The sequence below is a fragment of the Spongiibacter marinus genome, from assembly GCF_016906995.1.
GTDB lineage: Bacteria > Pseudomonadota > Gammaproteobacteria > Pseudomonadales > Spongiibacteraceae > Spongiibacter > Spongiibacter marinus.
Genome location: NZ_JAFBBD010000002.1, coordinates 1 through 55,760, shown reverse-complemented (window position 1 = coordinate 55,760; position 55,760 = coordinate 1). Strand labels below are relative to the sequence as shown.

At 53.4% G+C, this 55,760-nt stretch carries 68 protein-coding genes (1 of these 68 running past the window's edge); 9 read left to right on the top strand and 59 right to left on the bottom strand.

Translation table 11 applies throughout. The features are described 5' to 3' along the window. A protein-coding gene (locus tag HNR64_RS02875) for a cytochrome-c peroxidase (protein ID WP_338061806.1) crosses the window boundary here: on the top strand, positions 1–460 show its final stretch. The gene continues 548 nt to the left of window position 1, outside the view; 460 of the gene's 1,008 nt are visible here — the last part of the coding sequence; the start codon falls outside the window, past its left edge; its stop codon occupies positions 458–460. 65 nt (positions 461–525) lie between these two features. Here the strand turns inward: HNR64_RS02875 and HNR64_RS02870 are convergent, their stop codons facing one another. From HNR64_RS02870 to HNR64_RS02855, 4 genes are all read right to left on the bottom strand, one after another. Continuing rightward, positions 526–2,676 carry a PQQ-dependent dehydrogenase, methanol/ethanol family gene (locus HNR64_RS02870; RefSeq protein WP_204995074.1) on the bottom strand — a complete coding sequence of 717 codons (2,151 nt, stop codon included), beginning with the start codon at positions 2,674–2,676 and terminating at the stop codon, positions 526–528. Positions 2,677–2,759: 83 nt separating this feature from the next. Next, positions 2,760–4,196 (bottom strand): coniferyl aldehyde dehydrogenase, encoded by a 1,437-nt coding sequence (locus HNR64_RS02865; RefSeq protein ID WP_204995073.1) that lies wholly within the window; start codon positions 4,194–4,196, stop codon positions 2,760–2,762. A gap of 158 nt (positions 4,197–4,354) precedes the next feature. After that, the gene (locus HNR64_RS02860; RefSeq protein ID WP_204995072.1) at positions 4,355–5,203 is read right to left on the bottom strand and encodes a universal stress protein; all 849 of its coding nucleotides are present in this window, start codon (positions 5,201–5,203) and stop codon (positions 4,355–4,357) included. Then, positions 5,203–6,696, bottom strand: a complete 1,494-nt coding sequence (locus tag HNR64_RS02855) for a SulP family inorganic anion transporter (protein WP_204995071.1) — start codon at positions 6,694–6,696, stop codon at positions 5,203–5,205. Before HNR64_RS02855 ends, HNR64_RS02860 begins: the two co-directional genes overlap by 1 nt. A gap of 217 nt (positions 6,697–6,913) precedes the next feature. Here HNR64_RS02855 and glf point away from each other — a divergent pair, with 217 nt between their 5' ends. Next, entirely contained in the window at positions 6,914–8,008 is a 1,095-nt protein-coding gene (glf, locus tag HNR64_RS02850) for a UDP-galactopyranose mutase (RefSeq protein ID WP_204995070.1), read from the top strand. A gap of 3 nt (positions 8,009–8,011) precedes the next feature. Here the strand turns inward: glf and HNR64_RS02845 are convergent, their stop codons facing one another. The 15 genes from HNR64_RS02845 to lpxL all read right to left on the bottom strand — a co-directional run bounded on the left by HNR64_RS02845 (position 8,012) and on the right by lpxL (position 22,050). Further along, positions 8,012–9,049 (bottom strand): hypothetical protein, encoded by a 1,038-nt coding sequence (locus tag HNR64_RS02845; protein WP_204995069.1) that lies wholly within the window; start codon positions 9,047–9,049, stop codon positions 8,012–8,014. Between the two features lie 48 nt (positions 9,050–9,097). Next, a complete protein-coding gene (locus HNR64_RS02840; protein ID WP_204995068.1) occupies positions 9,098–9,955 on the bottom strand; it encodes a rhamnan synthesis F family protein in 858 nt (285 codons plus the stop codon). 18 nt (positions 9,956–9,973) lie between these two features. Beyond that, the gene (locus HNR64_RS02835) at positions 9,974–10,906 is read right to left on the bottom strand and encodes a glycosyltransferase (protein WP_204995067.1); all 933 of its coding nucleotides are present in this window, start codon (positions 10,904–10,906) and stop codon (positions 9,974–9,976) included. 14 nt (positions 10,907–10,920) lie between these two features. Further along, positions 10,921–11,721 (bottom strand): glycosyltransferase, encoded by an 801-nt coding sequence (locus tag HNR64_RS02830; RefSeq protein WP_204995066.1) that lies wholly within the window; start codon positions 11,719–11,721, stop codon positions 10,921–10,923. A gap of 26 nt (positions 11,722–11,747) precedes the next feature. After that, positions 11,748–12,626, bottom strand: a complete 879-nt coding sequence (gene rfbD / locus HNR64_RS02825; protein ID WP_204995065.1) for a dTDP-4-dehydrorhamnose reductase — start codon at positions 12,624–12,626, stop codon at positions 11,748–11,750. Beyond that, positions 12,623–13,180: a dTDP-4-dehydrorhamnose 3,5-epimerase gene (rfbC, locus tag HNR64_RS02820; protein WP_204995064.1), complete on the bottom strand. Its 558-nt coding sequence runs from the start codon at positions 13,178–13,180 to the stop codon at positions 12,623–12,625. Before rfbC ends, rfbD begins: the two co-directional genes overlap by 4 nt. Then, positions 13,180–14,061, bottom strand: a complete 882-nt coding sequence (rfbA, locus tag HNR64_RS02815) for a glucose-1-phosphate thymidylyltransferase RfbA (RefSeq protein ID WP_204995063.1) — start codon at positions 14,059–14,061, stop codon at positions 13,180–13,182. Before rfbA ends, rfbC begins: the two co-directional genes overlap by 1 nt. Before the next feature lie 78 nt (positions 14,062–14,139). Beyond that, the gene (gene rfbB, locus HNR64_RS02810) at positions 14,140–15,219 is read right to left on the bottom strand and encodes a dTDP-glucose 4,6-dehydratase (protein WP_204995062.1); all 1,080 of its coding nucleotides are present in this window, start codon (positions 15,217–15,219) and stop codon (positions 14,140–14,142) included. An 11-nt stretch (positions 15,220–15,230) separates the two neighbouring features. Beyond that, entirely contained in the window at positions 15,231–16,166 is a 936-nt protein-coding gene (locus HNR64_RS02805; RefSeq protein ID WP_204995061.1) for a glycosyltransferase family 2 protein, read from the bottom strand. A gap of 17 nt (positions 16,167–16,183) precedes the next feature. After that, a complete protein-coding gene (locus HNR64_RS02800) occupies positions 16,184–17,233 on the bottom strand; it encodes a glycosyltransferase (protein WP_239547559.1) in 1,050 nt (349 codons plus the stop codon). After that, positions 17,226–17,951, bottom strand: a complete 726-nt coding sequence (locus HNR64_RS02795; RefSeq protein ID WP_204995060.1) for a YrbL family protein — start codon at positions 17,949–17,951, stop codon at positions 17,226–17,228. Before HNR64_RS02795 ends, HNR64_RS02800 begins: the two co-directional genes overlap by 8 nt. Further along, positions 17,948–18,988, bottom strand: coding sequence for a glycosyltransferase family protein (locus tag HNR64_RS02790; protein ID WP_204995059.1), 1,041 nt, complete (start codon positions 18,986–18,988; stop codon positions 17,948–17,950). The genes HNR64_RS02795 and HNR64_RS02790 overlap by 4 nt, the downstream gene beginning before the upstream one ends. A 100-nt stretch (positions 18,989–19,088) precedes the next feature. After that, a complete protein-coding gene (locus HNR64_RS02785) occupies positions 19,089–20,237 on the bottom strand; it encodes a glycosyltransferase family 4 protein (protein ID WP_204995058.1) in 1,149 nt (382 codons plus the stop codon). After that, the gene (locus HNR64_RS02780) at positions 20,230–21,153 is read right to left on the bottom strand and encodes a mitochondrial fission ELM1 family protein (protein WP_204995057.1); all 924 of its coding nucleotides are present in this window, start codon (positions 21,151–21,153) and stop codon (positions 20,230–20,232) included. The genes HNR64_RS02785 and HNR64_RS02780 overlap by 8 nt, the downstream gene beginning before the upstream one ends. A gap of 6 nt (positions 21,154–21,159) precedes the next feature. Continuing rightward, a complete protein-coding gene (gene lpxL, locus HNR64_RS02775; RefSeq protein WP_204995056.1) occupies positions 21,160–22,050 on the bottom strand; it encodes an LpxL/LpxP family Kdo(2)-lipid IV(A) lauroyl/palmitoleoyl acyltransferase in 891 nt (296 codons plus the stop codon). Between the two features lie 148 nt (positions 22,051–22,198). Between lpxL and HNR64_RS02770 the strand changes: the two genes are divergently transcribed. After that, positions 22,199–22,573 carry a diacylglycerol kinase gene (locus HNR64_RS02770; protein ID WP_374961441.1) on the top strand — a complete coding sequence of 125 codons (375 nt, stop codon included), beginning with the start codon at positions 22,199–22,201 and terminating at the stop codon, positions 22,571–22,573. Between the two features lie 130 nt (positions 22,574–22,703). Further along, entirely contained in the window at positions 22,704–22,976 is a 273-nt protein-coding gene (gene rpsT, locus HNR64_RS02765; protein ID WP_204995055.1) for a 30S ribosomal protein S20, read from the top strand. Between the two features lie 64 nt (positions 22,977–23,040). On the opposite strand, the gene proB is transcribed toward rpsT, so the two are convergent. From proB to rplU, 4 genes are all read right to left on the bottom strand, one after another. Then, positions 23,041–24,171 (bottom strand): glutamate 5-kinase, encoded by a 1,131-nt coding sequence (proB, locus tag HNR64_RS02760; protein WP_204995054.1) that lies wholly within the window; start codon positions 24,169–24,171, stop codon positions 23,041–23,043. A 9-nt stretch (positions 24,172–24,180) separates the two neighbouring features. Then, the gene (cgtA, locus tag HNR64_RS02755) at positions 24,181–25,383 is read right to left on the bottom strand and encodes an Obg family GTPase CgtA (RefSeq protein ID WP_204995053.1); all 1,203 of its coding nucleotides are present in this window, start codon (positions 25,381–25,383) and stop codon (positions 24,181–24,183) included. A gap of 99 nt (positions 25,384–25,482) precedes the next feature. After that, positions 25,483–25,740, bottom strand: a complete 258-nt coding sequence (gene rpmA, locus HNR64_RS02750; RefSeq protein WP_204995052.1) for a 50S ribosomal protein L27 — start codon at positions 25,738–25,740, stop codon at positions 25,483–25,485. Between the two features lie 18 nt (positions 25,741–25,758). Next, positions 25,759–26,070: a 50S ribosomal protein L21 gene (gene rplU / locus HNR64_RS02745; protein WP_027874901.1), complete on the bottom strand. Its 312-nt coding sequence runs from the start codon at positions 26,068–26,070 to the stop codon at positions 25,759–25,761. Positions 26,071–26,341: 271 nt separating this feature from the next. Between rplU and HNR64_RS02740 the strand changes: the two genes are divergently transcribed. After that, positions 26,342–27,301, top strand: a complete 960-nt coding sequence (locus HNR64_RS02740) for a polyprenyl synthetase family protein (RefSeq protein WP_204995051.1) — start codon at positions 26,342–26,344, stop codon at positions 27,299–27,301. A gap of 117 nt (positions 27,302–27,418) precedes the next feature. Then, positions 27,419–29,056: a glucose-6-phosphate isomerase gene (gene pgi, locus HNR64_RS02735; RefSeq protein ID WP_204995050.1), complete on the top strand. Its 1,638-nt coding sequence runs from the start codon at positions 27,419–27,421 to the stop codon at positions 29,054–29,056. A 75-nt stretch (positions 29,057–29,131) separates the two neighbouring features. Here pgi and HNR64_RS02730 read toward each other — a convergent pair whose 3' ends face one another. Both HNR64_RS02730 and galU read right to left on the bottom strand, forming a co-directional pair. Beyond that, the gene (locus HNR64_RS02730; protein WP_239547555.1) at positions 29,132–30,481 is read right to left on the bottom strand and encodes a phosphohexomutase domain-containing protein; all 1,350 of its coding nucleotides are present in this window, start codon (positions 30,479–30,481) and stop codon (positions 29,132–29,134) included. Positions 30,482–30,484: 3 nt separating this feature from the next. After that, positions 30,485–31,321 (bottom strand): UTP--glucose-1-phosphate uridylyltransferase GalU, encoded by an 837-nt coding sequence (gene galU, locus HNR64_RS02725; protein ID WP_204995049.1) that lies wholly within the window; start codon positions 31,319–31,321, stop codon positions 30,485–30,487. A gap of 227 nt (positions 31,322–31,548) precedes the next feature. Here galU and fabA point away from each other — a divergent pair, with 227 nt between their 5' ends. Beyond that, complete coding sequence (gene fabA, locus HNR64_RS02720) at positions 31,549–32,073, top strand: bifunctional 3-hydroxydecanoyl-ACP dehydratase/trans-2-decenoyl-ACP isomerase (RefSeq protein ID WP_204995048.1); 525 nt, start codon at positions 31,549–31,551, stop codon at positions 32,071–32,073. A gap of 65 nt (positions 32,074–32,138) precedes the next feature. Continuing rightward, positions 32,139–33,362 (top strand): beta-ketoacyl-ACP synthase I, encoded by a 1,224-nt coding sequence (fabB, locus tag HNR64_RS02715; protein ID WP_204995047.1) that lies wholly within the window; start codon positions 32,139–32,141, stop codon positions 33,360–33,362. A 77-nt stretch (positions 33,363–33,439) separates the two neighbouring features. Here fabB and HNR64_RS02710 read toward each other — a convergent pair whose 3' ends face one another. The 5 genes from HNR64_RS02710 to HNR64_RS02690 form a co-directional block, all read right to left on the bottom strand. Beyond that, positions 33,440–34,630 carry a molybdopterin molybdotransferase MoeA gene (locus HNR64_RS02710; RefSeq protein WP_204995046.1) on the bottom strand — a complete coding sequence of 397 codons (1,191 nt, stop codon included), beginning with the start codon at positions 34,628–34,630 and terminating at the stop codon, positions 33,440–33,442. Positions 34,631–34,632: 2 nt separating this feature from the next. Continuing rightward, positions 34,633–35,154 carry a molybdenum cofactor biosynthesis protein B gene (gene moaB / locus HNR64_RS02705; RefSeq protein WP_204995045.1) on the bottom strand — a complete coding sequence of 174 codons (522 nt, stop codon included), beginning with the start codon at positions 35,152–35,154 and terminating at the stop codon, positions 34,633–34,635. Then, on the bottom strand, positions 35,141–36,001 hold the full coding sequence (locus HNR64_RS02700) for a sugar nucleotide-binding protein (protein ID WP_204995044.1): 861 nt from the start codon (positions 35,999–36,001) through the stop codon (positions 35,141–35,143). The genes moaB and HNR64_RS02700 overlap by 14 nt, the downstream gene beginning before the upstream one ends. A 79-nt stretch (positions 36,002–36,080) precedes the next feature. Beyond that, entirely contained in the window at positions 36,081–36,608 is a 528-nt protein-coding gene (ssb, locus tag HNR64_RS02695) for a single-stranded DNA-binding protein (protein ID WP_027874890.1), read from the bottom strand. 78 nt (positions 36,609–36,686) lie between these two features. Next, complete coding sequence (locus tag HNR64_RS02690; RefSeq protein WP_239547553.1) at positions 36,687–38,048, bottom strand: MFS transporter; 1,362 nt, start codon at positions 38,046–38,048, stop codon at positions 36,687–36,689. 141 nt (positions 38,049–38,189) lie between these two features. On the opposite strand from HNR64_RS02690, the gene uvrA reads away from it, so the two are divergent. Beyond that, positions 38,190–41,015: an excinuclease ABC subunit UvrA gene (gene uvrA / locus HNR64_RS02685; protein WP_204995043.1), complete on the top strand. Its 2,826-nt coding sequence runs from the start codon at positions 38,190–38,192 to the stop codon at positions 41,013–41,015. Positions 41,016–41,096: 81 nt separating this feature from the next. Here the strand turns inward: uvrA and rplQ are convergent, their stop codons facing one another. The 29 genes from rplQ to HNR64_RS02540 all read right to left on the bottom strand — a co-directional run. Then, a complete protein-coding gene (gene rplQ, locus HNR64_RS02680; RefSeq protein ID WP_027874887.1) occupies positions 41,097–41,486 on the bottom strand; it encodes a 50S ribosomal protein L17 in 390 nt (129 codons plus the stop codon). 56 nt (positions 41,487–41,542) lie between these two features. Then, the gene (locus tag HNR64_RS02675; RefSeq protein ID WP_027874886.1) at positions 41,543–42,544 is read right to left on the bottom strand and encodes a DNA-directed RNA polymerase subunit alpha; all 1,002 of its coding nucleotides are present in this window, start codon (positions 42,542–42,544) and stop codon (positions 41,543–41,545) included. Between the two features lie 33 nt (positions 42,545–42,577). Further along, entirely contained in the window at positions 42,578–43,198 is a 621-nt protein-coding gene (gene rpsD, locus HNR64_RS02670) for a 30S ribosomal protein S4 (RefSeq protein ID WP_027874885.1), read from the bottom strand. Positions 43,199–43,221: 23 nt separating this feature from the next. Then, positions 43,222–43,614, bottom strand: a complete 393-nt coding sequence (gene rpsK, locus HNR64_RS02665; RefSeq protein ID WP_022960548.1) for a 30S ribosomal protein S11 — start codon at positions 43,612–43,614, stop codon at positions 43,222–43,224. A gap of 74 nt (positions 43,615–43,688) precedes the next feature. Continuing rightward, positions 43,689–44,045 (bottom strand): 30S ribosomal protein S13, encoded by a 357-nt coding sequence (gene rpsM / locus HNR64_RS02660; RefSeq protein ID WP_027874884.1) that lies wholly within the window; start codon positions 44,043–44,045, stop codon positions 43,689–43,691. 132 nt (positions 44,046–44,177) lie between these two features. After that, the gene (rpmJ, locus tag HNR64_RS02655; protein ID WP_084495682.1) at positions 44,178–44,294 is read right to left on the bottom strand and encodes a 50S ribosomal protein L36; all 117 of its coding nucleotides are present in this window, start codon (positions 44,292–44,294) and stop codon (positions 44,178–44,180) included. 32 nt (positions 44,295–44,326) lie between these two features. After that, positions 44,327–45,655, bottom strand: a complete 1,329-nt coding sequence (gene secY, locus HNR64_RS02650) for a preprotein translocase subunit SecY (protein ID WP_027874883.1) — start codon at positions 45,653–45,655, stop codon at positions 44,327–44,329. Between the two features lie 13 nt (positions 45,656–45,668). Beyond that, a complete protein-coding gene (gene rplO / locus HNR64_RS02645) occupies positions 45,669–46,103 on the bottom strand; it encodes a 50S ribosomal protein L15 (protein WP_204995350.1) in 435 nt (144 codons plus the stop codon). 12 nt (positions 46,104–46,115) lie between these two features. Beyond that, complete coding sequence (gene rpmD, locus HNR64_RS02640) at positions 46,116–46,292, bottom strand: 50S ribosomal protein L30 (protein WP_027874881.1); 177 nt, start codon at positions 46,290–46,292, stop codon at positions 46,116–46,118. Positions 46,293–46,311: 19 nt separating this feature from the next. After that, positions 46,312–46,824, bottom strand: a complete 513-nt coding sequence (rpsE, locus tag HNR64_RS02635; protein WP_027874880.1) for a 30S ribosomal protein S5 — start codon at positions 46,822–46,824, stop codon at positions 46,312–46,314. A gap of 10 nt (positions 46,825–46,834) precedes the next feature. Beyond that, on the bottom strand, positions 46,835–47,185 hold the full coding sequence (gene rplR / locus HNR64_RS02630) for a 50S ribosomal protein L18 (RefSeq protein WP_027874879.1): 351 nt from the start codon (positions 47,183–47,185) through the stop codon (positions 46,835–46,837). Between the two features lie 10 nt (positions 47,186–47,195). Further along, entirely contained in the window at positions 47,196–47,729 is a 534-nt protein-coding gene (rplF, locus tag HNR64_RS02625; protein WP_027874878.1) for a 50S ribosomal protein L6, read from the bottom strand. Positions 47,730–47,755: 26 nt separating this feature from the next. Then, positions 47,756–48,151: a 30S ribosomal protein S8 gene (gene rpsH, locus HNR64_RS02620; protein ID WP_027874877.1), complete on the bottom strand. Its 396-nt coding sequence runs from the start codon at positions 48,149–48,151 to the stop codon at positions 47,756–47,758. Between the two features lie 52 nt (positions 48,152–48,203). After that, positions 48,204–48,509, bottom strand: a complete 306-nt coding sequence (rpsN, locus tag HNR64_RS02615; RefSeq protein WP_027874876.1) for a 30S ribosomal protein S14 — start codon at positions 48,507–48,509, stop codon at positions 48,204–48,206. A 12-nt stretch (positions 48,510–48,521) separates the two neighbouring features. Beyond that, positions 48,522–49,061 (bottom strand): 50S ribosomal protein L5, encoded by a 540-nt coding sequence (gene rplE, locus HNR64_RS02610; RefSeq protein ID WP_027874875.1) that lies wholly within the window; start codon positions 49,059–49,061, stop codon positions 48,522–48,524. A gap of 13 nt (positions 49,062–49,074) precedes the next feature. Further along, entirely contained in the window at positions 49,075–49,392 is a 318-nt protein-coding gene (gene rplX / locus HNR64_RS02605; RefSeq protein ID WP_027874874.1) for a 50S ribosomal protein L24, read from the bottom strand. Positions 49,393–49,426: 34 nt separating this feature from the next. After that, the gene (gene rplN, locus HNR64_RS02600; protein WP_027874873.1) at positions 49,427–49,795 is read right to left on the bottom strand and encodes a 50S ribosomal protein L14; all 369 of its coding nucleotides are present in this window, start codon (positions 49,793–49,795) and stop codon (positions 49,427–49,429) included. A gap of 59 nt (positions 49,796–49,854) precedes the next feature. Beyond that, positions 49,855–50,121, bottom strand: coding sequence for a 30S ribosomal protein S17 (gene rpsQ, locus HNR64_RS02595; protein ID WP_027874872.1), 267 nt, complete (start codon positions 50,119–50,121; stop codon positions 49,855–49,857). A gap of 1 nt (position 50,122) precedes the next feature. Next, positions 50,123–50,314, bottom strand: a complete 192-nt coding sequence (rpmC, locus tag HNR64_RS02590) for a 50S ribosomal protein L29 (RefSeq protein WP_027874871.1) — start codon at positions 50,312–50,314, stop codon at positions 50,123–50,125. Then, the gene (gene rplP, locus HNR64_RS02585) at positions 50,314–50,727 is read right to left on the bottom strand and encodes a 50S ribosomal protein L16 (protein WP_027874870.1); all 414 of its coding nucleotides are present in this window, start codon (positions 50,725–50,727) and stop codon (positions 50,314–50,316) included. The genes rpmC and rplP overlap by 1 nt, the downstream gene beginning before the upstream one ends. Before the next feature lie 11 nt (positions 50,728–50,738). Then, positions 50,739–51,413, bottom strand: coding sequence for a 30S ribosomal protein S3 (gene rpsC / locus HNR64_RS02580; protein ID WP_027874869.1), 675 nt, complete (start codon positions 51,411–51,413; stop codon positions 50,739–50,741). A gap of 13 nt (positions 51,414–51,426) precedes the next feature. Beyond that, positions 51,427–51,765 (bottom strand): 50S ribosomal protein L22, encoded by a 339-nt coding sequence (gene rplV, locus HNR64_RS02575; RefSeq protein ID WP_027874868.1) that lies wholly within the window; start codon positions 51,763–51,765, stop codon positions 51,427–51,429. A 25-nt stretch (positions 51,766–51,790) separates the two neighbouring features. Further along, positions 51,791–52,066, bottom strand: a complete 276-nt coding sequence (gene rpsS, locus HNR64_RS02570) for a 30S ribosomal protein S19 (protein WP_027874867.1) — start codon at positions 52,064–52,066, stop codon at positions 51,791–51,793. Between the two features lie 28 nt (positions 52,067–52,094). Beyond that, positions 52,095–52,919: a 50S ribosomal protein L2 gene (gene rplB / locus HNR64_RS02565; RefSeq protein ID WP_204995042.1), complete on the bottom strand. Its 825-nt coding sequence runs from the start codon at positions 52,917–52,919 to the stop codon at positions 52,095–52,097. 17 nt (positions 52,920–52,936) lie between these two features. Further along, positions 52,937–53,233 (bottom strand): 50S ribosomal protein L23, encoded by a 297-nt coding sequence (gene rplW, locus HNR64_RS02560; protein ID WP_027874865.1) that lies wholly within the window; start codon positions 53,231–53,233, stop codon positions 52,937–52,939. Next, positions 53,230–53,850, bottom strand: a complete 621-nt coding sequence (gene rplD, locus HNR64_RS02555; protein WP_027874864.1) for a 50S ribosomal protein L4 — start codon at positions 53,848–53,850, stop codon at positions 53,230–53,232. The genes rplW and rplD overlap by 4 nt, the downstream gene beginning before the upstream one ends. 11 nt (positions 53,851–53,861) lie before the next feature. Then, positions 53,862–54,506 carry a 50S ribosomal protein L3 gene (gene rplC / locus HNR64_RS02550; RefSeq protein WP_204995041.1) on the bottom strand — a complete coding sequence of 215 codons (645 nt, stop codon included), beginning with the start codon at positions 54,504–54,506 and terminating at the stop codon, positions 53,862–53,864. Between the two features lie 111 nt (positions 54,507–54,617). Beyond that, on the bottom strand, positions 54,618–54,929 hold the full coding sequence (rpsJ, locus tag HNR64_RS02545) for a 30S ribosomal protein S10 (RefSeq protein ID WP_022960525.1): 312 nt from the start codon (positions 54,927–54,929) through the stop codon (positions 54,618–54,620). Positions 54,930–55,171: 242 nt separating this feature from the next. Then, positions 55,172–55,760, bottom strand: a 589-nt coding sequence (locus tag HNR64_RS02540; RefSeq protein ID WP_239547552.1) for an EF-Tu C-terminal domain-related protein, incomplete at its 5' end; no start/stop codon positions are given.

The window sequence follows — 55,760 nt, the reverse complement described above, 5'->3', positions numbered from 1 at the left end:
AGCAATTGCCGCCTTCGAGCGCACGTTGATTACCCGCGACCGTTTTGACGAGTTCTTGGCGGGCGACGACCAAGCACTGAACGCAGCGGAAAAGCAGGGCTTGAAAACCTTCATTAGCACGGGCTGCATCGCCTGCCACAGCGGCGCGACACTGGGCGGCACCATGTACCAAAAAATGGGTGTGGTGAATGCCTATGCCAATACCAGCGACATTGGCCGTCAGGAGGTAACCGGCAAGGCGAGCGACCGCTTTGTGTTTAAGGTGCCAGCGCTGCGCGATATCTCACGCACCGCGCCCTACTTCCACGATGGCGCGGCCAAAACGTTGGACGAAGCGGTAAAACAGATGGCGTGGTTACAACTTGGCCGCTCACTCAGCGACGCTGACACGGCGAGCATTGTCACCTTCCTGAACGCATTGGAAAATACCCGGCCAGTGACCTTAAGTTCAGTTAAATAAGTTCAGCGAAATAAGCGCACAAAAAAACAGCGGCAAGAGCCGCTGTTTTTCCCTCTGCGGATAGGCTATTGCGCAGCGCCCCTTATCAAGCGCTTCTCGCCACGCTCGTGTCCTAAGCGCGCCTGCTCGACAACATAGTGCTTGATCGCGATGGCTTCATCGTTATCAATGAACTCACCTCTCGCGGGCATGCCCATGGAAGCCAACGCACCGTCGCGCACAATGGCAAGCCACGCGTCATCTAGGTCATTGATGCGGTAACGCAAATCGGAAATCAGCCCCGCACTAATGGCATTGCCACCGTGACAGACCGCGCAGTAGAGGTTGAACAGCTCACGTCCTTTCGCAATGTCTTCATCGCTTGCCGCCGCCAATGCGGGCTTTGGCAGGGCTTGCTCAACAACCGGGATGCGCGGCAGTTCGGTATTGGCACCGAGCTTAAAGACCAGCACGCGGCTAATATTGATCATATTCCTCGGGCCAGATACCGCTCCGTAGGGCAGGCCACTGATACCGCCCCAGCCCTGGGCAATGGCAATGTACTGCTCACCATCAAGCTCATAGCTCATCGGTGCAGCCATCAAACCGCCCTGTACATCTTTTTGCCAAAGCAACTTCCCGGTATCGGCCGCGCGGGCGCGAAACTGCCCGTCCAAGTCTCCTTGAAATAGTAAGTTCCCAGCCGTGGACAGCAAGCCGCTGGCCGAGAAGTAGCCGCCCTCAATTCGCCAGGCATCGGTATTGGTGACCGGATCCCTCGCGATCAGCACCGACTGCAGCAGCATTTCACCCATTGCCTTGCGTTGCTCTACCGTCACCTGGTCGGGCACCTCGAGCATTGCTTCAACAGCGTAGTTGGTATTCCAGGTGCCCTTGCGATCCTTCGCGGAAAAGTCGTCTGAATAGATTGCCCCCGAACTCATCGCCGGAATGTACACCAAGCCGGTTTGCGGGCTGAATGACATGGGCTGCCAATTGTGGGCGCCGCTGGGCGCGGGCCTCACCATGCCCGGGAAAGTACCATCGCGCAGGCCCGCGGCTTCCACCGGCCGCCCCGTTTCCATATCCACATGGCTCGCCCAGTTTACGGGCATGTATTTCTCAGCTGACAATAGTTCGCCGCTGCGGCGATCGAGCACATAAAAGAAGCCGTTTTTCGGCGCTTGCATAATGACCTTACGCTCGACGCCATCAATTTCTAACTCGGCGAGAATCATGTGCTGTGTCGCCGTGTAGTCCCAACTGTCGCCGGGGGTCGTTTGGTAGTGCCAGACATACTCTCCAGTGTCGGCTTTCACGGCCACAATTGACGACAGGAATAAATTATCGCCTTTGCCATCACTGCGCGCTTTGCGGTTCCAGCTCGAGCCATTACCCACCCCGATGTAAAGCAGGTTCAGCTCGGGGTCGTAGGCGAAAGAGTCCCAAGCGGTACCGCCGCCCTTGCCATTTTCCCACCACTTACCGTGCCAGGTTTTAGCGATCATTTTCTGGGTGTCGTCTTCAAAACCCTTTGCCGGATTGCCGGGCACCGTATAAAAACGCCAGTCCAGTTCACCGGTCTTTGCGTCAAAGGCACTCACATAACCGCGAACGCCGAGTTCGGCACCGCCGTTACCAATAATGACGCGGCCGTCGACAATACGCGGCGCACCGGTAACGGTGTAGGGGTCTTGCTGGTTTATTCGGGTATCCACCTGCCATTGCAGCTCGCCTGTGTACCTGTCGAGGGCACTCAAGCGGCCATCATAACTGGCGACGTAAACAGCGTTGCCCCAAAGCGCCACCCCGCGGTTAACCCCGTCGCAGCAGCCATTGACGCCGTAGTCCTTGGGAACCTTGGGGTCGAAGTGCCAAAGCAGCGCGCCGTTACGTGCATCAAAGGCGAGTACGTGGCCCCACGACGCCGTTACATATAGCACGCCGTCTGCCATTAGCGGCGTGCTCTCAATGCCGCGACGCGTGGGCAAGTCGGCATACCACGCCAGGCCCAGTTCGCTTACCGTGTCATCGTTGATCTGCTTGAGCGGACTAAAACGCTGCTCGGCATAATCACGTCCGTGGCTCACCCACTCACCGGGCGCGGCAGCAATGATTCGTTCAGCATTAACAGGCTGGCTACCAGCGTTGGCCTTCGTGTCAACGTCGCGGCTACAGCCGCTTAAGGTCATCGCGAGCAGCACAGTACTGCTCAACAGGCGCATTGCAGTCTTCATAGCAATTCCTATTTATTGGTTTTCTGGGAAGCACGGGGAGCAGCTGCGCTCCCCTATTGAGACACTGGCTAAATGACGAGCGATCAGCCCTTGAGTTTTAGCAGCAGGTTGTAGAAGCGCGTGGCGAAATTGCCATAGGGTGGGCGCAGCCACTCCATCGGTGAGAAACCGGGCTGATAGTAGACCGGACGCAGCTTACTGAAGGTGATAAACCCTTCATAGCCGTGATAGTGACCCATGCCACTGCCGCCCACACCACCAAAGGGCAGGTCGTGCTGAGCAAGGTGGAACAGCGCATCGTTAACCGTTACGCCACCCGACATGACCCGCTCAATATACATGTCGGCCAACTCGCGCTTCTTGGTGAAAGGGTAAAACGCCAGCGGGCGGTCATGGGCATTCACGTAGTCGACCACTTCGGACGGGCTGTCGTACTCCAACACCATTAACAGCGGGCCGAAAGTTTCGCGCTGGCGAATGGTCATTTCGGGCGTGGTGTCCAACACCAGGTGCAACGGCAGTTTTCGCGCCTCGATATTCGCGTCTTGGTCGTTCAGGTTGATGACCGTTGCCCCCTTCGAACGCGCATCCTCAAGGGTAGCCTGTAAACGCTGCATTGAGCGGTCGTCGATAATTGAGGTGTAGTCTTGATGATTAATATCAGGGCAGTGCTTGGCAACGTAGCGTTTGGCCTCGTTCACAAAGGCTTCTCGTTGGCTGCTGTGCACGAATACATAGTCGACGTTGGTGCAAATTTGCCCGGCATTGAATTGCTTGATGAACATGATTCGTCCAACGGCTTTTTCAATGGGGTAGTCTGGATCAATCACCGCAGGGGCCTTGCCGCCTAGCTCTAACACCACCGGTGTCAGGTTTTGCGCCGCAGCAGCCATCACCGACTTGCCGGTCTGGCCTGAGCCAGTAAACACGAGCAGGTCGAAGGGGATCTTCGAAAATTCGATGCCGACACCGCCAGTTTCATCAAAAAATTGCAGCTTGTCTTCAGCGAAGTACTTGGCGGTCAACTCGCGAAGCAAGGCGCTCAGTGCGCGCGAGTTCTCGGACATTTTCACCATGGCGCGGTTGCCCGCGGCAAAGGCTTGGGCAATGGGTACAAAGCTGAGATTTACCGGAAAATTCCACGGTACGATGATTCCCACCACGCCCAAGGGCTGGGGAATGACACGGTTGCGGCCGCCGGGAAACATGGTGTGATCAACGTGGCGTTTTTGTACGCGCATCCATTTTTTTAGATGCTTGATCACATCGTTGATGGCATCGGTTACTGCGATGATTTCCGCAAACAAACTCTCGTGACGCGAGCGATTGCCATAATCCTGACAGATCGCATCAATAATCGCTTCGCGGTTGTCGCTAAGCATGCTCTTCAAGCGCTGAAGGTCCTGTTTGCGCTCGCTGTAGTTGGGCACTGGCGCGGCCAAATAGGCCTGGCGCTGTAGGTCGAATGCCTGGTGAAGTGGTGCAGCAATCTCACTGACGGCGGGTTGTATTGCGTTCATAGCCTTCCCCTTGTTTATCGTTTTATCAGGTTTGGCGATCGCACAACGCTTGGCGGCGAGTCTTCACCCTCCAAGTGCGACCGAAATCATCACTTGAGGGCGATGTTACCGCCGAACACACCGCTAGGCGATGTGAAGAGCGGACAGATTCAACCCGCCTAGCGCAATAGCAGCAGCGGCTTTTGGGTCTTGCTGAGCATTTTTGCCGTAAAGCTACCCAACAGCACATCGCGAATGCGGTGGTGGCTGTACGCCCCCATAACGGTGAGATCGATCCCTTCTTTCGCCTGGTAACTGATGAGTGCCTCGTCGATCTTTCCCTGCAGCTGCACACTCTCGTGCGCTATGCCCGCCGCCGTGAGCCGGCGACTGCCATCAGCTAAAATCTCCGCCGCCCGTTTGTCGTCGCCGACGTAAACCAGCTTGCAGGGAATGTCTTTGAAGAGCGGGCTGGCGGCCACCATGTCCAGGGCCTTCTGAGACGCCTCGGTGCCGTTATAGGCAAGCATGACGTTCTTCGGTGCACTAAACGCACTGTTCACCACCAGTACTGGCCGGTGCAAGCCGCGAATAACACTTTCCAAATGCGCACCTAACTGCCCCGCGTGATGCTCCTCTCCGCGCACGCCCATCACCAGCACGCGGATATCTTGCTCGTTCTCAATCAGCGATTCCTGCAGACTGCCGTGGCGCTGCCAGCACTCAACCTGTTCCACGCCATCTGCATGCACCCGTTCTTCGGCTGCCTTGAGCATCAATTTACCCTTCTGCATCAACAGCCTGCTGCGCTCTTGCTCAACCCGGGTGAGCTCTTCCAGCAGCTCTTCCTGACTGCCAAGGCCAATACTGCCGCTTAAATCGGCCACCGCCGCCTGCGGGCGATGTTCAAGATTGTGCAGCAGCTTAACCGGCGCCTGAACGCGGCTGGCGATCCACGCCGCGTAGTCGCACACGGCAGTGCTAAGTGCGGCGCCATCAATGCAGGCCAAGACATAGTTATCCGTCATCAGTGGGCTCCCAGCACTTTTTCAATTTCTTCGGGTTTATCGTGAATACCAAAGCGATCGACAATGGTTGCCGTGGCATCGTTTAAGCCAATCAACTCGACCTCTGCACCTTCTCGGCGGAATTTAATAACCACCTTGTCCAAGGCGGCAACGGCAGAAATATCCCAAAAATGGGCGCGGCTCAGGTCTATGACCACCTTATCAAGGGCTTCCTTAAAGTCAAAGTTTGCCGCGAAGCGATCCGCTGAATTAAAGAACACCTGACCGACGACGCGGTAGTTACGCTGGCCGCCGCCCTCTTTGAGCACGCTGTCCACATACATGAAGTGGCTGACCTTATTGGCAAAGAACAGCGCCGCCAGCAGCACGCCCGTCAGTACCCCGAAGGCCAGATTATGGGTCCATACCACCACCGCCACGGTGGCTAGCATAATGATGTTGGCCGACAGCGGGTTCGTCTTCAGGCCCTTGATGGAGGACCAGTTAAAGGTGCCGATCGACACCATAATCATTACCGCCACCAGCGCTGCCATCGGAATACGCGACACCCAATCGCTGAGGAAAACCACCATTGTCAGCAACATCGCCCCGGCAAAGAAGGTCGACAAACGGCCTCGGCCACCCGACTTAACATTGATAACCGACTGACCGATCATGGCACAGCCCGCCATACCACCGAGCAAGCCCGAGAAAATATTGGCAATACCCTGGCCTTTACACTCGCGGTTCTTATCGCTGCCCGTGTCGGTGAGGTCGTCGACGATCGTTGCCGTCATCAGCGACTCCAGCAAACCCACTACTGCCAACGCGGCCGAGTAAGGAAAGATGATCTGCAGTGTTTCCCAGTTCAGCGGCACGTCTGGCCACAGGAACATAGGCAGCGTGTCGGGCAGCTCACCCATGTCGCCTACCGTGCGAATATCCAAGCCTGCCATCAGGCTAAATGCAGTGAGCGTCAGGATACATACCAATGGCGACGGAATAACCTTGCCCACTTTAGGCAGTAGCGGGAACAGGTAAATTATCGCCAGACCCGCCGCCGTCATAGCGTAGACATGCCACGTTACGTTAGTGAGTTCGGGCAACTGCGCCATAAAGATCAAAATGGCCAGGGCATTCACAAAGCCGGTGACCACCGAGCGCGACACGAAGCTCATCAGCTGCCCCAGCTTTAGGTAGCCTGCAATGATCTGCAATACCCCGCAAAGCAAGGTCGCGGCTAGCAAATACTGCAAGCCATGCTCCTTAACGAGGGTAACCATCAGCAGCGCCATCGCCCCCGTGGCCGCCGAGATCATCCCCGGGCGGCCGCCGACGATGGCAATGACCACCGCGATACAAAACGACGCATACAGGCCGATTTTGGGGTCTACACCCGCGATGATGGAAAAAGCGATCGCTTCGGGAATCAGCGCCAGCGCAACCACTAAACCAGCGAGGATATCGGCGCGGATATTGCCGAGCCAGTCTTCTTTTTTAGACAGTAGTAACATGAAAAACTCGATTTCTTTGGGGGTAATTTCAGAGCTGTCAACACAACGGCCGCAGCGAGCCGAAGAGGCATCAAGCCAGCTCCGGCGAGGAATTTTCGGCCATTATACAGAGATTGACCGGGGGCTTCCTCCGGTCATTGTGGGGAAATGTCGTATTAGCGTATCTAACCATGGAAGATGTTAACATGTTAGATTTATATATTTTGGAACCTCACTAATGTACGACTACCTCATCGTCGGCAGCGGCCTTTACGGTGCTACCTGCGCCTACGAGCTGAAGAAACGCGGCAAAAAAGTCCTCGTAATAGAAAAACGCGAACACATTGGCGGCAACATCTACACAGAGAAAATGCACGGTATTCAAGTTCATCGATACGGCGCCCACATTTTTCACACGAATAGCAAAGAGCTCTGGGATTACATCAATCAATTTGCTGACTTCAACCGCTATACAAACTCTCCAACCGCCAACTATCGAGGAAAAATTTACAACTTGCCTTTCAACATGAACACCTTCTATCAACTGTGGGGCACCAGCACTCCACAGCAGGCGATGGCGAAAATCACCGAACAACGCGCAGAAATCGGCGACCGCAAACCAAAAAATTTAGAAGAGCAGGCTATTAGCCTTGTCGGCCGCGACATATACGAAATACTCATTAAAGGTTACACCGAAAAGCAGTGGGGGCGACCTGCCTCGGAATTACCCGCATTTATAATAAAACGACTACCGGTCCGCTTTACCTATGACAACAACTACTTTAATGATCGCTTTCAAGGCATACCAATTGGCGGCTACACTCAAATAGTTGAAAAGATGCTTGACGGCATTGAGGTGCGATTGAATACAGACTATTTTGCCGAACGCTCCGATCACAATGCTCTTGCGAAAAAGGTGATTTATAGCGGCGCAATAGACCGCTACTTTGACTATCGATACGGCAAGCTGGAATACCGCAGCTTACGCTTCGAAAACGAAGTTGTTGATACGCCGAATATACAAGGTAATGCGGTGGTCAATTACACCGATAAGGAGGTGCCGTACACAAGGATAATTGAACACAAGCACTTTGACCCCGTAGAAAGTTCCCGTTCAGTCATTACACGAGAATACCCCGTAGAATGGCAAGATGGCATGGAGCCATATTACCCAGTGAACAACGAACAGAACAATGCTCTATACCGTCGATATCGAGAACTAAGTAAAGCGGAGGAAAAAGTGTTTTTCGGCGGCCGCCTAGCCGAATATCGCTACTACGATATGCACCAAGTTATAGCCTCCGCTCTGAAAGATCTACAATCTATGCTATGAACGTCAAATGCATTCTAACAGACGCTTAGCGTCTTCACGAAAGCGCTCCTGCTCGCCGCGGATCATTGTACGGTACGCTTCGAAACACTCCCTGAGCGTATTGTAATCATTAAGGCAATGACGCACTTTCTCGACAACCCGAGGCAGCTCTGAGGAAACTCGCTCAAATTTAAACTCTTCCGGTATAGGAACATCCTCTGCATACTTAGCAGAACCGTTTTTCCCCGTAATGATGCAGGCTCCAGAAATACAGGCCTCTCGAGGAATTCGGTCCTTGCCCGGGTGCTCACCAAAGTCGATATAAAGTTTCGCCGTTTGCAGCAGCTCCACCACTTCGATTCGGCTCATATTTTCAATAGCAATAAATTCAACATCAGGCATCAACGACATTAACTCACGAGTATAAAACAAACCCTTTTTCGGGTTGTATACTACAATATCACGTTTTTCTCGATCAGCAGCGGCAGCACTGTCACGAATAAAGTCGGCATTAAGATAGTCACTAAGATAGCCAATCTGTTTGTCGGGGATATTCTTGGACAGCAGGTGCTCACGTGCATACTGCGACTGCACCAGATGAAAAATGTCATTTACCCCCTTTCGACCGAAAAAAAAATGGCGCTGGAGCTTTTTCGACTTACCCAGTAATTTAACAAAACGTCGTATTGGGTTTGCTAAAGCTTTATGGTCAGCGACCGAAAAGCCTAGCACCGTATAGTAAAAGTCTATACTCATCCACCAAATAGATTTTTTTATAAACAAATAATCACTGAGCAGGTTAGTTTTCGTTTCCGGCACAACCAATAAATTTTCTGGTGAGTCTACTATATTATCTGCACAGGGGTTGTTGTAGACCCTAAAATCCTTGTATACCGGATCAACCCCTGGCTCACGATGATAATAATATATCTGAGCATTAGCGCCCAACGTGCGCAAAACATGCACCAACTGCTGAGCAAGCTCGGGACCACCTGACGGGGCTCCAGCTGGCGCAGCAACATAGATCGTCTTATAACCTGAAGATTTTAATAATTCGGACAAGAAACACCCCCACTCATGAAAACGAAGAATAAGCAACGAGGCAAGTGATTACCCCCCTTGCTCGACGGACGCGAGCATGGCATCTAGTTTAGCGTAATGCTGTGACCGATAGCAGTCGTGCCGAAGAACTGCGGCCTTCACAAAGGGGTAATCAAAAAAATGAACTAGTTCATACCAGCAGTAAAGTGTCGCATTGAATTTTAGATTCAATAAAATATCGGGGTACTGAAAGTCATCACCGAGTGACAAACAAAACTGCTGGAGATCTCGCTGGGGAAACAGTGCCTCAACGGAGCACCCAGCAGACTGCATTTGTTGTGTAAAACCCACTTCGTATTTTTTGATGATGTCGCTTTTCTTTTTCAGTACCCGCACTTTTCTCCAGAAACGTTCAAACACATTAGAAGACAGCAGCTCTGCCTTTACGTAAAGAAAAAATGATTGGAGATGATACCCCCTCTCGTGAGAATCATTCAGCCCAACGAGCCCAGCATCACATGCATCTATCTTAGCCCACAGAGGACCCAGCGGTTTTATTGGGCCGAGTATGCTATCGTTCGTCAGAAGCAACGCTTTGCGACTCTGCCAACCCGCAACTCTTTCAAAGCATGTTTTCCATGAGTAAAAATCATAGCCTGCATTTTCACGATGGATAACTACACAACACAGCTTCAAAAAAATTCGCAAGGCGTGCCCCGGCAGCTCAGGACTTGTAGAGCAAAGCACAATATCAAATCCATCACGCCGCAAAGCGCGCAAATAATTTTCCGTATGGGCTGTCGCTTCACCGTAAGGATGGTAGTTGGCAAAAAAACACAGCTTGTCGGAATCGCTTTCGACACCTCGATATTCCGCAAGCACTCTCGGCCGCCTAATGTGTGAACGCAGGTGTTCAAAATACTTCATCGTACCGCCGGTATATGGCTACGCAAAAGGTACGAGGCGGTAATACCATACACCCCGACACACTTTTCTTAGCTGTTTTTTCTTCGGTAGAAGACGCAATAAAACCCGCCCTTCAGAAAGCAAGAACCGCCGTAACTTCCAGTTGTAAAACAGACCTGTATTACGAGAATACAGCGTTCGGAAGTGGAGCAGCAAAAGCTGCTCTTCACTCCGCAACAATCCCGATGCAATCAAGCGATCGTAAAACGCGCAGCGTACTACAACCTTATCGCGGTGACGCAATACTTTCGAAGCTGGTCGACGCCGTTTATTACCCAGCACAGCATTGTCTTCATGACAACGATAGTAGGACAACACCTCACTCCCAGCTTTTAAACGCCCCTGATTACTTGCAGCAACAAAGGCCAGTAATTGGTCGTGATAAGGTGCCTCCTGCAATAACGATCCCGCCATGCTCAGCAATTCACGGCGTAACAAACAGGCATGCCCAGTGACGCAGTTAGCTAACACCAACGATATTGCGCAATCGCCATCAATACGCTCTGTTTTAGGGAATTCCCGCCCCTGCGGTCTAGCTTTGGCATCCACCATCTCGATGCGAGAATAAATTAGCAAATTCTCACCAATCTCCTTATAAAGATGCTCGATTTTATTTTCGAACCAAATATCATCCTGATCTGCCAGTGCAATGTAGTCCCCCTGGCAGTGCTGCATAGCCTTACTGAAGTTACGAACAAAACCTAGGTTTTGTTCGTTTTCAATCAAGCGGATCCTGCTATCACGTGCAGCATATTCACGCAGAATGACTACGGTGCCATCATTTGAGCAATCATCAACTATAACGATCTCGAGGTTTGAATAACTTTGATTAATAATCGTATCGAGCTGCTGCCTCAAATAGTTCTCGCCGTTATAGGTACACATTGCCACTGAGATTAGCGGTTGATTCACAGTCACCTCGTCTACTATATACCTTCTGCAAAAACTGATTTTACGCCATCCAATTTTGCCTTAGCACGCGTATAGCGGCGAAATCCAAAAGTAAATAGGGCTATAAGGCAGCGACGATGATTCTTTGCTACATAATTATCTATCAGCGACTTCCGCAATCCGTGCTTTCGAACGTAGAGCGCATAAGACCGCCCCTTATGAAAGTGCACAATTCGATTAATTTTTTTAGAACGCTCAGTCGATCCTCCACCAACATGGGGTATGCTGATGCGCTTACAGAGGATAACATCAAGCCCCGTGTCATTGGCGCGCTTGCATAGGTCAACATCTTCTTCATAGAGGAAAAACTGCTCATCGAAGAAACCCACTTCCCTCATTAGTTGGCAATCAATTAGCAGTACAGCCCCAACCAGCCAGTCAACTTTCTCCACGCTATCCTCAGTGGCGGCAGTTAAAGACGGTCCTGCAATCGCAGCTTTCCTTGCCTTCAGTTCAAACAGCAACTCCTGGAGCGCCATCTCCGACAATTTAGTATCAGGGTTTAGCACTGCTACATAACGTGTTGTGGCCTGAGCTATCCCAAGATTACAAGCCGCTCCGAAGCCGACGTTCTGCGGGCTTTGCAATAATTCAATAACACCCTTATAGTTTTCCAACAGCTCAACCGTGCCGTCGCTACTAGCATTGTCGACCACTAACCAGCGAGGCAGCGGCGATTGAGCACTTTGACGCAAAGATTCAATATGAGGCCCTAGAACCTCAGCGCTATTGTAGCCAACAGTTACCAAAGTCAATTGATCTGCTAAATGTTCCACTAGCTCCTCCCCTTGCCCCGCCGTATTTACGTATCAAGCTTCGCGAATACTTCTTTCAGAGCATTCTTCCAGAGACTTGGCATTAATCCATAATCTCGACTCAACTTAGCCGTAGACATAATCGAATACGGTGGCCGCTTCGCCGGCGTAGGAAAATGCTCTGTAGTTATGTCTATCACCTGTGGCGCGCCTCCATACCTCGCCTCTGCTGTTGCCTGCCTAAATATCTCTGAGGCAAAGTCGCACCAGCTTACCGCCTCATTGCCGCAGTAATGGTAGATGCCATAAGTAGCTCGACCGTCTTTCTCCAAGCCACAAATATCCAAAAACAGCTTGGCGATATCACCCGCGTAGGTAGGGCAGCCAACTTGGTCAGAAACAACATTCAGCTCTTTTCTCTCTTTACCAAGTCGCAACATTGTTTTAACGAAATTATTGCCATACTCACTGAACACCCATGCCGTGCGTATGATTATATGCTTCTCGCAACGGCGCTGAACTTCTCTCTCACCTTCAAGCTTCGTTCGTCCATATATGCCCTGAGGACTAGTTTCATCCTCTTCCGTGTACGGAGTGTTAGCACTACCATCGAAAACATAGTCTGTGGAAATATGGATCAGCACAGCACCAATTTCATCAGCGGCGCGTGCCAAATTACTAGGCCCTACGGTATTTATCTGCGCCGCCAACTCCGGCTCTGCCTCAGCTTTATCAACGGCGGTATAGGCCGCCGCATTGATAATCGCTTGAGGTTTGTGCTTTGCCACAGCAGATGACACCGCCTCGGCATCACTAATATCCAGCGCTGCACGATCCAAGGCAACCAGCTCGTAATCGGTTCTAGCGAATACATCCTGCACGCAGCGCCCCAGTTGCCCATTGGCTCCAGTCAGCAGTACCTTCATACGCCCAACTCCTCACAGAGCGTTTTAAAACTTGACGCCGCCGCATCTTTTTCAGACAGCTTAAAGGCCTGACCATTAATCTGCGGCCAATCGATAGCTAGATCTGGGTCGTCCCAGCGCAGGCCCCCCTCATCGGTGGGATCATAGTAATCTGTGCATTTGTACTCGAAATCCGCCGTTTCACTTAGCACCACAAACCCATGAGCAAAGCCGGGCGGCACCCAAAACTGGCGGTGGTTTTCTTCAGACAGGATTACGCCCTCCCAAAGGCCAAAGCTGGGGGAGCCTTTGCGAATATCGACGGCCACATCAAATACTTCGCCACGCACTACTCTGACCAATTTACCCTGAGGCTTGGTCTTTTGAAAATGCAGGCCGCGCAGTACGCCCGCTGCCGAGCGCGAGTGATTGTCTTGCACAAAAGGCAAGGTAATGCCGGCTGCATCACGATAGCGTTCCACTTGGAAGGTTTCCAAAAAGAAACCACGGTGATCACCAAAGACTTTGGGCTCAATAATTACGCAGTCTTTTAGCTTAGTGGGTATAACATTCATTATTTATACCCCTCGGCCACACTCTTTAGGTATTGGCCATAGCCGGTTTTTTTCAATGCATCGGCCTGCAATATTAGCGCCTCTTGACTGATCCAGCCCTGATGAAAGGCAATTTCTTCCAAGCAGGCAACCTTCAAACCCTGGCGGTGCTCAACAGTTTGCACAAAGTGGCCGGCTTCGAGCAATGAATCGTGGGTACCTGTATCAAGCCAAGCAAAACCGCGCCCGAGCACCTGCACATTGAGCTTCCCGTCGTCAAGATAAGCGGTGTTCACGTCGGTGATCTCTAATTCACCGCGCGGAGAAGGCTGAATATTGCGAGCAATCTCGACAACGTCGTTATCGTAGAAATAGAGGCCAGTTACTGCATAGTTAGACTTAGGCTTTGCCGGCTTTTCCTCAATGCTCAGCGCCTTCCCTTGGTCATCAAAGTCGACCACACCAAAACGTTCGGGATCAGTAACATGGTAACCAAACACCGTAGCGCCCTCTTGCTGCGCCACCGAGGCCTTGAGCTTGTCGCTAAAATGCTGGCCGTAAAAAATATTGTCGCCGAGCACCAAGCTAACATTATCGTTGCCGATAAAATCAGCACCAATTGTGAACGCTTGAGCCAAGCCATCGGGACTGGGCTGCTCTTCATAACAGATATTGATACCAAATTGGCTGCCGTCACCCAGAAGGCGCTGAAAGCCTGGCAGGTCAGTTGGCGTGGAAATAACCAAAATATCGCGAATCCCGGACAGCATCAGCACAGAAAGCGGATAATAGATCATTGGTTTGTCGTAAATGGGCAACAGCTGCTTAGATATACCCATCGTTATTGGGTGTAAGCGGGTCCCAGAGCCGCCCGCAAGAATAATGCCCTTATAAGGTTTCATAGATTTCCTGTCGTGTTAGTACTGCTTCAATGTATTAGCTGACCATTGCGGCCCAGCACCGCCTTCAATGGCGCTTTGCTACACAGCTTTGCCCAATCGAGAAAGCTGATAATCACCCGATAATACGCGCCGCCACCAGGACTCATTATCGAGATACCACTGAACAGTCTTGCGAAGACCACTTTCAAAGGTTTCCTCAGGCACCCAACCCAAGTCTCGCTCGATTTTACTGGCATCGATAGCATAACGGGCATCGTGGCCTGGGCGGTCAGTCACTAAGGTAATCAAACTCGCAAAGCCGCCCTCACGACCACTAGCAAGGGAGTGGGGGTTATCGGGAGCCAGCTCTTCGAGCAGGTTGCAAAGCGTTTGTACCACCTCGATGTTTTTCTTTTCATTGTGGCCGCCGATGTTGTAGGTCTCAGCCACTTCGCCCTCAGTTACCACTTTAATCAATGCACGAGCATGATCTTCCACATAAAGCCAATCGCGAATTTGCTTGCCGTCACCGTAAATCGGCAGTGGTTTACCGGCTAGCGCATTCAGAATCATGTGTGGAATAAGTTTTTCCGGAAAATGATAGGGGCCATAGTTGTTCGAACAATTAGTGATCAACACAGGCAAGCCGTAAGTCCGATGCCAAGCCCTCACCAAATGATCAGAACTCGCCTTACTTGCCGAATAGGGCGAACTGGGGGCATAAGGAGTGGTCTCTAGGAACAGGTCGTCAGTGCCTTCAAGGTCACCATAGACCTCGTCGGTGGAAATGTGGTGAAAACGAAATACTTCTTTGCGCGATTCAGACAAGCCTTGCCAATACGAACGAGCAGCCTCTAATAACGTATAGGTACCAACAATATTAGTTTGAATAAAGGCGCCCGGACCGGTAATAGAGCGGTCAACATGGCTTTCTGCCGCCAAATGCATCACCGCATCAGGCTGGTGCTCGTCAAAAAGTTGCGCGATCACCTCAGCATCGCAGATGTCTGCCTTGACAAACACATACCGGCTATCTTGCAACGCCCTAGGAATAGACTCCATATTACCGGCATAGGTCAATGCATCAATGTTGACCACGCTATGGTCAGTATTGGCGAGAATATGCCTTACGACTGCACTGCCGATAAAGCCAGCCCCCCCCGTAACAAATAGTTTCATTACTTTGGCCTTTAAGAATCTAGATCGACAGCTAAAACAGCCTGACGTAGCGGCTCTGTTAGCTGATATTCATTAAACACTGCGGCAATCTGCTGGTCGTTACCCAGCGCCGCCCCTTTGTTGCGACGTTTTAGCGATACTTCCTGACTGCCTAAAATAATGGGGTTGCGCAGCATCCATTCCCCCCGCTGCGCAAACACACTGCATTCGGTACCGCGCTTCAAACTCATTGCTTTTAACCAAACATCATCCGCGCGCGGCGCTAATCGCTTGAACGCTGATTTATTCGTGACCTCAGGGTCAAAACACCCTGGAAAGTACAGCACACCTCCCACTCCGGTTGGCATGATTAGCAAAGATGACTCAGACTCATTACTGTGCCGCCACCACTGTTTATAAGGCAGTAAAGTACCATCTTGGCCGAACGCAATACGATGGGCACGCCCACAGTGTATCTTGTTCGGCTCACGCAGGTGAGCGCTATACAATTGATCCAGCAAGTCCATCGGATAAAGAATATCATCATCAACCGTGACTAATAATGCGTCTGGGTAGCGCTCTAAGGCGTAATAGAATTTGGTGTACGGCCCTAGATCTTCAGCAACAAAATGAATATCCAAGCCACGCTCACGCTGCTTCTTCAAAACTGCCGGTAAATCTTCATCACTAAATTCGTCGGCAGACAGCCACAATACAACCTTATCGGCCTTCAGGGATTGCTGAAATAGGCTTTCAATAGTAAGAAAAACATCGTGAATGCGCTGCCCGAAACTCGTCAAAGACACGACCAAAGGGCGCACCTTGCCGCCAGCAACACCTTGGCTATCGCAATTGAGCGTACTCCATTGATACTGCACCGTCAGCGCATTGACACGTATATCGACCGCATTTTTAAGCCACTTTTTGTACTGCTTGTGGCGACGCTTTTCTCGAAGTTTTTTCAGCATATTCACGCACCAACTAATCAGGCCTTACCGCCCGCTGCTATTGTTTTGTAGAAATCCATGTATAAGTCGACGATAACTTGACGGCTGTAGCTGCGCTGGTATACCTCAGCAGCCTGACCAGACAGGCGCTGGCGCAGCCCGGAGTCCGTAATCACTTGCCGGAGCGCGTCAACCAGTTGCGGCACATCGTCAATCTCGGTCAATAAGCCGCTGTACTCGTGCTCTATCACCTCCCCCGGCCCCTGGGACTTTGTTGCGACAATAGGACAACGATGGGCGAAGGACTCCATCACTATTGACCCCAGTCCTTCATGGCGCGATGGGCAGACAAATGCATCAACACTGCGCATTAACGCAGTAACGTCGTTGCGCCAGCCTAAGAACCGCACCCGGTTATCCAGGCCCAACTCACTGCATAGGGATTTTAGTGCCTGCTCTTCCGGTCCACTGCCCGCCAGCCACAAGAATGCGTCGGGCACATTGACCAATGCGCGCAGCAGGGTATCAAAGCCTTTGTTTACGTGGAGGCGCCCTGCAGCGAGTAACAATGGAACATCAGCAGGCGTATCAAAGCTGTCTCGCGGCAGAGGCTCGACCGGGGTTTCATCAGCGAAATTGGGGATGTGAACCACACGCTCTTCTGGCATTCCCCCCTCGATCAGGTGCTGACAAATTCCTTTGCTAATCCCAACCCAATAATCGGCCTGCTGGTAATACTTCAGTTTGTAGTAATGTCCAAGTCGGTTTACCAGTACGTAATCACCCTTTGGCGTTGCATCGCTGGCGCGCCCCATCCAGGTCATGACCACATCCGGCTTGAAAGCACGCAGACGACGGCGATACACCCAGGCGTCGTAAAAATCGAATTTACCGCCAAAGCGAAAGCCTTCTGCTTCCACTCCCTGGCTGCGCAGAGCCTCCAAGCGGTGGGCGTGGCGGCGAATAAAGGCTCGCTCGTGAATGCTACCCGATGCCTGCAGCGCGGCACTCAAGCGCACAAAAAAGTTTTCGGCACCGCCGTGCTCGGCGCCTGCCAAGACTTGTGCAATTCGAAGTGAATCAGCCATGCTTATCAGCCTTTATCGGTGCAGCTCCACCGTGATCGAGTCCATCGTGAAAAAGCAGGCCATGGTAACCAGGAAACCCCCCCTTACCTCGAATGGCCTGCAAATCAGCAATACGCTGATGCAGATTTTCTACTTTGCGCTGCGCTTTCCGGAGCTGTATGACATTCGGTAACCAATGCGATGGCACTAGGTTGGCGCTGCCTAAGCCGTCGACAACAACAAGCCGACAGATCTGACCATTAACACCACGCTGCACCACAATATTGTGTAATAAAATATCTCTAGACGGCACACGGAAATCCAACCAGTGTTGGCAAAGCTGATCAACCGCTGCCAAGCACTCTGCCGGATAGCCGCTGTCCCAGATATACTGCTTGAGCGTAATAGAGATGCGGCCATCGCTGTCACGAATGAGTTCGGAAACTAAGCCGCGCCCCATATCGGTGTCCACAAAACCGTAGCAACGGCTAACGTGAGCAAATATACCTGCTGGGTAATGACGCTGAAAGTTAGTCATTACCCGGTATTCTTCTAAACTATCGTCAAAGCTCGACAGTGGCTTAAGGTTTTTAGGAAAACCCTTTTTCCGTCGTAGGTCTTCAAGACTGAAGTCGGGGCGACGCACCTTAATGCAGCGACCAGTGTCAAGAGGGTCAACGAAGCATAGTCGATTGCCGCCACGGGCGAATGGCTTTTCAGCACTCAAATCAATGGTCATGTCACTGAACCGTACGAATTAATATCACGCGCCCAGACATAGTCATGGCTGAATGGCTGCTCAAATGTCGCCTCGAGTATAAATTGCGAATAAAGCCCCGAATTCATTTCCTTGTGAAAGAAGTTTCGACAGCGTGCCGCCCACTCACGACGCATAGCGTCGTCAGCAGAAAAGCGTCGCACCTTAGCCAGTAGATCATCTTTGTCTCGGAAATAAACCGCCGAGTGCTCTGGTAGTAACTCATCAAAACGAGTGGCTGAATGAGTAAAAAACAAGATCCCATTACCAGCAAGCTGTGCCATACGATCAGATGAATACCAGTAGTCGCAGTCTTGGCGATTCAAATTCAAGGCCATGCGTGTACGCGCCAGAACACGGTCGTAGTCACGCCCCCACACAGGCGGCTCACCGAAGCAACCGTATGTCTTGAAATTCAACTCAGTCGCGAGCTCGACTTTAAGCAATTCTAACAATTCATAACGTTGCGTGTGGCCTGTCGCATTTCCACAAAATAGTAAATCAATATCTAAATCGGCTTTGAGCGAGTTATCCAAGACTTCGACACTGGCATCAACGGGGTTCGGTATGTGATAAACCTTCGCCCCCAAGCCTTCAAATTGCCGGAGCTCGCGGCGGCCGGTCGTTACAAAAATCGCATCTACCTGTTTAGCATATCGACGAATCCTCTCGACATTGCTAGGCACAAACAAAGGGTCACAATTACAGTGAATAATCCGACAGCTGGGATGCTGGCGACGCATCTCAGCGACAGTTTTATCGCTTACGATATCAGAGTGACCAATAATAATAAGGTCAGGCTCAAACGCCTCACTCACCGACAACAACCGGTGATTCGCCTTGGTATAGCCTAATTCACGAATACCGAGCGGGGCCTCAAAGGCTGCCACATCCCGGTCACTGAATGTATGCACGTAATGATCGTTACGTATTAAGCCGAAATTCATCTTCTCAGCCCAGCTAACTCGCCGGGGGCCATAGCTGCGCAATCGCTGATAGGCAATGTGCAGTACTCTCATAGTTATCTCGTTCTTGTCATTGTTGCGCGGCATTGCTGCCAGGGAGTGCCGCCCTGGAGCGGCCGACTATATCACCACCACCTCGCGGCGTCAGGGCGCGCTAGTGGGCAGAATTGCCAAGTAATTGCTCGTACACACTCAGGGTACTGGCCACTTGGTGATCCAAATAGTATTCAGGCGGCAGACTAATCTGATTGTCAGCCTCTAACAAATCGGCAACACGCGCCGCAAACGCCACCACATCGTCGGCGGGGACGAGCCCCTGACGAAAGCCGGCGTTCAGTGACTCACTTGCGCCACCGCGGTCATAGGCTACCACCGGCGTACCACAGGCGAGGGACTCCGGCACCGTGCGACCGAAGGGTTCTTCTTTGTTAGAAAGATGACACGTAACAGCAGCCAAGCGATAGAAATTGGCAATATCACTGCGGTGACCAACAAAGGTGACGGCCTCGGTAAGGCCCAGCGACTCACGCATGGCAAGCAGTTCTTCTAAATAGTGCTGCTTGCCGGGCTCGGCATCTCCCACCACCACCCCGTGGACATCCGGCCGCAAGCTCACTAAACGGGCCATCATTTGCAGGAAGGCCTCTTGTCCCTTCCACCGCGACAGCCGCCCCGGCATTAATATTATCGGCTTGCCATTGAGCTGAGGATACTCCGAAAACAACACCTCCAACCACTGGCTGTCGGCATCCTGACGAACGAAGGCCTCGGCATCCAAGCCCCGCGGAATCAGCGTTATCTTGCTTTCGGGAATCTGGTAATTATCGACCATGTAGCGCTTAACGCAATGTGAGATGGCAATGCAATGCTCCGCCTTTGCCATAATGGCACTGTAGGCGTTTACCGAATACATGCCGTGAAACGTGCTCACCAAGCGGGGGCGGCTAGCCGGGTCCATCTTTCGCCACGCCAACCAGGCTATCCAGGCCGGCACACGCGAGCGCACATGGATCACATCCGCCTGCAGTGTTTCCAGCAATCGCCGCAGGGGCCGAACCTGCCACAGCGAGCCCAGGGACTTGCGATGAATGGGCATGGCAATATGCTGGCTACCTTCGGCCTCTAGCTGCTCGACCATGCGGCCACCGTGAGAAATGACTACCGATTGATGACCCAGACGAACCAGCTCTCGCGCAAATTCGACGGTACCACGCTCAACGCCGCCGGAATTTAGCGCGGGCAGCAACTGCACGACCTTGAGCACGCAGGGGCTCGCCTCGCTCTCGTTAACAGCATCAAGCATGTTTTTTTCCTTCTAAGGTGTTGAGCAGCCAATCGGCGGCACGATCTGCCTCCCAAACCTGTTCAGCAGGGGATGGCAATGGCTCGCCAGCGGACCAAGACTCATACCCCTTGGCCAGACCTGCCGCCAGCACGCTCGCCATACTTCGCGTTACCCGCGAATCTCGCAATGGTGGAAGCGCTAACAAGCCGGTCGGAACCGCCGAGGTAATACTCTCGTAGACCATCGACACGCTGTCGCGACTGACCCAGGCCTCGGCAACTGCGGCTAACTGCGCTCTCAGCCACCCGGGTGGGCAATCACTGAAGGGCAAGGTATCTATATTGGCCACCGCCTCTGACGCCAATGCTTCCAGTAGGCCGGGCGGAGTACGCGGCGAGTCTGATACGGTCCAATGCAAGTCTGAGCGGGCGTTGGCAATCGCCAGCACCTGCGCTAATACTGCGTCGTTATCCCAGGCGAAGTGTTTGTTTACCCCGCCCAATACAATCAAGCCACGCCGCTTATCCCTGTTTTCAAAAGTCGGCTGCATAACATTGAGCACGCCCCTGGTAACCAGTATTTTCGGTGATACCGGCGGCGCATCATGCTCGGGAATAATCGCGGCATCAAATAAGCATCGCGGCAGACTGGGCTTCATTAATACCAAAGAGCGAGCGCCGCTCACCTTCGCGGCCCACAGCAAGGGCAGGTGACAACGACTCCCGGCGGCCACCACCCAATCGGGGAGCGAGCTGGCAGCGAACTGCTCGCACAGCCCGCGGCGGCCAGCCTTGCGAAACCCCTGCTGAGAAATATCCAACCAGTGAATTTGGCACGGTACTTTTGCCTCGAGCCGCTCGGCAAGCCCGCGCAACTGATTTAGGTGGCCGGGGCGCCCGTCAGTGATAAACCACAATCGCAAAGTCGTCGCCATAGGGCCTCAATACACCTTCGCAGCGCCTTCGGGGCGCGTTTTGAAACGGCGATGGACCCACATATACTGCTCCGGCGCTCGGCGAATATTCTCTTCAATCACAGCGTTCACCGCCCGCGCATCGGCATCGGGATCGCCACTGGGAATATTTTCCAGCGGAATGGCCTCCAGGCGAATTCGGCGCCCTTTCTCCAAGCGCTGTTGGTCGATATATACCACTTTCGCGCGCCCACCCTTAGCCAGGGTAGACGTCGCCACGGTGGTGGCGGCAGGGTTATTGAAAAACTCAACAAATGCCGCCGACTTGCGGCCGTAATCTTGATCCGGCAGGTAGAACAGCCGGTTCCCTTTGCGAAGGGATTTTAGTGCGCGTTTAAAATCGCGCCGGTGAATCGGCTCACCATAACGCCCGCGCGCTCGACTCAAAATCCACTCGATCACCGGGTTTTTTTGCTTGCGATAGAACGAGTCAGAACGCTTACTGCGCGCAATTAAGGCTGCGCTCAAATCGATAAAGGTGAAATGCGCGCCCAATACGATGACGCCCTGGTCGTCGCCGTCGAGATGCTCTTCACCGACGAATTCCAACTCAACGCCCAGCTTGTCAATTGGGGTAAACCACGTTCGCAGCATTTCGAGCAAACCGATACCCTGATCCTGCATGGTTTTTTTGAGCAGGCGACGACGTTCCGCCTCGGTAAGTTCCGGAAAACACAGCGCCAGATTTCGCGCGGCAACATGGCGTCGACCACCGGCAAAATAGTAAAACAAACTGCCCAGCAGCTTGCCGACAAGGTAGTTCAATCGCTGGGGCAACTTTGCCAGCACGAACATAAATGCCACACCCAGCCAGGTTGGCCAGTAGCGCGGATGTAAGAGTTGTCTCTGAATTGTCATCGTCCTGCTATTACACTGTGTCTTCTCGGCAGGCGGTTCTACCGGAGCTCGCGCGCCTACGCCCTTATATAACAGCCCTGCATAAGCATAGCGCTGAGTATTGTACACCGATTGAGACACAGACCTGGCTAACAGCTGTGAAATTACCATGATGAATAAGCCCGGCCGACACGGCCTCTGGCGACTGATTGACGCCACTCTCTATTCTCGCAAGGGGCTCGCCGCCGCGTGGCGCCATGAAGAGGCCTTCAGACAAGAGTGCATGCTGGCCGCCATTCTGCTACCCGCAGCGTTTTGGCTGGGGGAAAATGCGATCGAGCGCAGCCTGCTCATTATCCCGGTTTTGCTGGTCTTGATCGTCGAGCTGATAAACTCGGCGATAGAAGCAGCTATAGACCGTATTGGCACCGATCGCCACCCACTCTCTGGGCAGGCCAAAGATATCGGTTCAGCCGCCGTGATGATTAGTCTGATGCTTTGCGTAACGTGCTGGGGCCTGCAGATCGTCGAGCGATTGCGCTGAGGGCCAGGCGGCCTCACCTTCCCTCGCAAATAATCCCCAGCCAAGCCCCGTTTTCCCTTGACATAGGCGGCGCAAAACTGAATAATCCACGGCCTAAATTTTCAGCGCAAGTTCTAGAGGAGTAATAAGGGTGGCAAATTCCCCGCAAGCAAGAAAACGCGCACGTCAGGCGGAGAAACGTCGCACTCATAACGCCAGTCTGCGCTCAATGGTTCGCACTTACCTGAAGAAGGTTATTGCTGCAATCGAGTCTGGCGACCAAGAAGCGGCAAAAGCAGCCTACGCAGCCGCAGTACCTGTTCTTGACCGCACTGCCGACAAAGGCATTTTCCACAAGAACAAAGCTGCTCGTCATAAGAGCCGCCTGAACGCTCGCATTAAAGCCATGGGCGAAGCTGCGTAAAACCAGCAAGCCAGGCATAAAAAAACCCGCTTTATGCGGGTTTTTTTATGCCTGGCATTTTCGGTTACGACATCACGACCATATTATCGCGATGGATCAGCTCCGGCTCAGCCAAATAACCCAAAATCTCGGCGATCTCAGCAGTCGGCTTGCCAGCAATTCGAACAACCTCGTCCGCACGGTAATTAACCAAGCCCCGCGCAACCTCCCTACCTTCCGCATCAATACAGCTCACCAAATCACCGCGCTCAAACTGCCCCCGAGCGGCAACCACTCCAACAGAAAGTAGACTGCGCCCCTGTTGGCGCAATACCCGCGCCGCGCCGTCATCCACCACAACACTGCCACGCAGCCGCAACTGCCCCGCCAACCATTTCTTGCGTGCCGTCATCGGCGGCTCCTTGGCAAGCAACAAAGTACCCAGCGCCTCCCCCGACAGGGCGCGGGACAGCACATCGGGCTCACGCCCGCCCGCGATCAGGGTATTTGCACCCGAGCGCGCCGCCAAACGCGCCGCCCGCAACTTGGTCATCATACCGCCACGCCCCAAACTCCCGGCACTGCCACCGACCATCGCATCCAGAGACTTATCGGCAGCATCGGCTTCACTGACAAGCTCAGCCTCGGGGTTGTAGCGGGGGTCACTGCTATACAGGCCGCTCTGGTCCGTCAGGATCAGCAGCGCATCAGCATCAATTAAGTTGGCAACCAGCGCAGCCAAGGTGTCATTGTCACCAAAGCGGATTTCATCGGTCACCACGCTATCATTTTCGTTGACGATCGGCAGCACGGAAAGCCCCAGCAGGGTCAACAAGGTGCCCCGAGCATTCAAGTAGCGATCCCGCGCGGAAATATCGTCATGCCCCAACAGGATTTGCGCCGTCTGTAAGCCGTGCTCTCGGAATCGCGCCTCGTAAGCCTGAACCAAGCCCATCTGCCCCACAGCCGCCGCTGCCTGCAGGTGATGCAGGTCCTCTGGGCGGCGCGACCACCCGAGACGGGTCATTCCCTCGGCTACCGCCCCGGAAGACACCAGCACAATCTCACAGCCTTTTGCTCGCAGACCCGCTATCTGCGCCACCCAGGCGTCCAGGCCTTCAACGCAGAGCCCCTGACCATCGTTGGTAAGCAATGCCGAACCGATCTTTACAACAATACGCGTCGCACGCGAGAGCTGCTGCCGTCCCTCTGTCACGCCATCACCTCAAGGCCTGTAGACCACTTCAACATCATAATCATCATCGTCGCCGTCATCGCCATCGTCTTCATCGCCGTCAGCCTGCTGGCGCGCCTTTCTGGCTGCATGCAATGCCGCAATACGGTCACGCGCCTCTTGCTGCATTGCCTCCTGAATTTCTCGCTCGCGCTCCGCAGCGTCCGGGTCCTCACTCAAGCGCTCGGCCTGCGCCTCAACAAAGGCTAGAATGTCCTGACAAAGGCGCTTGGTATTCTCAGCGGAGATTGCCGCAATTTTGTATACCGGCCCTTCCCACGCCAGCGCATCAACCACCGCCTGACAGCGCGCCTCGCGCTCCTCCTCTGGCAGCAGGTCAATTTTATTCAGCACCAGCCAGCGATCGCGATTAGCCAACAGCGGGCTAAACTGCTTGAGCTCTTCGGTGATCACCGAAACCGCCTCTTCAGGCGTAGAGCCATCGTAGGGCGCCATATCAACAATATGCAGCAGCAAGCGAGTCCGCGTTAGGTGTTTCAGAAAACGAATACCAAGGCCAGCCCCGTCGGCTGCCCCCTCCACCAAACCAGGAATATCCGCAATCACGAAGCTGCGATGGGGCTGCACACTCACCACCCCCAGATTGGGCACCAAGGTAGTAAAGGGGTAGTTGGCAACTTTTGGCTTTGCCGCAGACACCGCGCGAATGAAGGTCGATTTACCCGCATTCGGCAAGCCCAACAGCCCGACGTCAGCCAACACCTTCAGCTCTAACCGCAGGCTTCGTATCTCGCCGTCGCTGCCGCGCGTAAACTGGCGTGGCGCGCGATTGGTACTGGATTTAAAGCGCGTATTCCCCAGGCCGTGGAACCCGCCCTGAGCCACCTTTAGCTCATCGCCCGCCTCGATAAGATCTCCCAAAACCTCGCGAGTATCTTCATCAATCACGGTTGTCCCTACCGGAACGATCAACACCAGATCCTCGCCGCTCTTGCCGCGACAATTGCCACCACGTCCCGGCTCGCCAGACTGAGCCTGATAATGCTTTACAAAGCGGTAGTCCACCAGGGTATTACTGGCGGAGTCTGCGCGCAGAATAATGCTTCCGCCATCGCCGCCGTCTCCACCATCCGGGCCACCTCGGGGTATATATTTTTCGCGACGAAAACTGAGACAACCATTGCCCCCGCGCCCCGCGGCTACGCGGATTACCGCCTCATCGACAAATTTCATTACCTTAACCTCGGTGACCGACACAGCCCGTTATGTTGTGTACAGAAACAAAAAAGCCCCGTCAACCGACGAGGCTTTGCGAACCAGTAGAGCCGGAAATTACGCAGCGACGATGCTGACGAACTTGCGGTTCTTAGGGCCTTTAACTTCAAACTTCACTACACCGTCTGCTTTTGCAAACAACGTGTGGTCTGTTCCGCAGCCTACGTTTTCGCCCGCATGGAACTTGGTGCCACGCTGACGCACGATGATGCTACCTGCGCTAACAGCCTGACCGCCGTAGCGCTTAACACCAAGGCGTTTACTCTCGGAATCGCGTCCGTTACGGGTACTACCACCAGCTTTCTTGTGAGCCATGAGTCTCTCCTCGTATTCTTAGCCGCTGATACCAGTGATTTTCACTTCCGTGAACCACTGGCGGTGACCGGCTTGTTTCATGCTGTGCTTACGGCGGCGAAACTTAACGATTTTCACCTTAGCGTGACGACCTTGAGAAATAACCTCTGCAGTCACTTTACCACCCTCAACATAGGGCGCACCGATTTTGAGTTCTTCACCGTTCTTAACCATCAGTACTTTATCAAAAGTAATGGCTTCACCAGTGGCGACTTCAATTTTTTCCAACTTGAGGGTTTCACCCTCAACTACACGGTGCTGCTTACCACCGCTTTCAATAACTGCGTACATGGGCATAATCTCCAAGAGCCTGCTTGCAATGCATATTGAGTGTTTGGCCACCACCAGTTTTTACCGGCCGTGGGACAAGTCCAGGCACCGCTGCAACCTCACTTTTCAGCCGGGCTGGGCGGTTTTGCTTCAGGGGCGCGAATTTTACTGGCTCCAGCCAATAAACACAAGTGCTTTATCCAGCGTTCAGCCTCGGGTACGCTCAACTTGACAGCCTAGCCCACCCCCCATACGATGCCAGCCGATTCCACCGCCGCAAGTCAATAAGTCCATGCAACATATCCGCCAGGTCGTAGATAGCGAGTTCAACTCCGTCAACGATTTTATCGTCGAGCAATTGCACTCCCGAGTCGCCCTTGTGGAGAACATTGGCCACTACATTATTGATGCTGGCGGCAAACGCCTGCGCCCCCTTCTCAGCCTGCTGAGCGCCGGCGCGCTCGGCAAGATTGACCACGACCACATTCGCCTAGCAGCCGTTATTGAATTTATCCACACTGCGACCTTGCTGCACGACGACGTTGTAGACCTTTCTGCACTGCGCCGGGGACGACCGACGGCCAACGCTGAATTTGGCAATGCACCCAGCGTGCTGGTTGGCGACTTCCTTTACTCACGCGCGTTTCAGGTATTGGTTAGCATTGGCAACATGCCGCTCATGGCATTACTGTCTGACACGACCAATACCGTTGCCGAGGGCGAGGTACTTCAGCTCGCGAGGGCAGGCAACCCCGACACCGATGAAGACACTTACTTCAATGTCATTCGCAGCAAAACCGCTGTGTTATTCGCGGCCGCGTGCTCGGGCGCCGCGCTGCTGTCAGAACAAAGTAGCCAACAACAAGCCCTGTATGACTACGGCTTAAATCTCGGCATTGCCTTCCAGCTGATTGATGACATTCTGGACTACGAAGGCGACCCCACCGAGACTGGCAAGAATGTCGGCGACGACCTGGCAGAGGGCAAACCGACCCTGCCACTGATCTTCATACTGCAGAACGGTAGCGCCACACAAAAACAGCAAGTTCAACGCGCCATTAGTGAAAAATCGGCGGACGAGCTTGACAGCATTGTTGCAGCCGTTAAGCAAAGCGGCGCTCTAGACTATTGCCGAGATGCCGCCCAGAAATACAGCCAGGCTGCTATTCATGCACTACAGTCCCTCCCGCCGAGCGCCCACAAAGACGCTCTTAGCAAGCTGTGCGAGCTGGCCCTTCAAAGAAAAAGCTAGGCAGCGGTCGCAAAAGGACGGCGATTTCATATAACGGTATGAATATTGCGTTATTATCGGCAGTAATGGGCTGCGATAATGCGAAGAGCGCCCACCACGGAAGAACGGGAGAAATCAGTGGCACCAGCAACACCGAGTCGCCGAGGCGAAATCTGGCAAACACTCGCCTCACTCAAGAGTGCGTGCTCAAAGCAACCATTAAAACAACGCTTCGCCGAACATGCGGATCGCAGCACGCAATTCAGCACGGAGTTGGGCGCCCTGTTTATCGATTACTCAAAGCAGCATATCGATAGCGACATTGCCAAGGCCCTGCACGCCCTCGCCCTCGATGCAGGCCTGCCCGAAAAGCTTAACGCTATGCGCAGCGGCGCGCTGTGCAACAACACCGAACAACGCAGTGCAAATTACGCCGCACTGCGAACGTGGGCGCACTCCCAACACAGCAGCGACCCCGCGATTCACACAATGTACGAAAACATGGCTGCGATCAGCGCAGGCCTGCGCAGCGGCGAACTGTGTGGCTGCACCGGCAAACCCTACAGTCATATCGTCAATATCGGTATCGGCGGCTCTGACTTTGGCCCGCGCCTGTTTACCGAAGCCCTGAAAGAGAGCGCAGAAGCCGCTTTTGAATGCCGCTTTTTAGCCAATATTGATCCGAGTTGCGCCAACGAAGCCCTCGCCGATTTGCCCGCCGAGAGCACCCTCTTCATCGTTGCCTCGAAATCTTTCGGCACGCAAGAAACCTTAGCCAATGCCGCAGCGGCAAAGCGCTGGTTGGAACAGGCTCTACCTGGGCAGGATATCGGCAGGCATTTTATTGCCATAACCGCCAACCCCGACGCCGCCGCCAAGCTGGGGGTTGCACCCGACCTCACCCTCGCCGTGCCGAGCTGGGTAGGCGGGCGCTTTTCCGTCTGGTCTGGCTTTGGCCTTATCGTCGCCGCCAACTACGGCTGGCCCTGCTTCTCAGAAGTATTATTAGGCGGCGCGGAAGTTGACGAGCACATGGCAAGCAGCAGCCTTGAGAGCAACCTGCCCGCTACACTCGCGCTATTGGATGTGTGGTATCGCAACAGCTGGAATATCAGCTCTCACGCCATCCTGCCCTACTGCAACCGCCTCAAGCAGCTCCCCGACTATCTCCAGCAGCTGTTTATGGAAAGCGCCGGAAAAACGGTGGACCGCAGCGGCCACGCCCTGCCGCAACAGAGCGGCGGCGTAATATGGGGTAGCGAAGGCACCAATGGCCAGCATTCCTTCCACCAATTACTCCACCAGGGCAGCGACATCATTCCCTGCGACTTTATTGCCGCCCTCAAAAACAGTGGCAAAGCTCTCGACCAACAGCAAGCCTTACTGGCGAACTGCTTTGCACAAAGCCTGGCGCTTATGCAGGGCAAATCTGCCAAAGAGGTAGAGCAAGAGCTACTCCGGGACGGCTTCAGCCCTGACGAGGCCGCACAACTTGCCAAACATAAAGCCATGCCAGGGAACCGCCCCAGCACCACAATTTTGATGGACGAGCTCAGCCCCCGCGCACTCGGCAATTTGATCGCGCTGTACGAATATCGACTGATCTGCGCGAGCTTCATCTGGGACATCAACCCCTTTGACCAATGGGGGGTAGAACTTGGCAAGCAGTTAAGCCACCAACTACTGGGGAGCCTCCGAGGCAACACAGACAGCGACACCACCCCCGACAGCTCGACAGCGCAACTCATCGAGCGAGCCCGACGCGCCAATAGCTAATAACCGGACGCACTCACCACAGAAACAAAAAAGCCGGGCTATGCCCGGCTTTCTAACAAGCAACAGAGACCGCGCTTATAGCTGGGTTAGCAGCTCCTCTGTTTTCTGCTTCATCAGCGCCATGTCCGCCTCACTCTCAACATTCAAGCGTACAACCGGCTCGGTGTTGGACATGCGCACATTAAACCGCCAGCCGTCAAAATCCATACTCAGACCGTCGGTATAATCAACGCTGCTAGCCTGCTCGGCATATTTTGCTTCAATGGCAGCAATACTGGCGCGCGCATCGTCGACCTCGCGATTAATTTCACCACTGCAGGGAAACTTGGCAACGCGCTCTTCGACCAGCGACGACAAGGCCGCAGACCTCACCGACATCAGCTGAGTAACCAGCAACCAGGGAATCATGCCACTATCGCAGTAAGCAAAGTCCCTGAAGTAGTGGTGGGCACTCATTTCACCGCCGTAGACCGCATTTTCCTTGCGCATTCGCTCTTTAATAAAGGCATGACCGGTTTTGCTCTGTACCGCCTCGCCGCCGTGCGCCTGAACAATATCGACGGTATTCCAGGTTAAACGCGGGTCGTGAACCACTTTTTCGCCTGGAGCATTCAGCAGGAAGGTCTCGGCAAGCAAGCCCACAACGTAATAGCCTTCGATGAACTCGCCGCGCTCATCGAAAAAGAAACAGCGATCAAAGTCACCGTCCCAGGCAATACCCAGATCTGCACCGTGCGCCTTAATGGCATCAATAGTGGGTTGACGATTCTCCACCAAAAGAGGGTTCGGCACGCCGTTCGGGAAGTTGCCATCGGCTTCGTGATGAACACGAATAAATTCAAACGGTAAATGCGGTTCCAACAAGTCAACCACACGCCCAGCGCCACCATTGCCGGCATTGACGACGATTTTGAGCGGTTTGAGGGCAGATACATCTACGTAGCTCAACAAGTGCTCGACATAGGCCGCACTCGTATCAAGCGACTGAAGCTGGCCACGCACCGCTGCCGGGGCTGAAAATTCGTTCTTCTCAGCAAGGGCTTTAATATCCAACAGGCCAGTGTCGCCGCTGATTGGCTTCGACTCCTCACGCACGAACTTCATGCCGTTATAATCTTTGGGATTATGGCTCGCGGTGACGGCAATACCGCCATCCATTTCTGCATGCGACGTGGCAAAGTAAATTTCTTCTGTTCCACACAGGCCGATGTCGTACACATCGACCCCTGCATCGCGCAAGCCGTTAGAAACGGCTGCTTTTATTGCCTCACTACTCAGGCGAATATCGTGCCCAACGACAACCTTCTTTGGCTTAATCACCTCAGCAAAGGCGCGACCAATGCGATAGGCAATATCTTCGTTGAGCTGATCGGGGATGCGACCGCGAACATCGTAGGCCTTAAAACAGCTTAGTTCTTGCACCATGAATCAACCCTGCCCGTCTTGATAGATGTTTTCGTAGACGTAGTTTGTCGCTTCGATAAATCCGGGCACGCTGCCGCAGTCAAATCGGCGGCCTTGGAATTTATACGCCAGCACGCAGCCGTTTTGCGCCTGGGTCATCAGTGCATCTGTCAGCTGAATTTCGCCGTTTTTACCCGGAGGAGTGTCGCGCAAAATATCGAAAATATCGGGCGTTAGAATATAGCGACCAATAACGGCGAGGTTACTCGGCGCGTCTTCAGCCTTGGGCTTCTCAACCATATCTTTTACTCGGTAGAGACCACCACCCATATCATCGCCGGCAATAACACCGTATTTCTCGATGTTCTCCATTGGCACTTCCTGGATGGCGACAATGCTACAGCGGAACTGGTTATACAGCTTCACCATTTGCGCCATCACACCATCTTCGCCCGGGTTCACGCAAAGGTCATCAGAAAGGATAACGCCGAAGGCCTCATTGCCCACCAGGCTTTCACCGGTAAGAATGGCGTGCCCCAAGCCTTTCATTTCGCGCTGGCGCGTCATCATAAAAGTGCCTTCGCTCAACACTTTCCGAATACTGGTCAGGTAGGACTCTTTGCTGGTGCCCGCTATTTGGTTTTCAAGCTCAAAACTAATGTCGAAGTGATCAGCAATGGCGCGCTTACCGCGACCCGTTACCAGAGCAATTTGCTTAAGCCCCGCCTCAATAGACTCCTCAACACCGTACTGAACCAGTGGCTTGTTGACGATCGGCAGCATTTCTTTGGGCATCGACTTCGTCGCGGGTAGGAAGCGGGTACCGTAGCCGGCAACCGGAAAGAGACATTTCCTGATCATATTACTTGTGCATCCTGTGTTTTTTTGAAATAGCTCAGTCCGTAACGAGCCTTGTGAACGAATTTTCCCAGCAGTGCAGCAGATTCGCAATCACCGCGTAGCCTACTTTGCCCTGCTTACCAAATTATTACAGCAATGATCAGGCCAATGTTGACATTTTTGTGTGCTCAGCAGGCCCTTATGCTACTATGCGCGCTACAAATTTCTCACTGGCAAGTCTTTTTCTTATGTCTCTTACCCATAAAAATAGCTTTACAAAAGAAGAACTCATTGATTGCGGCCACGGCCGGCTCTTTGGCCCGGGCAACCCCCGCCTTCCCGTCGACAATATGCTCATGTTAGACCGCATCACGCATATTAGCGGCGAAGGTGGCGAATACGGCAAAGGCCAACTGATCGCCGAGCTCGATATCAACCCCGACCTATGGTTTTTCGACTGCCACTTTGTTGGCGACCCGGTCATGCCCGGCTGCCTGGGGCTCGATGCCATGTGGCAGTTGGTGGGCTTTTTCCTCGGGTGGCGCGGCAACAGTGGCAAAGGCCGCGCGCTGGGTGCCGGCGAAATTAAGTTCACTGGACAAATTTTACCCGACACCAAACTCGTTACCTACACACTCAACTTCAAGCGACTCATTGAACGCAAACTGGTTATGGGTATCGCCGACGGCGAGGTCGCTGTCGACGGGAAAGTTATCTACACCGCTAAAGATCTGCGGGTTGGCCTGTTCAAAGACGACGCCACCTTCGCGTAATAACAATGCCACTAGCGTGGCAAACAAGACTCACTGACAGAACAAACATACGCTACGAGGTAGACATGAAACGTGTTGTAGTTACGGGGATGGGTATCGTCTCCAGCATTGGCAACGACATCAAACAAGCTTTGGCTTCGCTCCAAAATGGTGCATCCGGCATCACACATAACGACACCTACAAAGAAATGGGCTTTCGCAGCCATATTTCAGGCTCCATTAAAGACCTGGATTTAAAAGCCCACATTGATCGCAAGCAACTGCGCTTCATGGGCGACGCGGCAGCCTATGCTTACATCGCCATGCAAGAAGCGATTGCCGACTCCGGACTTGAAGACAAGGATATCGACAACGAGCGTACTGGCATTATTGCCGGCTCTGGTGGTGCCTCTTCGGCCAACCTCATTGAGTCTGCCGATACACTGCGCGAGCGCGGCGTAAAACGTATTGGGCCCTACCGGGTTACCCAAACCATGGGCAGCACCGTATCTGCCTGTCTGGCCACCCCCTTTAAAATAAAAGGTGTGAACTACTCTATCTCTTCAGCTTGCGCCACCAGCGCACACTGCATTGGCAACGCTGCGGAACTGATTCAGCTGGGCAAACAAGATGTTGTTTTTGCCGGCGGCGGCGAAGAAGAACACTGGTCGCTGAGCTGCCTGTTTGATGCCATGGGCGCGCTGTCTACGAAGTACAACGACACCCCCCAGCAGGCCTCCCGACCCTACGACGCTAACCGCGACGGCTTTGTTATTGCTGGCGGTGCCGGCATGATCGTTCTGGAAGAACTCGAGCACGCCAAAGCGCGCGGCGCGAAAATTTACGGCGAATTAGTCGGCTACGGCGCCACCTCCGACGGCTATGACATGGTTGCCCCGAGTGGCGAAGGCGCAGCGCGATGTATGCGCCTGGCCCTGCAAAATGTCAGCAGTGAGGTCGACTACATCAACTCACATGGCACCTCGACGCCGGCCGGCGATATGCAGGAGCTCAAGGCCATTAAACAGGCCTATGGTGAACACCCCATCCCCGTTATCGGTTCAACCAAGTCACTGGCCGGGCACTCTCTGGGGGCTACCGGCGTTCAAGAAGCCATCTTCTCGCTACTGATGATGCAAAATAACTTCATTGCCGCCTCCGCCAATATCGAGGAGCTGGATTCGGAAGCCGCCGGCATTCCAATTGCAACAGAAAAGCGCGAAAACGTGACGCTCAATACCATTATGTCTAACAGCTTTGGCTTTGGTGGCACTAACGCGAGCCTGGTGTTTAGTCGAGTTAACGACTAGCCCCAAAAACACTTGCGCATAAAAAAGCCCGCTTCTGCGGGCTTTTTTGTATGCCAAGTACGGTTATTCTTTTCGCTCTAGGCACCCAACTCAGCGAAAGAAAGGCAATCGATAACCTCTCCACGCTCAAAGGTTGTACCCGGCGGTACAATTGCCAACGCATTCGCCCACGCCACTGAACTTAGCGCCCCGGAGCTTTGCTGCGGATGCAAACTCAGCACGCCCCCCTTCAGGCGCACACGCAGATACTCTTGCCGACTACCAGGCTTTGGCCATTCGAAGTCCACCTTCGCCTGAACGACGTCGGGCATCGGGTCGCTGACGCCTTGCATGGCCAACAAATACGGCCTGACGAGCAGGCAGAAGGTGACAAAACTCGACACCGGGTTGCCCGGCAAACCAAAAAACGGCACGCCTGCAATTCGGCCGTAGGCCAAGGGCTTACCCGGCTTAATCGCCAGTTTCCACACCTTGAGCTCACCCAAGCGCTCTATCTGCGCTTTAACATGATCCTCCTCACCGACAGAGACACCACCACTGCTTATTACCACATCGGCCAACTCAGCCGCTTGAACCAAGGCCTCCGCAGTCGCCTCTGCCGTATCGGGGATAATTCCCAGGTCGATAAGCTCACCGCCCATTGCTGAAATCAGCGCAGCCAGCATCGGCCGATTGGAATTGTAAATTTGCGCGGTGCCGAGCGCCTCGCCGGGCTCTCGCAATTCATCCCCGGTCGACATCAAGGCAACTTTTAAGCGCTTGGCGACACGACAGGCCGGCACCCCAACGGAGGCCAACAAGCCGAGGTCCGCGGCGCCTAGCTTGCGACCGCGCGCTACAACAACAGCCCCCCTAGCGATGTCCTGGCCACGCGGGCGAATATGCTGGCCAGTTGCTGGCGTTATCGCAACCTCAACGCTCTCGTCGGATTGCCGGCAATCCTCCTGAGCAACAACACAGTCTGCCCCCGGCGGGATAACCGCACCGGTAAAGATTCGCGCTGCGGTTCCCGGCAGCAAGGCATCGGGGGCATGGCCCGCCGCTATACGCTGGCTGATAGGCAGGGCCCGCCCTTCGGCAAGATCAGCGACCCGCAATGCATAGCCATCCATCGCGCTATTGGCCGCCGGCGGCACATCTGTTGCCGCGACAATATCCTCCCGAAGAATGCGCCCAAATGCGGCATTCAGATCACAGCACTCATCCCCACACAGGCTCGCACCTGCCAGTAACTCAGCCTGTACTTCCGCCACCGGGCGCAGCGCCATTATTAGTGACCTCTGCGAGTATTTAACACACCCACAAAATTGCAGGGGCGATGACGGCTATCGAGCTGCTCCGCGATAAGCCGCGTCCACGCGGTTCGGCACGCCCCCGTAGAACCTGGCATGCAAAATATCACGGTATTATTAGCAAAGCCGGCAAGGGCTCGCGACTGGATGGTCGACGAGCCAATTTCTTCGTAAGACACGGCGCGAAAGACCTCGCCAAAGCCTTCGATGTGCTTGTCAAAAAGTACCGACACCGCCTCTGGCGTGGAGTCCCGGCCAGAAAATCCGGTGCCACCAGTGACCAGCACTGTGTCAATGTTTTCATCGGCGATCCAAGTGGATAGCGCAGCGCGAATTTGATAAATATCGTCTTTCACTATCTGTTTATCCGCCTGCCGGTGACCGGCCTCTTGCAGAGCGGTACATAGGTAGTGCCCGGAGCTATCAGAAGCCTCATCTCGAGTATCCGATACGGTCAGCACCGCGATCGACAGAGCTGAAAACGCGTCAGAGGCGCTCATCGCAATCATCCTCACAAAGGGTTTTAATCATTTTGGGCAACCAGGATCGCCACGCTAATTGCTTAATACCGAAATTACGCAATAAACGCTCACAGCGGAGTACCCGCGAATCCGTCACCCACCCCCAGCCATCGCCATCAATTGAAATATCGGGGGGAGTCGCCAGATATTGCCCGGCATGGGCGTAGGCCACTTCGGCAAATGCATAGGCGCTAGTGGCACCGCTGCTTTGATAGTGATAGATACCCCGGCACAGCGCACCACAGGAAAGCTGGTCAATCATTGCCGATAACACCCGGGCAAGGTCACCAACCGGCGTCGGAGCACTCTGCTGAGAATCATCAAGACCAAGCGCTTGGCCCGCTTTAAGCGCCTTGATAAAGGCGGACAGTAAATTATCACCGTCGGTCGCAATAAGTGGCCCCGTGCGCAGGATAAGCGCCTGCAAGGACGCGGATAGCAGCTGCTCTTCCATTGCCGCCAGACGGACAGCATCCCGACCTTGAGGGGCTGGGGTGGCATTTTCTGCCACCGGCTCTTCGCGATCCAACGCCGCGACAACCCGGGCATCACTCAGCCCCAAATAACACCGCAGTTTCGGACCTACAGCACTTATTAGCTCCGCCTGAATATCAACGACGGCGTCGGTGACGGGTTCGCCCGGTGTTAAAAGGGCGTTAACGAGAATCGCACCGTCGGCCAAGTGCGGTTGCGCCAATAATTCAGAGGGCTTTAGTTGCATCAATTCCCGGCCCCGGGAGTTCAGCTGCGCTTGCAGGGCCGCCGCTAACGCGGAGTCTTCACAGAGTAGTAACACGCTCACCGTTTCGCCCACTGCCGCCTTCATCTAGACATTGCACAACACTTTTCTGGGACGTTAATCCCGCCGCCGTCCCATCGGCGCTCACTAACTGCGAAGACATCTCTTAGAACGGAATATCGTCATCAAAGTCGTCAAAACCAGGAGCAGGAGCGTTTTGCTGGGCAGGCGCTTGCTGTTGCGGAGGGGCTTGGCGCTGCGGTGCTGATGGAGCAGGTGCTGCTTGGCGGCGCTGTTGAGGCGCCGGCGCTTGGGAGTAGCCATCGTCGCCGTAACCACCAGACATGCCACCACCGCTACGGCTGTCGAGCATTTGCATTTCAGCGGCAACAATCTCGGTGGTGTAACGGTCTTGGCCACTTTGATCCTGCCATTTGCGAGTGCGCAGAGATCCCTCAACGTAGACCTTTGAGCCTTTTTTCAAATACTCACCCGCGATTTCAGCCAGCCGATTGAAGAACACCACCCGGTGCCATTCTGTGCGCTCTTGCGGTTGGCCAGTTTGCTTGTCCTTCCACGTCTCACTGGTCGCGATGGTGACATTTGTCACGGCTCCCCCAGAAGGCATATATCGAGTCTCTGGGTCTTGGCCAAGATTCCCCACCAAGATAACTTTGTTGATACCTCGCGCCATGCGCACTCTCCTATTATTACTGTCTGCGGCCTGCCAAATGACAGTCACCACTATACCGGATTCTGCCGGAACCCGTCATTAGTCCCGGCGGTAAAGCTCCGCGGGCAACTGAGCTAAATCAAAGCCCTTGGATACTCGCAGATAGGCCTGGCGCTCGTCCTCAAAGACCGTCACGTCTAATGTGCCCGGCAGACACAACACCTCGTTTCGCAAACGCTCATACCCCCAACCGCCCTGCGGCCAGCTTAGGGTAACGCTAATATTCTGAACAGGAAGCACCATGCCGACGGTACACGCCAGCCAAAGTAAACCGGCAAGACCCGCCGCAAGAAATACTGCAGCTTCTCCCCAGTGTCCCAGCACCCATCCTCCTAGCGCACCGCCGCAAAACGCGCCCATGAATTGGAAGCTGGCAAAAACGCCCATCGCCGTGCCCTTGCCCCCCGCATATACGCTGCGACTCAACAACGCAGGCAACGATGCTTCGAGGTAGTTAAAAGCCGTAAAGAACAGCAGCAACACTGCCAATACTGAAACCAAAGAGAAAGGCAATACCGACGCGAGCAGCAATACCCCCGCCAAGAGGGCGATCGCAAGGCGCAAAATCAGCGCCTGCCATGACTTTTTCTCCGCAACAATTAATGCCGGAACCATCAATACAAACGCTGCGGCCATAACAGGCAAGTACACCATCCAATGCTCGGCAGGCGCCAGCCCCAGCTCCGTAAGGCGGGCTGGCAACACCAAAAATAGTGCCATCATGGCCATATGCAGGACGAAAACCCCCACATTCAAACGCATCAAAGACGGACTGCGAATACAGCGCAACAACAAGCTTGCCAATGGTCGGGCGCTCGGGTCGCGAGACTGGATGCGCGAGGACGGCACCACAAAGACGGCCACCACCACGCCAAGCATGGCGAGCGCCGAGGTCAACAAGAATAACGCCGGAACGCCAAAGCTGGCCGCGACGCCGGGGCCAACCACCATTGCTACGGCAAAGGAAACCCCAATGCTGACACCGATGGCGGCCATCGCCTTACTGCGGTGCTGCTCTCGCGTTAAGTCGGCAACGGTCGCCGTAAGCGTACTGGCTATTGCCCCCGCCCCCTGCATAAGCCGACCAAATATCACCGTAAATATCGATTCAGCAGATGCTGCAAGCACACCGCCAGCGGCGAACAATAACAAGCCCGCCACGATAACCGGCTTGCGACCAATCCTGTCCGACAGCATACCGAGCGGAATTTGCAGCACAGCCTGCCCGAGGCCATAGATACCCAGCGCAAGACCAACCAAAACCGGTGTACTAAAAGCGTAGTCCGCAGCATAGAGAGGTAAAACCGGCAGCAGCATAAACAAGCCGAGCATGCGGAATACGTATAAACAGGCCAACGCTGCAACAGCGCGACGCTCCAGCGCAGACATGGAGGAGTTCAAGTGTGGAAAATTCCCGAGCGGTGATCAATGAAGTAACGGCCAGTAGTCTACCAGTTTGCCGCCCCCTAAAAAACCAGTTGGCCTTTGCGCCGCCTTGATTCCGCCCCGTATAATGTTGGGTTTGTTTTATCGGGGTTTGTAATGGATCGGATTATCGTTCGCGGTGCTCGCACCCACAATCTGAAGAATATCGACCTGGAGATTCCCCGTGACAAGCTGGTTGTCATTACCGGCTTGTCTGGCTCTGGCAAATCATCCCTCGCCTTTGACACGCTGTACGCTGAAGGTCAGCGGCGCTACGTTGAGTCACTGTCGACCTATGCACGGCAGTTCCTGTCCATGATGGAAAAGCCCGATGTCGACCACATCGACGGCTTGTCGCCAGCCATTTCTATTGAGCAAAAGTCGACCTCTCACAACCCGCGCTCGACCGTGGGCACCATCACCGAGATCTACGACTACTTGCGCCTGCTGTTCGCCCGCGCCGGCGAACCGCGCTGCCCCGATCACGACGCACCACTGGCCGCGCAGACGGTGAGCCAAATGGTCGACACCGTTTTATCTCTTCCCGAGGGCAGCAAGATGATGATGCTCGCCCCAGTGATCAAAAACCGCAAAGGCGAACACCTTCATGTGCTAGACAAACTGCGCAGCCAGGGTTTCGTGCGCGCGCGCATCGACGGCATCGTCGTCGATTTGGATGACGCCCCCACGCTCGATAAGAAAAAGAAACACTCCATAGACGTGGTAGTCGACCGCTTCAAAGTGCGCAGCGATTTAGCCCAACGCCTGGCCGAGTCTTTCGAGACCGCCCTGGAGCTCACCGACGGCATTGCCAGCGTTGCCGACATGGATGAACCAAGCAAAGCAGAGCTTAGCTTTTCCGCTAAATTTGCCTGCCCTCACTGTGGCTATAGCTTAAGCGAATTAGAGCCCAGACTGTTTTCCTTCAACAGCCCGCTTGGCGCATGTGGCAGCTGCGACGGACTCGGCGTTAGACAATTCTTTGATGAGTCACGCATTGTGCAGCATCCCGAGGCCAGCCTCTCCACCGGGGCGATCCGCGGCTGGGATCGGCGCAGCGTTTATTATTTTCATATGTTGAAGTCACTGGCCGAACACTACGATTTCGACATTGACGCGCCCTTCGAATCCCTGAGCAAAGCAAATAAGCAGCGCATTTTGCAAGGTAGCGGTGACGAGGAGATCAGCTTTACCTATATCAATGATCGCGGCGACAGCTTCCAACGCAAGCACCGCTTCGAAGGCGTTATTCCCAATATGGAACGCCGCTATCGAGACACCGAATCGCAGACCGTACGCGAAGACCTGAGTAAATTCCTGAGCACTCACGCGTGCCCGGACTGCCAGGGCACGCGACTGCGCAAGGAAGCCAGGCATGTCTTTATTGAAGAGCAAACGCTGCCCGATATTGCCTCGATGCCGGTGGGCGCCGCCAAACAGTATTTCGAAAATTTAGCGCTGAGCGGTCGCCGGGCACAAATAGCTGAAAAAATATTGAAAGAGATCAACGACCGCCTGCGCTTTCTGGTGGATGTTGGCCTGAATTACCTGAGCCTCGACCGCAGCGCCGATACCCTTTCAGGGGGTGAGGCACAGCGCATCCGTCTCGCCAGCCAGATCGGCGCAGGCCTTGTAGGCGTGATGTATATCCTGGATGAACCGTCGATAGGCCTGCACCAACGCGACAACGAACGACTTCTCAACACCCTGCGCCACCTGCGCGATATCGGAAATACCGTCATTGTTGTTGAACATGATGAAGATGCGATACGCACTGCCGACCACATTATTGATATCGGCCCCGGGGCAGGTGTTCACGGCGGCCAAGTCGTGGCAGAGGGAAGCTTGGACGACATACTGAGCAGTGAGCAATCCCTTACTGGCGATTATTTGTCCGGGAAACGCTGTATCGCGATCCCCACAGCGCGTCACCAACCGGATCCCGAACGCTACATTCACCTAGAAGGCGCCATAGGCAACAACCTCCAAGACGTCGACTTGCATATCCCCCTGGGCTTGATGACCTGCATTACCGGTGTCTCAGGCTCAGGGAAATCAACGCTGATCAACCACACCCTGTACCCGATTGCTGCGACTGTGTTGAACGGCGCCACCACGCTGAAACCCGCACCATATAGCGACATCAAGGGCTTGGATCTCGTCGATAAATGCATCGACATCGACCAGAGCCCAATAGGCCGAACCCCTCGCTCCAACCCGGCGACCTATACCGGAATCTTTACCCCCATCCGAGAGCTTTTTGCCGGCACTCAGGAGGCGCGATCCAGAGGCTACAAAGTTGGCCGCTTTAGCTTTAACGTCAAGGGCGGCCGCTGCGAAGCCTGCCAAGGTGACGGGGTTACTAAGGTAGAGATGCATTTCCTGCCAGATATCTACGTCGCCTGCGAGGTTTGCCAGGGCAAACGCTATAATCGCGAGACACTCGACATTTTATACAAAGGAAAAAACATCCACGAAGTGCTGGAGATGACCGTCGAAGACGCCAACAGCTTCTTCGAAAATGTGCCAGCTATTGCGAAAAAGCTTCAAACGCTAATGGACGTCGGCCTGAGCTATATTCGCCTGGGCCAGGCGGCAACAACCCTGTCGGGTGGTGAAGCGCAGCGCGTAAAGCTTGCTAAAGAACTCTCCAAGCGCGACACCGGCAAAACCCTCTACATTCTCGATGAGCCAACCACCGGCCTACACTTCGAGGACATTCAACTGCTATTGTCGGTACTCCACCGGCTGCGTGACCACGGTAACACCGTGGTGGTCATCGAACACAATCTCGATGTTATTAAGACCGCCGACTGGCTTGTTGATCTGGGGCCCGAAGGCGGCAGCGGTGGCGGTCAAATCATCGCCGAGGGAAGCCCGGAAACACTTGCACAAGTTGCTGCGTCCCACACCGGGCGCTTTTTAAAACCCATGCTCAAGTAATACGACAAGCTATACGGATCAACGGGCATAAAAAAAGCCGGCATAGCCGGCTTTTTTTATGCTGTCGAAACAGCGAAGAGCTTACTCTTCGTCGTCTTCGATCTCATCCGCAACTGGGCGATCAACCAGCTCGACGTAAGCCATAGGAGCTTTGTCGCCAGTACGCAGACCACACTTCATAATGCGAATGTAACCGCCTGGGCGAGCCGCGTAACGCGGGCCAAGCTCGTTGAACAACTTACCCACTGCCTCGTCGCTACGCAGACGCGCAAAGGCCAAACGGCGGTTTGCAACACTGTCTGTTTTTGCGAGAGTAATCAGTGGCTCCGCGTGACGGCGAAGTTCCTTGGCTTTAGGCAGAGTCGTTTTAATCAATTCGTGCTCTACCAATGAAGCCGTCATATTGCGAAACATCGCTTTGCGATGCGAGCTATTGCGGTTCAGTTGACGGCCGCTATGACGATGACGCATGGCTTTTTCCTTTAATAAACGTTGCTATCTCAGCAAAATAATCTTCGGTTCAATGCTTACGCAAGAACCCGGTCGTCGTTTCTCAGGCTAGCCGGTGGCCAATTGTCTAGGCGCAAGCCCAAAGACAAGCCACGAGAAGCCAATACATCTTTGATCTCAGTCAGAGACTTCTTGCCGAGGTTCGGCGTTTTCAGAAGCTCAACTTCGGTACGCTGTACCAGGTCACCGATGTAGTAAATATTTTCAGCTTTCAGACAGTTCGCACTGCGCACGGTCAACTCGAGATCGTCGACTGGGCGAAGCAGGATAGGATCGACTTCGTTCTCTTCACGCGAGGGCTCTTTCTCACCTTCGCTTTCAAGATCAACGAACACGGCCAGCTGCTGCTGAAGAATAGTCGCCGCGCGACGGATCGCCTCTTCAGGATCAATGGTGCCGTTGGTTTCGAGATCCAGTACCAACTTGTCAAGGTCGGTGCGCTGCTCTACCCGCGCATTTTCTACAACGTAGCTAACGCGGCTGATTGGGCTGTAGCTAGCATCCAACTGCAAACGACCGATAGAGCGTGTCTCTTCCTCACCACCGTTGCGAACGTCGGCGGGGACATAGCCACGACCGCGAGCAACCGTGAGGCGCATATTCAGCTCGCCACCAGAATTCAGGTTGGCGATGACGTGATCCTGGTTGACGATTTCAACTTCATGGTCAGTCTGAATATCACCAGCAGTTACCGGGCCTTCGCCTTTTTTGCTGAGTGTTAATACAGCTTGGTCTTTACCATGAAGAATCACCGCCACTTCTTTCAGGTTAAGCAGGATTTCGATAACGTCTTCCTGAACACCTTCCATTGCGCTGTATTCGTGCAACACACCGTCGATTTCAGCTTCGGTCACCGCACAACCAGGCATTGAAGACAGCAAAATACGGCGCAAGGCGTTACCCAGGGTATGCCCAAAACCACGCTCAAGCGGCTCCAAGGTGACTTTCGCGCGAGTTTGACCCTGCTCTTCAACCTGGATCACTCGCGGTGTTAAAAATTCATTCACTGCACTTTGCATAGATCACCTGTAGTGAGAATGTCCGGAAATAACTTACTTCGAGTAAAGCTCAACGATCAGCTGTTCATTGATCTCTGAAGACAAGTCGCTACGGTCTGGTGCATTTTTGTAAACGGCTTCCATTTTGTCGCTGTTTACATCAATCCAAGACACGTCGCCGCGCTGTGCTGCAAGTGCGAGTGCGGACTGAACACGAAGTTGCTTCTTCGCTTTTTCACGCAGGCTAATCACGTCACCAGGCTGAACCTGATAAGACGGTACGTTAACGGTCTGGCCATTAACGAGGATACCTTTATGTGATACCAACTGACGCGCTTCGGCACGAGTAGAACCGAAACCAATACGGTATACAACATTGTCCAAACGGCCTTCGAGGTATTGCAGCAGGTTTTCACCAGTTGCGCCCTTCTTGCTTGCCGCTTTCTTGTAGTAGCTACGGAATTGCTTTTCCAGAACACCGTACATACGACGAACTTTTTGCTTTTCGCGAAGCTGAACACCGTAGTCGGACAAACGTCCGCGACGCGCACCGTGCATACCGGGAGCGTTTTCGGCTTTGCACTTAGAATCCAGAGGACGAACGCCACTCTTCAAAAACAGGTCAGTGCCTTCCCGTCTTGCTAATTTACAGCTCGGGCCTAAATATCTAGCCATGTTAACTATTCCTCAACTGTTAATTACACGCGACGTTTCTTGGGAGGACGGCAACCATTATGGGGGATGGGCGTCACGTCTGTGATGTTGGTGATCTTGTAGCCGCAGTTGTTCAAAGCGCGAACAGCCGACTCACGGCCAGGTCCGGGACCTTTAACTTCTACGTCAAGATTTTTAAGACCGTAGTCTTTCGCAGCATTACCCGCGCGCTCTGCTGCAACCTGTGCCGCAAAGGGGGTGCTTTTACGCGAACCGCGGAAACCACTACCACCAGCTGTTGCCCAGCTCAGAGTGTTTCCTTGGCGGTCTGTAATGGTGATGATGGTGTTGTTGAATGACGCATGAATATGCGCGACGCCATCGACAACGGTCTTTTTGACCTTCTTGCGAGGCGCTTGCTTGCCTGGTTTAGCCATGTTTACTTCCTGCTTCTAATATCAACACTACACTAGTGGTGTAGCTACACTAAAGGCGCTTTGCTGCTTCGCAATTACTTGCGAATCGGCTTACGTGGACCCTTGCGAGTACGCGCGTTAGTTTTCGTACGCTGACCACGCAGGGGAAGACCCTTACGGTGACGCAGCCCACGGAAACAGCCAAGGTCCAGCAGACGCTTGATGTTCATAGATACTTCGCGGCGCAGATCGCCTTCTACCGTCATTTTGGCAATTGCGTTACGCAGTGAATCGAGCTGCTCTTCAGTCAGGTCAGCGATTTTCGCGTCTTCCGCAATGTTGTTGCCCGCGCACAATTTTTTAGCAGTTGTGCGACCAATTCCGTAGATATAAGTCAACGAAATAACGGCATGCTTGTTATCTGGTATGTTAACACCCGCAATACGAGCCATTCAGATTACTCCAATTAAAGCTTTAACTTTTAACGCTTGACAAAATCTGGCCAGATGAACAGACCCCGCGCGAAAGGCGCCGTAGTCTATCTACAACCGGGCCGGGTTTCAAGCCCAGCGACCAAATTTTGCTCAGCCCTGCCGCTGCTTATGACGTGGCTCTGCGCTACAGATAACGCGAACAACACCTTTGCGACGAACGATTTTGCAGTTGCGGCAAATTTTCTTTACCGATGCACGAACTTTCATGACGACACTCCAAACAAATTGCTGCGCCGCGATTAGCGGGCGCCGCTACCGTAATTTTTCAGGTTAGCTTTTTTCATCACCGAGTCGTATTGGTGAGACATCATGTGCGACTGTACTTGTGCCATGAAGTCCATAACCACGACCACTACGATCAGCAGCGATGTACCACCCAGGTAGAACGGAACGTTCCACATAACTACCAAAAACTGTGGGAGCAGGCAGACACCGGCGATATATAGCGAACCAAACATTGTCAGGCGAGTAAGCACATCATCAATGTAACTTGCCGTCTGCTTACCAGGGCGAATACCTGGCAAAAAAGCACCTGAACGCTTCAAGTTATCCGCGACTTCATCCGGGTTAAACATCAACGCGGTGTAGAAGAAGCAGAAGAAGACAATCAAGGCTGTAAATAGAATGATATTGAGTGGTTGACCTGGGCCAATAGCCAATGCCAACTCTTGCAGCCACTCCATACCCTCATTACTTTGTCCTACCCACTGCGCGATAGACGCAGGAAACAGCAGAATCGAGGATGCGAAAATAGCAGGTATAACACCGGCCATGTTCACCTTCAGAGGCAAATGGCTTGACTGAGCCTGATACATCCGATTGCCGCGTTGCTGCTTGGCGTAGTTCACCGTGATGCGGCGCTGGCCACGCTCGATGAAGACCACCAAGTAAATTACCGCAACTGCCAGAACCAAAATCGCCAGCAACACCAGTACATTCAACTCGCCTTGACGAGCCTGCTCTAAAGATTGCCCAACAGCCGAAGGCAGCCCTGCAACAATACCGGCGAAAATCAGCATAGAAATACCGTTACCGATACCTCGCTCGGTGACTTGCTCGCCGAGCCACATCATGAAGACAGCGCCCGTTACCAGAGAAACCACCGCGGTGAAGTAAAAGCTGATATCCGCATTAAAGGCGAGGCCCTGGTTAGCCAGGCCAACCGTCATACCTGTCGCTTGCAACAAGGCCAACACCACCGTCAAATAACGGGTGTACTGACTGATTTGTCTGCGGCCGGCTTCACCTTCCTTCTTAAGGGCTTCCAGCTGCGGGCTCACGGCGGACATTAGCTGCATAATAATGGATGCAGAAATGTAAGGCATGATACCCAAAGCCAGAATACTCATGCGCTCTAGTGCACCACCAGAGAACATATTAAACAGGCCAAGAACCGTACCCTGATTTTGATTAAACAGGGCGGCGAGTTGATCCGGGTTGATGCCGGGCACCGGAATGTGGGTGCCGATGCGATAGACAATTATCGCCAACAACAGAAAACGAAGGCGAGCCATAAGCTCGCCTAGTCCGGACTGCTTTCCAGTTGTCAAAGGACTGGATTTCGCCATGGGTTATAGTTCCCTATTCTTCGACTTTGCCGCCAGCTTTTTCGATAGCTTCGCGGGCGCCTTTAGTCACAGCCAAACCTTTAACTGTAACAGCCTTGGTCACATCACCAGAAAGAAAGACTTTCGCTCTCTCGATGTTGTTTGACACCAGGTCGGCACGCTTCAACGCATCCAGATCGACAACATCTTCGCCAACAGCATTCAGCTCAGAAGTACGAATCTGTGCGGTTACAGAGGCCATGCGAGAAGTAAAACCATACTTCGGCAGGCGTTTCTGCAAAGGCATTTGGCCGCCTTCGAAACCGGGACGTACGCTACCGCCTGAACGAGACTTCAGACCTTTGTGGCCACGACCCGCAGTTTTACCCAAGCCGCTACCGATACCGCGTCCAACCCGCTTGCCGTCTTTAACACGACCTGGGGCGGGGCTCAGCGTGTTTAAACGCAACTCGCTCATTTTTTAACCCTCAACACGAATCAGATAGTTAACTTTATTGATCATGCCACGTACTGAAGGAGTGTCTTCCACTTCGACAGTGTGACCAATGCGACGCAGACCCAGGCCCGCAACGCAGGCTTTGTGAGCCTTCAATCGGCCCGCTACTGAGCGGACCTGTGTAACTTTAATCTTGCTCATAATGAATCCTGCCCCTTTTTTAGCCCAGGATATCTTCTACCGATTTGCCGCGCTTCGCTGCGACTTCTTCAGGAGAAGAGATACTTTGCAGTGCCTTAATTGTTGCACGCACTACGTTTACCGGGTTGGTAGACCCATAGCACTTGGCGAGTACGTTGTGTACACCCGCAATTTCAAGCACAGAACGCATCGCACCACCGGCGATAACACCAGTACCTTCTGACGCCGGCTGCATGTAGACCTTAGAGGCCCCATGAACACCTTTTACTGCGTATTGCAGGGTATCGCCCTTGATATCCACCTGGACCATGTTGCGGCGAGCCGCTTCCATTGCCTTCTGGATGGCGACAGGCACTTCACGAGCCTTGCCGCGGCCGAAACCCACTTTGCCGTTGCCGTCACCTACCACGGTCAGCGCGGTGAAGCTGAAAATACGACCGCCCTTGACCACTTTGGCAACACGGTTAACCTGAACCAGTTTTTCCTGGAGGCCTTCTGTGTTTGCTTTGTCTTTCTGCTCGTTGTACGCCATCGCCTAAACCTTAGAATTCCAATCCGCCTTCACGGGCAGCATCTGCCAGCGCCTTGACTCGACCGTGGAAACGGAATCCACTGCGATCAAAAGCGACCTTTGTTACACCCGCAGCCTTAGCACGGTCTGCAATCAGCTTGCCAACGCCAGCCGCTGCACCGATATTGCCACTTGATGCGCTACGCAACTCTTTGTCCAGTGTCGAAGCACTGGCAAGAACGCGATCACCTTCTGCTGCAATCAGTTGCGCATACATATGGCGCGGAGTGCGATGAATGCACAGACGAACCGCTCGCAGTTCGCGCATTTTAGCGCGAGCTCGGCGTGCACGACGTAATCTTGAAACTTTCTTATCGCTCATATGCTAGCCTTTACTTTTTCTTCGCTTCTTTACGACGAACAACTTCGTCTTCGTAGCGAACACCTTTACCTTTATAGGGCTCGGGCGGACGGAAGGCGCGGATTTCCGCGGCAACCTTGCCGAGAACCTGCTTATCACTACCTGTCAGAACAATTTCCGTCTGAGAGGGAGTTTCTGCTTTAACCCCTTCGGGCAAATCGTAGTCAATGGGGTGGGAGAAACCCAGCACCAAATTGACAGACTTACCGCTTGCTTTGGCACGATAACCAACACCGTTCAGGATCAACTTACGCTGAAAACCTTCGCTGACGCCGATCACCATGTTGTTGGCCAAGGCGCGAGTGGTTCCCGCCATTGCCCAACCATTTTTTGCACCTTCACGGGCAGCAAATACAAGCTGACCATCTTCTTGTTTAACTTCGACGGACTCGTGCAGCGGCATGGACATGTTGCCATTCTTGCCTTTAACCGCAATGCTGTCGGCGCCGAGTGTGACTTCAACCCCTTTTGGGAGAGCCACTGGACTTTTCGCTACTCTGGACATTTTAGAAAACTCTTCTAACCGTCGATTTAGAAAACAGTGCAGAGCACTTCGCCACCAACACCCGCTGCACGTGCAGCGCGGTCTGTCATCACACCACGGCTGGTGGAGACAATGGCAATACCCAGTCCGGCACGTACTTCCGGAAGATCTTCTTTACCCGCATAAGCGCGCAGACCTGGGCGGCTAACACGCTGAATTTCAGCGATAACCGGTTTACCTTGAAAATACTTCAGCTCGATGCTCAGAGTGGCTTTACCAGCGTTATCGTCTACACGAGAACCGGCGATGTAGCCTTCCTGCTCAAGTACATTGGCTACCGCCTTTTTCAGCTTAGAAGAAGGCATTTGAACCTCGGTCTTCCCAGCCATCTGAGCGTTGCGGATGCGGGTCAGCATATCCGCTAAAGGATCTTGCATGCTCATGTTTTGCTCCCATTTATCGCCGCGTTATCGCGCGACAGCAAAATTCTCAATCTTACCAGCTGGCCTTAACCAGACCAGGCACATCGCCACGCATCGCAGCTTGGCGCAGTTGGTTACGGCACAGGCCGAACTTGCGGTAAACACCGTGAGGGCGACCAGTTACCTGGCAACGACGGCGCTGACGAACAGGGCTCGCATCACGCGGCAGCTTCTGCAGCTTAACCTGGGCGTCCCACTTTTCTTCATCGCTTGCGTCAACGCTGGCGATAATAGCCTTAAGTTCAGCACGCTTAGCGGCGTATTTGGCGACTGCGCGAGCACGTTTTACTTCGCGCGCTTTCATTGACTGCTTTGCCATATCCCTAACCCCTTAAGCTTTGAACGGGAAGTTGAACGCTTTCAACAACGCTCGACCTTCATCATCGTTACGCGCTGACGTGGTGATAGTAATATCCAAGCCACGTAGGGTATCGACTTTATCGTAATCAATTTCCGGGAAAATGATCTGCTCAGTCACACCCATCGCAAAGTTACCGCGACCGTCAAATGACTTAGGGCTGATACCACGGAAGTCACGTACACGAGGGATAGCAACAGAGATCAAGCGATCCAGAAATTCATACATACGCTCACGGCGCAGCGTGACTTTACAGCCAATCGGCCAACCGTCACGAATTTTAAAGCCCGCAATTGATTTACGCGCTTTGGTTACCACAGGCTTTTGACCGCTGATTTTCTCAAGGTCAGCCAGAGCAGCTTCCAATACTTTCTTGTCGCCCGCGGCTTCACCTACACCCATGTTCAGAGTGATCTTGGTAATACGGGGAACTTCCATCGCGTTAGCGAGACCCAGCTCTTCAATAAGCTTGGCGCGCAACTCGTTGTTATACAGTTCGCTTAATCGTGCCATTTTCTAATAACCCCTACGCGTCGATCGCTTCGCCGCTGGATTTAAATACGCGGGTCTTAGTGCCGTCTTCAGCAACTTTGAAGCCCACCCGATCCGCTTTATTCGAAGACGGATTATAAATCGCGACGTTCGACACCTGGATAGGCGCCTCTTTCTCAACGATACCGCCGGCCACACCCAGCTGTGGGTTTGGACGTTGGTGCTTCTTGATCATATTGATGCCGGAGACCAGCACGCGATTTTCGTCCAGTACTTTCTGTACCTTGCCGCGCTTGCCTTTGTCTTTACCGGTTAAGACGATAACTTCGTCTTCACGTTTAATCTTGCGCATTATGCTGACCTCAGTCTTCTCTTCAGCGAACCAATTACAGTACTTCAGGTGCCAGAGAGATAATCTTCATGAACTTCTCACCACGCAGCTCTCGCGTCACCGGCCCAAAAATACGAGTGCCGATAGGAGCCAAACTGGCGTTCAGCAGTACTGCTGCATTGTCGTCGAACTTAATCAGCGAACCATCGCCGCGACGAACGCCTTTCTTGGTGCGAACTACGACCGCTGTCATTACCTGACCTTTTTTCACTTTGCCGCGAGGAATTGCCTCTTTGACAGTGACTTTGATCAGATCGCCGACACGAGCGTAACGACGGTGTGAGCCGCCAAGCACTTTGATGCACATAACGCGACGCGCGCCACTGTTATCTGCAACTTCCAAATAGCTTTCTGTTTGAATCATTTCTTACTCCAAAGCAGTCAACTGTGCATCAAGCCATTGAACACAGGCCGCCGGCCAAATTAAATCTGCTTAGCCGTCTCTTCAACGCGCAGCAAAGTCCATGACTTACTCTTAGACAGCGGACGCGTCTCACAAACTGTTACCACGTCTCCAGTCTTGCACTCATTATTCTCATCATGAGCGTGGACTTTAGAAGAACGGGTCAAGTACTTACCGTAGATTGGGTGTTTCACACGACGCTCTACCAGTACGGTGATGGTTTTATCCATCTTGTCGCTAACTACCTTACCGGTGGCGGTACGAGCGCTCTTTGCTGCTTCTGACATTTTAATTACCTGCCTTTTCCTGGAGCACAGTCTTAATGCGCGCGATTTCTTGACGGGTCTGCTTCAGCAGATGCGTCTGCGCCAACTGGCCGGTACTTTTCTGCATGCGCAGCTTGAATTGCTCTTCGAGCAACTTCAGCAGCTGGGCATTGAGCTCGTCTACTGACTTTTCGCGTAATTCAATAGCGTTCATTACATCACCACCCGCTTAACAAATTGGGTTGCTACCGGAATTTTAGCTGCTGCCAGTGCAAAGGCTTCACGCGCCAGCTCTTCGGGCACACCTTCTACTTCATACAGCACTTTACCGGGTTGAATTTGGGCAACCCAATATTCAACGTTACCCTTACCTTTACCTTGACGAACCTCGAGAGGCTTCTCAGTAATTGGCTTATCCGGGAAAACGCGGATCCAGATTTTACCGCCACGTTTAATGTGACGAGTCATGGCACGACGAGCTGCCTCGATCTGGCGAGCGGTGATACGACCGCGTCCGACTGCTTTCAGGCCGAAATCACCAAAGCTGACCCGGCTGCCGCGTTCTGCCAGACCGCGATTGCGGCCCTTCTGTACCTTGCGAAACTTTGTGCGCTTCGGCTGTAACATGTGCGTAACCCTTACTCTGAACCTTTCTTAGCCTTGGCTTCGACTGCTTCGTTTCTGTTCCCCAGGATTTCACCCTTGAAGATCCAGACCTTGACACCGATGATGCCGTAGGTAGTCGCTGCCTCGTATGTGGCGTAGTCGATATCTGCGCGCAGAGTGTGGAGAGGTACACGACCTTCCCGGTACCACTCAGTACGTGCGATCTCAGCACCACCAACACGGCCACTAACTTGTACTTTGATGCCTTCCGCGCCTTGGCGCATTGCATTCTGTACCACACGCTTCATCGCGCGACGGAACATAACGCGGCGCTCAAGCTGCTGTGCAACGTTCTGTGCAACCAGCTTCGCATCAAGATCCGGCTTGCGAACCTCTTCAATGTTAATGTGCACGGGTACAGACATGCGCTTGCTGAGCTCTTTGCGCAGCTTCTCAACGTCTTCACCCTTTTTGCCAATAACAATGCCAGGGCGTGCAGTGTGAATAGTAATGCGTGCGGTTTGTGCCGGACGCTCGATCACAATGCGGCTAACAGAAGCGTGCGCCAACTTCTCTTCCAAGTACTCGCGAACTTGGATGTCAGTCACCAGCTGTTGTGCGTACTGTTTGCTGCCTGCATACCAGACAGAGTTGTGATCTTTTACAATTCCGAGCCGGATGCCGGTCGGGTGTACTTTCTGACCCATTTGGTCTCTCCTACTAACCTTCGCCGTCGGCTACTTTAATCGTGATATGACAAGACCGCTTCAAGATGCGATCGGCCCGGCCTTTTGCACGGGGGCGCAGACGCTTCATCGTCATACCCTCGTCGACAAAGATTGTCGAAACTCGCAACTCATCAACATCAGCACCTTCGTTGTGCTCGGCGTTGGCGATTGCAGAGTTCAGCACCTTCTTAATGATGCCGGCTGCCTTTTTGGAGCTAAACGTCAACAAATCCAGCGCTTCTTCTACACCCTTGCCGCGAATCTGGTCAGCAACCAAACGGGCCTTCTGGGCGGAGATACGTGCGCCTTTTAAACGTGCCGCTACTTCCATCGTTTATGCCTCTCCCAGCCCAAGCTTAACGCTTGGCCTTTTTATCAGCCACGTGCCCCTTGTAGGTGCGAGTCGCGGCGAATTCACCCAATTTGTGCCCAACCATATCCTCGGTAACCATCACCGGAACATGTTGACGACCGTTGTGTACCGCGATGGTTAAACCAACCATCTCGGGGAGAATCATAGAACGACGCGACCAGGTCTTGATCGGACGACGATCGTTTTTCTCAACCGCTGTCTCTACCTTCTTCAAAAGATGAAGATCGATAAACGGTCCTTTCTTCAATGAACGTGGCACAAGCTAATCCTCTTTACTCTGACTGCGCTTATTTTCTGCGATCACGCACAATCAGCTTATCTGTACGCTTATTTTTACGGGTCTTATACCCTTTAGTCGGAACACCCCAAGGAGTTACAGGATGACGACCACCAGAGGTACGACCTTCACCACCACCATGTGGGTGATCAACGGGGTTCATAGCCACACCGCGAACGGTAGGACGAACACCACGCCAACGCGCCGCACCGGCTTTACCCAACTTACGCAGGCTGTGCTCGCTGTTTGACACCTCGCCCAATGTGGCGCGGCACTCAGCAAGAATCTTGCGCATTTCGCCGCTGCGCAAACGCACAGTGGCATATTGGCCTTCACGTGCAACCAACTGCACTGATGCACCCGCACTACGAGCGATCTGAGCACCTTTACCAGGCTTCATCTCGATGCAGTGAATTGTGCTACCAACTGGAATATTACGCAGCGGCAGCGCGTTACCGGGCTTGATCGGTGCTGACTCACCTGAGAGCACTTCATCACCTGCGGCAACACCTTTAGGTGCAATCACATAGCGACGCTCACCGTCCGCGTACTTAAGCAGTGCAATATACGCAGTACGGTTAGGGTCATATTCCAAACGCTCAACAACAGCAGGAATGCCATCTTTGTTGCGCTTAAAATCGATAATACGGTAGTGCTGCTTGTGGCCACCGCCAACGTGGCGAGTTGTGATACGCCCGTTGTTGTTACGACCACCATTGCGCGACTGACTCTCAAGCAAGGCCTTATGCGGAGCGCCTTTGTGCAGCTCTGCATTAACCACTCGAACGACGTGACGGCGTCCGGGAGAGGTCGGTTTACTTTTTACAATTGCCATTTGACTCAGCTCCAGACTTATTCAGCGACTGCAAAGTCGATATCTTGACCCTGCACCAGGCTTACATAAGCCTTCTTCCAGTTCGGCTTTTTGCTCAGGCCAAAACGGTTACGCTTAACTTTGCCTTTCATGTTCACGGTGCGCACGTCAACAACGTCCACCTTGAACAGCTTTTCGACTGCGTTTTTGATTTCCAGCTTGGTAGCGCTGGGCAGCACACGAAAAACGACCTGATTGCCCGCTTCAGCACTCATTGCGCTTTTTTCAGAAACGTGAGGACCGAGCAATACTTTGTAAATGCGCTCCTGATTCATCCCAACATCTCCTCAAACTTTTTCAATGCCGCAACGGTAACCACAACTTTGTCGTAACCGATCAAGCTAACGGGATCGACACCGTTCACATCACGAACATCAACGTCGTGAAGGTTGCGCGCCGCCAGGTACAGGTTGCCAGTTACTTCTTCAGTAACAATCAACGCACCTTTTACATCCAGCTCAGCCAGCGACTTAACAAGCAGCTTGGTCTTAGGTGCTTCAAGTGCCATTTCTTCAACGACAACCAGACGCTCCTGACGAGCCAGCTCAGACAAAATAGAACGCAGAGCCGCGCGGTACATCTTGCGGTTTACTTTTTGACTGTGATCTTGAGGCTTCGCCGCAAAGGTCACACCACCGCCAGTCCAAATCGGGCTGCGGATGGTACCAGCACGCGCGCGGCCAGTACCCTTTTGACGCCATGGCTTCTTGCCGCCACCACTCACTTCGGAGCGGGTTTTCTGTGCACGGGTACCCTGACGAGCACCAGCCAGATAGGCAGTCACAACCTGATGAACCAGGTCTTCATTAAACTCACGAGCAAAGGCCACATCGGAAACCTGGATAGTTCCAGCCGCTGCACCGTTACCGGGTTTCGCAATATTCAGTTCCACTGCTTAGCCCCCTAGGATTTTTTTGCTTTAACAGCAGGACGTACAAACACGTCACCACCTGGCGCACCGGGAACCGCACCCTTGATCAAAATCAAGTTGCGCTCTGCATCGACACGTACAACTTCCAGCGTCTGAACAGTCACACGCTCAGCACCCATGTGACCCGCCATCTTCTTACCTTTGAAGACGCGACCAGGAGTCTGACATTGACCGATAGAACCCGGCGCACGGTGCGACAATGAGTTACCGTGAGTAGCGTCTTGCATATGGAAGTTCCAACGCTTAACACCACCTTGGAAGCCCTTACCTTTAGACTGCCCAGTAACATCAACTTTCTGACCTGCCTCAAATGCAGCAACAGTCAGCTCAGCACCAACCTCTGGAGCCTCGTCACCTTCTTCAAGGCGAAACTCCCAAAGACCGCGACCAGCTTCAACACCTGCTTTAGCAAAGTGCCCAGCTTCAGCTTTTGAAATACGTGACGCCTTACGAGCTCCAGCCGTCACTTGAATAGCGCGATAGCCGTCAGCATCGTCTGCCTTGACACGAGTAACGCGATTGGGCTCAACCTCAATCACCGTTACCGGAATAGATACGCCGTCGTCAGTAAAAACGCGAGTCATGCCGCTTTTACGACCGACCAAACCAATAGTCATTGCTCCAACCTCTCAGTGTACGGGGCTTAACCCTCTACGGCCGCGCTCTCACGCGTTACACAACCCAGGGCCAGCCCCTGAGCGGGTCTGAATATATTCAGTAAATTTTAATTAGCCGAGGCTAATTTGAACTTCTACACCAGCCGCCAGATCTAGCTTCATCAAAGCGTCTACAGTTTTTTCTGTAGGCTCTACGATATCCAACATGCGCTTGTGGGTGCGGATCTCATACTGATCTCGCGCATCCTTGTTTACATGTGGAGAGACCAGAACCGTGTAACGCTCTTTGCGAGTAGGCAGCGGGATTGGACCCCGAACCTGCGCGCCAGTGCGCTTAGCGGTATCTACGATCTCTTGCGTAGACGCATCGATAAGGCGGTGATCAAAAGCTTTTAAACGAATGCGAATCCGTTGATTTTGCACCTGATCAAACTCCCATCCCGAAATACCTTCGAGCCACTATCGGCGCCAACTGGCCGAGACAACCCGAAAAAAGAAGCGGCATATTAATGACCTAACCGCCCCGTGTCAACAACTATTCGACACAAAGGCAATTAAAGACGCTGCCGCGCGTTTTAGGGCGCCAATTGCACCCATTGTTACCCAGAAAGGGAGGCCGAAGCCTCCCTCCCACACTGCTGCGCGAATAACATCGCGCGTCAGTATTACTCTACGATTTTCGCTACCACGCCGGCGCCGACAGTACGGCCACCTTCACGGATTGCAAAACGCAGACCTTCTTCCATCGCGATAGGCGCAATCAATGTCACGTCCATTTTCACGTTGTCGCCAGGCATTACCATTTCTGTACCTTCTGGCAGCTCACACGCACCGGTTACGTCAGTGGTACGGAAGTAGAACTGTGGACGGTAGCCTTTGAAGAATGGCGTGTGACGACCACCTTCATCTTTGCTCAGTACGTACACTTCGGCTTCGAAGCGAGTGTGCGGAGTGATTGAACCAGGCTTAGCCAATACTTGGCCACGCTCAACTTCGTCACGCTTAGTACCACGCAGCAGAACACCAACGTTCTCACCAGCACGACCTTCGTCGAGCAGCTTGCGGAACATTTCAACACCAGTACAGGTAGTCTTGGTGGTGTCTTTGATACCAACGATTTCGATCTCGTCGCCAGTGTTCAGAACACCGCGCTCGATACGACCGGTTACAACAGTACCGCGACCAGAGATCGAGAATACGTCTTCGATTGGCATCAGGAACGGCTGGTCGATAGCACGCTCGGGCTCAGGAATG

Bases quoted from the DNA above. Each gene is read 5' to 3' on its own strand.
- HNR64_RS02870 (WP_204995074.1), bottom strand. From the start codon at position 2,676: ATGAAGACTGCAATGCGCCTGTTGAGCAGTACTGTGCTGCTCGCGATG.
- HNR64_RS02865 (WP_204995073.1), bottom strand. From the start codon at position 4,196: ATGAACGCAATACAACCCGCCGTCAGTGAGATTGCTGCACCACTTCAC.
- HNR64_RS02860 (WP_204995072.1), bottom strand. From the start codon at position 5,203: ATGACGGATAACTATGTCTTGGCCTGCATTGATGGCGCCGCACTTAGC.
- HNR64_RS02855 (WP_204995071.1), bottom strand. From the start codon at position 6,696: ATGTTACTACTGTCTAAAAAAGAAGACTGGCTCGGCAATATCCGCGCC.
- glf (WP_204995070.1), top strand. From the start codon at position 6,914: ATGTACGACTACCTCATCGTCGGCAGCGGCCTTTACGGTGCTACCTGC.
- HNR64_RS02840 (WP_204995068.1), bottom strand. From the start codon at position 9,955: ATGAAGTATTTTGAACACCTGCGTTCACACATTAGGCGGCCGAGAGTG.
- rfbD (WP_204995065.1), bottom strand. From the start codon at position 12,626: ATGAAGGTACTGCTGACTGGAGCCAATGGGCAACTGGGGCGCTGCGTG.
- rfbC (WP_204995064.1), bottom strand. From the start codon at position 13,180: ATGAATGTTATACCCACTAAGCTAAAAGACTGCGTAATTATTGAGCCC.
- rfbA (WP_204995063.1), bottom strand. From the start codon at position 14,061: ATGAAACCTTATAAGGGCATTATTCTTGCGGGCGGCTCTGGGACCCGC.
- rfbB (WP_204995062.1), bottom strand. From the start codon at position 15,219: ATGAAACTATTTGTTACGGGGGGGGCTGGCTTTATCGGCAGTGCAGTC.
- HNR64_RS02805 (WP_204995061.1), bottom strand. From the start codon at position 16,166: ATGCTGAAAAAACTTCGAGAAAAGCGTCGCCACAAGCAGTACAAAAAG.
- HNR64_RS02800 (WP_239547559.1), bottom strand. From the start codon at position 17,233: ATGGCTGATTCACTTCGAATTGCACAAGTCTTGGCAGGCGCCGAGCAC.
- HNR64_RS02795 (WP_204995060.1), bottom strand. From the start codon at position 17,951: ATGACCATTGATTTGAGTGCTGAAAAGCCATTCGCCCGTGGCGGCAAT.
- HNR64_RS02790 (WP_204995059.1), bottom strand. From the start codon at position 18,988: ATGAGAGTACTGCACATTGCCTATCAGCGATTGCGCAGCTATGGCCCC.
- HNR64_RS02785 (WP_204995058.1), bottom strand. From the start codon at position 20,237: ATGCTTGATGCTGTTAACGAGAGCGAGGCGAGCCCCTGCGTGCTCAAG.
- HNR64_RS02780 (WP_204995057.1), bottom strand. From the start codon at position 21,153: ATGGCGACGACTTTGCGATTGTGGTTTATCACTGACGGGCGCCCCGGC.
- lpxL (WP_204995056.1), bottom strand. From the start codon at position 22,050: ATGACAATTCAGAGACAACTCTTACATCCGCGCTACTGGCCAACCTGG.
- HNR64_RS02770 (WP_374961441.1), top strand. From the start codon at position 22,199: ATGATGAATAAGCCCGGCCGACACGGCCTCTGGCGACTGATTGACGCC.
- cgtA (WP_204995053.1), bottom strand. From the start codon at position 25,383: ATGAAATTTGTCGATGAGGCGGTAATCCGCGTAGCCGCGGGGCGCGGG.
- rpmA (WP_204995052.1), bottom strand. From the start codon at position 25,740: ATGGCTCACAAGAAAGCTGGTGGTAGTACCCGTAACGGACGCGATTCC.
- rplU (WP_027874901.1), bottom strand. From the start codon at position 26,070: ATGTACGCAGTTATTGAAAGCGGTGGTAAGCAGCACCGTGTAGTTGAG.
- HNR64_RS02740 (WP_204995051.1), top strand. From the start codon at position 26,342: ATGCAACATATCCGCCAGGTCGTAGATAGCGAGTTCAACTCCGTCAAC.
- HNR64_RS02730 (WP_239547555.1), bottom strand. From the start codon at position 30,481: ATGGTGCAAGAACTAAGCTGTTTTAAGGCCTACGATGTTCGCGGTCGC.
- galU (WP_204995049.1), bottom strand. From the start codon at position 31,321: ATGATCAGGAAATGTCTCTTTCCGGTTGCCGGCTACGGTACCCGCTTC.
- fabA (WP_204995048.1), top strand. From the start codon at position 31,549: ATGTCTCTTACCCATAAAAATAGCTTTACAAAAGAAGAACTCATTGAT.
- fabB (WP_204995047.1), top strand. From the start codon at position 32,139: ATGAAACGTGTTGTAGTTACGGGGATGGGTATCGTCTCCAGCATTGGC.
- HNR64_RS02710 (WP_204995046.1), bottom strand. From the start codon at position 34,630: ATGGCGCTGCGCCCGGTGGCGGAAGTACAGGCTGAGTTACTGGCAGGT.
- moaB (WP_204995045.1), bottom strand. From the start codon at position 35,154: ATGAGCGCCTCTGACGCGTTTTCAGCTCTGTCGATCGCGGTGCTGACC.
- HNR64_RS02700 (WP_204995044.1), bottom strand. From the start codon at position 36,001: ATGAAGGCGGCAGTGGGCGAAACGGTGAGCGTGTTACTACTCTGTGAA.
- ssb (WP_027874890.1), bottom strand. From the start codon at position 36,608: ATGGCGCGAGGTATCAACAAAGTTATCTTGGTGGGGAATCTTGGCCAA.
- uvrA (WP_204995043.1), top strand. From the start codon at position 38,190: ATGGATCGGATTATCGTTCGCGGTGCTCGCACCCACAATCTGAAGAAT.
- rplQ (WP_027874887.1), bottom strand. From the start codon at position 41,486: ATGCGTCATCGTCATAGCGGCCGTCAACTGAACCGCAATAGCTCGCAT.
- HNR64_RS02675 (WP_027874886.1), bottom strand. From the start codon at position 42,544: ATGCAAAGTGCAGTGAATGAATTTTTAACACCGCGAGTGATCCAGGTT.
- rpsD (WP_027874885.1), bottom strand. From the start codon at position 43,198: ATGGCTAGATATTTAGGCCCGAGCTGTAAATTAGCAAGACGGGAAGGC.
- rpsK (WP_022960548.1), bottom strand. From the start codon at position 43,614: ATGGCTAAACCAGGCAAGCAAGCGCCTCGCAAGAAGGTCAAAAAGACC.
- rpsM (WP_027874884.1), bottom strand. From the start codon at position 44,045: ATGGCTCGTATTGCGGGTGTTAACATACCAGATAACAAGCATGCCGTT.
- rpmJ (WP_084495682.1), bottom strand. From the start codon at position 44,294: ATGAAAGTTCGTGCATCGGTAAAGAAAATTTGCCGCAACTGCAAAATC.
- secY (WP_027874883.1), bottom strand. From the start codon at position 45,655: ATGGCGAAATCCAGTCCTTTGACAACTGGAAAGCAGTCCGGACTAGGC.
- rpmD (WP_027874881.1), bottom strand. From the start codon at position 46,292: ATGAGCAAGATTAAAGTTACACAGGTCCGCTCAGTAGCGGGCCGATTG.
- rpsE (WP_027874880.1), bottom strand. From the start codon at position 46,824: ATGGCGTACAACGAGCAGAAAGACAAAGCAAACACAGAAGGCCTCCAG.
- rplR (WP_027874879.1), bottom strand. From the start codon at position 47,185: ATGAGCGATAAGAAAGTTTCAAGATTACGTCGTGCACGCCGAGCTCGC.
- rplF (WP_027874878.1), bottom strand. From the start codon at position 47,729: ATGTCCAGAGTAGCGAAAAGTCCAGTGGCTCTCCCAAAAGGGGTTGAA.
- rpsH (WP_027874877.1), bottom strand. From the start codon at position 48,151: ATGAGCATGCAAGATCCTTTAGCGGATATGCTGACCCGCATCCGCAAC.
- rpsN (WP_027874876.1), bottom strand. From the start codon at position 48,509: ATGGCAAAGCAGTCAATGAAAGCGCGCGAAGTAAAACGTGCTCGCGCA.
- rplE (WP_027874875.1), bottom strand. From the start codon at position 49,061: ATGGCACGATTAAGCGAACTGTATAACAACGAGTTGCGCGCCAAGCTT.
- rplX (WP_027874874.1), bottom strand. From the start codon at position 49,392: ATGCGCAAGATTAAACGTGAAGACGAAGTTATCGTCTTAACCGGTAAA.
- rplN (WP_027874873.1), bottom strand. From the start codon at position 49,795: ATGATTCAAACAGAAAGCTATTTGGAAGTTGCAGATAACAGTGGCGCG.
- rpsQ (WP_027874872.1), bottom strand. From the start codon at position 50,121: ATGTCAGAAGCAGCAAAGAGCGCTCGTACCGCCACCGGTAAGGTAGTT.
- rpmC (WP_027874871.1), bottom strand. From the start codon at position 50,314: ATGAACGCTATTGAATTACGCGAAAAGTCAGTAGACGAGCTCAATGCC.
- rplP (WP_027874870.1), bottom strand. From the start codon at position 50,727: ATGTTACAGCCGAAGCGCACAAAGTTTCGCAAGGTACAGAAGGGCCGC.
- rpsC (WP_027874869.1), bottom strand. From the start codon at position 51,413: ATGGGTCAGAAAGTACACCCGACCGGCATCCGGCTCGGAATTGTAAAA.
- rplV (WP_027874868.1), bottom strand. From the start codon at position 51,765: ATGGAAGTAGCGGCACGTTTAAAAGGCGCACGTATCTCCGCCCAGAAG.
- rplB (WP_204995042.1), bottom strand. From the start codon at position 52,919: ATGGCAATTGTAAAAAGTAAACCGACCTCTCCCGGACGCCGTCACGTC.
- rplW (WP_027874865.1), bottom strand. From the start codon at position 53,233: ATGAATCAGGAGCGCATTTACAAAGTATTGCTCGGTCCTCACGTTTCT.
- rplC (WP_204995041.1), bottom strand. From the start codon at position 54,506: ATGACTATTGGTTTGGTCGGTCGTAAAAGCGGCATGACTCGCGTTTTT.